General features: G+C 36.4%; 61 protein-coding genes and 4 tRNA genes. All 65 read left to right on the plus strand.

What is annotated here, in order from left to right; all coding sequences use genetic code 11:
* Nucleotides 1–53: 53 nt before the first annotated feature.
* The 65 genes from JHK64_RS06750 (at nucleotide 54) to rplQ (ending at nucleotide 54,706) form a co-directional block, all read left to right on the plus strand.
* Nucleotides 54–126 (plus strand) — tRNA-Phe (locus JHK64_RS06750).
* A gap of 17 nt (nucleotides 127–143) precedes the next feature.
* Nucleotides 144–214: transfer RNA gene (locus JHK64_RS06755), tRNA-Gly, on the plus strand.
* Nucleotides 215–249: 35 nt separating this feature from the next.
* Nucleotides 250–323: transfer RNA gene (locus JHK64_RS06760), tRNA-Ile, on the plus strand.
* 9 nt (nucleotides 324–332) lie between these two features.
* Nucleotides 333–420, plus strand: a tRNA-Ser gene (locus tag JHK64_RS06765).
* Nucleotides 421–484: 64 nt separating this feature from the next.
* Nucleotides 485–1,312, plus strand: a complete 828-nt coding sequence (mreC, locus tag JHK64_RS06770) for a rod shape-determining protein MreC (RefSeq protein ID WP_199568236.1) — start codon at nucleotides 485–487, stop codon at nucleotides 1,310–1,312.
* Nucleotide 1,313: 1 nt separating this feature from the next.
* The gene (mreD, locus tag JHK64_RS07610; RefSeq protein ID WP_199568237.1) at nucleotides 1,314–1,814 is read left to right on the plus strand and encodes a rod shape-determining protein MreD; all 501 of its coding nucleotides are present in this window, start codon (nucleotides 1,314–1,316) and stop codon (nucleotides 1,812–1,814) included.
* Between the two features lie 100 nt (nucleotides 1,815–1,914).
* Entirely contained in the window at nucleotides 1,915–3,132 is a 1,218-nt protein-coding gene (gene pcsB / locus JHK64_RS06780; RefSeq protein WP_199568238.1) for a peptidoglycan hydrolase PcsB, read from the plus strand.
* Nucleotides 3,133–3,257: 125 nt separating this feature from the next.
* On the plus strand, nucleotides 3,258–4,220 hold the full coding sequence (locus tag JHK64_RS06785) for a ribose-phosphate diphosphokinase (protein WP_199568239.1): 963 nt from the start codon (nucleotides 3,258–3,260) through the stop codon (nucleotides 4,218–4,220).
* Between the two features lie 107 nt (nucleotides 4,221–4,327).
* Nucleotides 4,328–5,503 carry a pyridoxal phosphate-dependent aminotransferase gene (locus tag JHK64_RS06790; protein WP_199568240.1) on the plus strand — a complete coding sequence of 392 codons (1,176 nt, stop codon included), beginning with the start codon at nucleotides 4,328–4,330 and terminating at the stop codon, nucleotides 5,501–5,503.
* Nucleotides 5,493–6,254, plus strand: a complete 762-nt coding sequence (gene recO / locus JHK64_RS06795; RefSeq protein WP_199568241.1) for a DNA repair protein RecO — start codon at nucleotides 5,493–5,495, stop codon at nucleotides 6,252–6,254. Before JHK64_RS06790 ends, recO begins: the two co-directional genes overlap by 11 nt.
* A gap of 80 nt (nucleotides 6,255–6,334) precedes the next feature.
* Nucleotides 6,335–7,342 carry a phosphate acyltransferase PlsX gene (plsX, locus tag JHK64_RS06800; protein ID WP_199568242.1) on the plus strand — a complete coding sequence of 336 codons (1,008 nt, stop codon included), beginning with the start codon at nucleotides 6,335–6,337 and terminating at the stop codon, nucleotides 7,340–7,342.
* Nucleotides 7,335–7,577: an acyl carrier protein gene (locus JHK64_RS06805; RefSeq protein ID WP_199568243.1), complete on the plus strand. Its 243-nt coding sequence runs from the start codon at nucleotides 7,335–7,337 to the stop codon at nucleotides 7,575–7,577. The genes plsX and JHK64_RS06805 overlap by 8 nt, the downstream gene beginning before the upstream one ends.
* A gap of 105 nt (nucleotides 7,578–7,682) precedes the next feature.
* The gene (purC, locus tag JHK64_RS06810; RefSeq protein WP_199568244.1) at nucleotides 7,683–8,390 is read left to right on the plus strand and encodes a phosphoribosylaminoimidazolesuccinocarboxamide synthase; all 708 of its coding nucleotides are present in this window, start codon (nucleotides 7,683–7,685) and stop codon (nucleotides 8,388–8,390) included.
* Nucleotides 8,391–8,399: 9 nt separating this feature from the next.
* On the plus strand, nucleotides 8,400–12,131 hold the full coding sequence (locus JHK64_RS06815) for a phosphoribosylformylglycinamidine synthase (protein WP_199568245.1): 3,732 nt from the start codon (nucleotides 8,400–8,402) through the stop codon (nucleotides 12,129–12,131).
* Between the two features lie 9 nt (nucleotides 12,132–12,140).
* Nucleotides 12,141–13,586, plus strand: a complete 1,446-nt coding sequence (purF, locus tag JHK64_RS06820) for an amidophosphoribosyltransferase (RefSeq protein ID WP_199568246.1) — start codon at nucleotides 12,141–12,143, stop codon at nucleotides 13,584–13,586.
* 13 nt (nucleotides 13,587–13,599) lie between these two features.
* Complete coding sequence (gene purM, locus JHK64_RS06825; protein ID WP_199568247.1) at nucleotides 13,600–14,619, plus strand: phosphoribosylformylglycinamidine cyclo-ligase; 1,020 nt, start codon at nucleotides 13,600–13,602, stop codon at nucleotides 14,617–14,619.
* Nucleotides 14,616–15,167 (plus strand): phosphoribosylglycinamide formyltransferase, encoded by a 552-nt coding sequence (gene purN / locus JHK64_RS06830; protein WP_199568248.1) that lies wholly within the window; start codon nucleotides 14,616–14,618, stop codon nucleotides 15,165–15,167. Before purM ends, purN begins: the two co-directional genes overlap by 4 nt.
* 1 nt (nucleotide 15,168) lies before the next feature.
* The gene (gene purH / locus JHK64_RS06835; RefSeq protein ID WP_199568249.1) at nucleotides 15,169–16,713 is read left to right on the plus strand and encodes a bifunctional phosphoribosylaminoimidazolecarboxamide formyltransferase/IMP cyclohydrolase; all 1,545 of its coding nucleotides are present in this window, start codon (nucleotides 15,169–15,171) and stop codon (nucleotides 16,711–16,713) included.
* Nucleotides 16,714–16,853: 140 nt separating this feature from the next.
* Complete coding sequence (gene purD, locus JHK64_RS06840; RefSeq protein ID WP_199568250.1) at nucleotides 16,854–18,107, plus strand: phosphoribosylamine--glycine ligase; 1,254 nt, start codon at nucleotides 16,854–16,856, stop codon at nucleotides 18,105–18,107.
* Nucleotides 18,104–18,592, plus strand: a complete 489-nt coding sequence (gene purE / locus JHK64_RS06845) for a 5-(carboxyamino)imidazole ribonucleotide mutase (RefSeq protein WP_199568251.1) — start codon at nucleotides 18,104–18,106, stop codon at nucleotides 18,590–18,592. Before purD ends, purE begins: the two co-directional genes overlap by 4 nt.
* Nucleotides 18,579–19,661: a 5-(carboxyamino)imidazole ribonucleotide synthase gene (gene purK, locus JHK64_RS06850; RefSeq protein ID WP_199568252.1), complete on the plus strand. Its 1,083-nt coding sequence runs from the start codon at nucleotides 18,579–18,581 to the stop codon at nucleotides 19,659–19,661. Before purE ends, purK begins: the two co-directional genes overlap by 14 nt.
* 111 nt (nucleotides 19,662–19,772) lie before the next feature.
* Entirely contained in the window at nucleotides 19,773–21,068 is a 1,296-nt protein-coding gene (gene purB / locus JHK64_RS06855) for an adenylosuccinate lyase (protein ID WP_199568253.1), read from the plus strand.
* Between the two features lie 84 nt (nucleotides 21,069–21,152).
* Nucleotides 21,153–22,055, plus strand: coding sequence for a helix-turn-helix domain-containing protein (locus JHK64_RS06860; RefSeq protein WP_199568254.1), 903 nt, complete (start codon nucleotides 21,153–21,155; stop codon nucleotides 22,053–22,055).
* Nucleotides 22,056–22,250: 195 nt separating this feature from the next.
* Entirely contained in the window at nucleotides 22,251–23,249 is a 999-nt protein-coding gene (gene ruvB / locus JHK64_RS06865) for a Holliday junction branch migration DNA helicase RuvB (protein WP_199568287.1), read from the plus strand.
* Between the two features lie 136 nt (nucleotides 23,250–23,385).
* On the plus strand, nucleotides 23,386–23,820 hold the full coding sequence (locus JHK64_RS06870; protein WP_199568288.1) for a low molecular weight protein-tyrosine-phosphatase: 435 nt from the start codon (nucleotides 23,386–23,388) through the stop codon (nucleotides 23,818–23,820).
* Nucleotides 23,821–23,845: 25 nt separating this feature from the next.
* Entirely contained in the window at nucleotides 23,846–24,235 is a 390-nt protein-coding gene (locus JHK64_RS06875; RefSeq protein WP_213086843.1) for an MORN repeat-containing protein, read from the plus strand.
* Nucleotides 24,232–26,007 carry an acyltransferase family protein gene (locus JHK64_RS06880; protein ID WP_199568255.1) on the plus strand — a complete coding sequence of 592 codons (1,776 nt, stop codon included), beginning with the start codon at nucleotides 24,232–24,234 and terminating at the stop codon, nucleotides 26,005–26,007. Before JHK64_RS06875 ends, JHK64_RS06880 begins: the two co-directional genes overlap by 4 nt.
* Nucleotides 26,008–26,553: 546 nt before the next feature.
* Entirely contained in the window at nucleotides 26,554–27,384 is an 831-nt protein-coding gene (locus tag JHK64_RS06885; RefSeq protein ID WP_199568256.1) for a glycerophosphodiester phosphodiesterase family protein, read from the plus strand.
* A gap of 13 nt (nucleotides 27,385–27,397) precedes the next feature.
* Complete coding sequence (locus JHK64_RS06890) at nucleotides 27,398–28,456, plus strand: extracellular solute-binding protein (RefSeq protein WP_199568257.1); 1,059 nt, start codon at nucleotides 27,398–27,400, stop codon at nucleotides 28,454–28,456.
* A 25-nt stretch (nucleotides 28,457–28,481) separates the two neighbouring features.
* Nucleotides 28,482–29,495 carry an ABC transporter ATP-binding protein gene (locus JHK64_RS06895; RefSeq protein WP_199568258.1) on the plus strand — a complete coding sequence of 338 codons (1,014 nt, stop codon included), beginning with the start codon at nucleotides 28,482–28,484 and terminating at the stop codon, nucleotides 29,493–29,495.
* Nucleotides 29,496–29,497: 2 nt separating this feature from the next.
* The gene (locus tag JHK64_RS06900) at nucleotides 29,498–31,192 is read left to right on the plus strand and encodes an ABC transporter permease (RefSeq protein ID WP_199568259.1); all 1,695 of its coding nucleotides are present in this window, start codon (nucleotides 29,498–29,500) and stop codon (nucleotides 31,190–31,192) included.
* Nucleotides 31,192–31,896 (plus strand): MgtC/SapB family protein, encoded by a 705-nt coding sequence (locus JHK64_RS06905; protein WP_199568260.1) that lies wholly within the window; start codon nucleotides 31,192–31,194, stop codon nucleotides 31,894–31,896. The genes JHK64_RS06900 and JHK64_RS06905 overlap by 1 nt, the downstream gene beginning before the upstream one ends.
* A gap of 292 nt (nucleotides 31,897–32,188) precedes the next feature.
* Nucleotides 32,189–34,231, plus strand: coding sequence for an extracellular solute-binding protein (locus tag JHK64_RS06910; protein WP_199568261.1), 2,043 nt, complete (start codon nucleotides 32,189–32,191; stop codon nucleotides 34,229–34,231).
* A gap of 487 nt (nucleotides 34,232–34,718) precedes the next feature.
* Entirely contained in the window at nucleotides 34,719–37,301 is a 2,583-nt protein-coding gene (adhE, locus tag JHK64_RS06915; protein ID WP_199568262.1) for a bifunctional acetaldehyde-CoA/alcohol dehydrogenase, read from the plus strand.
* A gap of 138 nt (nucleotides 37,302–37,439) precedes the next feature.
* On the plus strand, nucleotides 37,440–38,924 hold the full coding sequence (gene thrC / locus JHK64_RS06920) for a threonine synthase (RefSeq protein WP_199568263.1): 1,485 nt from the start codon (nucleotides 37,440–37,442) through the stop codon (nucleotides 38,922–38,924).
* 21 nt (nucleotides 38,925–38,945) lie between these two features.
* Nucleotides 38,946–40,226: an MATE family efflux transporter gene (locus JHK64_RS06925; protein WP_199568264.1), complete on the plus strand. Its 1,281-nt coding sequence runs from the start codon at nucleotides 38,946–38,948 to the stop codon at nucleotides 40,224–40,226.
* Between the two features lie 318 nt (nucleotides 40,227–40,544).
* The gene (gene rpsJ / locus JHK64_RS06930) at nucleotides 40,545–40,853 is read left to right on the plus strand and encodes a 30S ribosomal protein S10 (RefSeq protein WP_199568265.1); all 309 of its coding nucleotides are present in this window, start codon (nucleotides 40,545–40,547) and stop codon (nucleotides 40,851–40,853) included.
* Between the two features lie 76 nt (nucleotides 40,854–40,929).
* Nucleotides 40,930–41,556, plus strand: coding sequence for a 50S ribosomal protein L3 (gene rplC, locus JHK64_RS06935; protein WP_199568266.1), 627 nt, complete (start codon nucleotides 40,930–40,932; stop codon nucleotides 41,554–41,556).
* 25 nt (nucleotides 41,557–41,581) lie between these two features.
* Nucleotides 41,582–42,205 (plus strand): 50S ribosomal protein L4, encoded by a 624-nt coding sequence (rplD, locus tag JHK64_RS06940; protein WP_199568267.1) that lies wholly within the window; start codon nucleotides 41,582–41,584, stop codon nucleotides 42,203–42,205.
* Complete coding sequence (locus JHK64_RS06945; RefSeq protein WP_199568268.1) at nucleotides 42,205–42,501, plus strand: 50S ribosomal protein L23; 297 nt, start codon at nucleotides 42,205–42,207, stop codon at nucleotides 42,499–42,501. The genes rplD and JHK64_RS06945 overlap by 1 nt, the downstream gene beginning before the upstream one ends.
* Before the next feature lie 17 nt (nucleotides 42,502–42,518).
* Nucleotides 42,519–43,352, plus strand: a complete 834-nt coding sequence (gene rplB / locus JHK64_RS06950) for a 50S ribosomal protein L2 (RefSeq protein WP_199568269.1) — start codon at nucleotides 42,519–42,521, stop codon at nucleotides 43,350–43,352.
* A gap of 84 nt (nucleotides 43,353–43,436) precedes the next feature.
* The gene (gene rpsS, locus JHK64_RS06955) at nucleotides 43,437–43,718 is read left to right on the plus strand and encodes a 30S ribosomal protein S19 (RefSeq protein WP_000533766.1); all 282 of its coding nucleotides are present in this window, start codon (nucleotides 43,437–43,439) and stop codon (nucleotides 43,716–43,718) included.
* A gap of 15 nt (nucleotides 43,719–43,733) precedes the next feature.
* Nucleotides 43,734–44,078, plus strand: coding sequence for a 50S ribosomal protein L22 (gene rplV, locus JHK64_RS06960; RefSeq protein ID WP_199568270.1), 345 nt, complete (start codon nucleotides 43,734–43,736; stop codon nucleotides 44,076–44,078).
* A gap of 12 nt (nucleotides 44,079–44,090) precedes the next feature.
* Nucleotides 44,091–44,744 (plus strand): 30S ribosomal protein S3, encoded by a 654-nt coding sequence (rpsC, locus tag JHK64_RS06965; RefSeq protein ID WP_199568271.1) that lies wholly within the window; start codon nucleotides 44,091–44,093, stop codon nucleotides 44,742–44,744.
* A 3-nt stretch (nucleotides 44,745–44,747) separates the two neighbouring features.
* Nucleotides 44,748–45,161: a 50S ribosomal protein L16 gene (gene rplP, locus JHK64_RS06970; protein WP_199568272.1), complete on the plus strand. Its 414-nt coding sequence runs from the start codon at nucleotides 44,748–44,750 to the stop codon at nucleotides 45,159–45,161.
* 9 nt (nucleotides 45,162–45,170) lie between these two features.
* Nucleotides 45,171–45,377 (plus strand): 50S ribosomal protein L29, encoded by a 207-nt coding sequence (gene rpmC / locus JHK64_RS06975; RefSeq protein WP_199568273.1) that lies wholly within the window; start codon nucleotides 45,171–45,173, stop codon nucleotides 45,375–45,377.
* A gap of 27 nt (nucleotides 45,378–45,404) precedes the next feature.
* The gene (gene rpsQ, locus JHK64_RS06980) at nucleotides 45,405–45,665 is read left to right on the plus strand and encodes a 30S ribosomal protein S17 (RefSeq protein WP_018369827.1); all 261 of its coding nucleotides are present in this window, start codon (nucleotides 45,405–45,407) and stop codon (nucleotides 45,663–45,665) included.
* A 24-nt stretch (nucleotides 45,666–45,689) separates the two neighbouring features.
* Nucleotides 45,690–46,058, plus strand: coding sequence for a 50S ribosomal protein L14 (gene rplN / locus JHK64_RS06985; protein ID WP_199568274.1), 369 nt, complete (start codon nucleotides 45,690–45,692; stop codon nucleotides 46,056–46,058).
* A gap of 74 nt (nucleotides 46,059–46,132) precedes the next feature.
* A complete protein-coding gene (gene rplX / locus JHK64_RS06990) occupies nucleotides 46,133–46,438 on the plus strand; it encodes a 50S ribosomal protein L24 (RefSeq protein WP_199568275.1) in 306 nt (101 codons plus the stop codon).
* A gap of 23 nt (nucleotides 46,439–46,461) precedes the next feature.
* Nucleotides 46,462–47,004: a 50S ribosomal protein L5 gene (rplE, locus tag JHK64_RS06995; protein WP_018369830.1), complete on the plus strand. Its 543-nt coding sequence runs from the start codon at nucleotides 46,462–46,464 to the stop codon at nucleotides 47,002–47,004.
* A 17-nt stretch (nucleotides 47,005–47,021) separates the two neighbouring features.
* A complete protein-coding gene (locus tag JHK64_RS07000; protein WP_001085699.1) occupies nucleotides 47,022–47,207 on the plus strand; it encodes a type Z 30S ribosomal protein S14 in 186 nt (61 codons plus the stop codon).
* Nucleotides 47,208–47,274: 67 nt separating this feature from the next.
* On the plus strand, nucleotides 47,275–47,673 hold the full coding sequence (gene rpsH, locus JHK64_RS07005) for a 30S ribosomal protein S8 (RefSeq protein WP_199568276.1): 399 nt from the start codon (nucleotides 47,275–47,277) through the stop codon (nucleotides 47,671–47,673).
* Between the two features lie 69 nt (nucleotides 47,674–47,742).
* Entirely contained in the window at nucleotides 47,743–48,279 is a 537-nt protein-coding gene (rplF, locus tag JHK64_RS07010; protein WP_199568277.1) for a 50S ribosomal protein L6, read from the plus strand.
* 95 nt (nucleotides 48,280–48,374) lie between these two features.
* Nucleotides 48,375–48,731, plus strand: a complete 357-nt coding sequence (rplR, locus tag JHK64_RS07015; protein WP_026216744.1) for a 50S ribosomal protein L18 — start codon at nucleotides 48,375–48,377, stop codon at nucleotides 48,729–48,731.
* An 18-nt stretch (nucleotides 48,732–48,749) separates the two neighbouring features.
* Nucleotides 48,750–49,244 (plus strand): 30S ribosomal protein S5, encoded by a 495-nt coding sequence (gene rpsE / locus JHK64_RS07020; protein WP_199568278.1) that lies wholly within the window; start codon nucleotides 48,750–48,752, stop codon nucleotides 49,242–49,244.
* Between the two features lie 13 nt (nucleotides 49,245–49,257).
* Nucleotides 49,258–49,440, plus strand: coding sequence for a 50S ribosomal protein L30 (rpmD, locus tag JHK64_RS07025; RefSeq protein ID WP_199568279.1), 183 nt, complete (start codon nucleotides 49,258–49,260; stop codon nucleotides 49,438–49,440).
* Between the two features lie 124 nt (nucleotides 49,441–49,564).
* Nucleotides 49,565–50,005 carry a 50S ribosomal protein L15 gene (rplO, locus tag JHK64_RS07030; protein WP_199568280.1) on the plus strand — a complete coding sequence of 147 codons (441 nt, stop codon included), beginning with the start codon at nucleotides 49,565–49,567 and terminating at the stop codon, nucleotides 50,003–50,005.
* 16 nt (nucleotides 50,006–50,021) lie between these two features.
* Nucleotides 50,022–51,329: a preprotein translocase subunit SecY gene (secY, locus tag JHK64_RS07035; protein ID WP_199568281.1), complete on the plus strand. Its 1,308-nt coding sequence runs from the start codon at nucleotides 50,022–50,024 to the stop codon at nucleotides 51,327–51,329.
* A 76-nt stretch (nucleotides 51,330–51,405) separates the two neighbouring features.
* The gene (locus tag JHK64_RS07040) at nucleotides 51,406–52,044 is read left to right on the plus strand and encodes an adenylate kinase (RefSeq protein WP_199568282.1); all 639 of its coding nucleotides are present in this window, start codon (nucleotides 51,406–51,408) and stop codon (nucleotides 52,042–52,044) included.
* A 120-nt stretch (nucleotides 52,045–52,164) separates the two neighbouring features.
* Nucleotides 52,165–52,383: a translation initiation factor IF-1 gene (gene infA, locus JHK64_RS07535; RefSeq protein ID WP_001040189.1), complete on the plus strand. Its 219-nt coding sequence runs from the start codon at nucleotides 52,165–52,167 to the stop codon at nucleotides 52,381–52,383.
* Nucleotides 52,384–52,407: 24 nt separating this feature from the next.
* Nucleotides 52,408–52,524: a 50S ribosomal protein L36 gene (gene rpmJ, locus JHK64_RS07050; RefSeq protein ID WP_000868345.1), complete on the plus strand. Its 117-nt coding sequence runs from the start codon at nucleotides 52,408–52,410 to the stop codon at nucleotides 52,522–52,524.
* A gap of 18 nt (nucleotides 52,525–52,542) precedes the next feature.
* Nucleotides 52,543–52,908, plus strand: coding sequence for a 30S ribosomal protein S13 (rpsM, locus tag JHK64_RS07055; protein ID WP_199568283.1), 366 nt, complete (start codon nucleotides 52,543–52,545; stop codon nucleotides 52,906–52,908).
* A gap of 24 nt (nucleotides 52,909–52,932) precedes the next feature.
* Nucleotides 52,933–53,316: a 30S ribosomal protein S11 gene (gene rpsK / locus JHK64_RS07060; protein ID WP_199568284.1), complete on the plus strand. Its 384-nt coding sequence runs from the start codon at nucleotides 52,933–52,935 to the stop codon at nucleotides 53,314–53,316.
* Between the two features lie 50 nt (nucleotides 53,317–53,366).
* Nucleotides 53,367–54,305, plus strand: coding sequence for a DNA-directed RNA polymerase subunit alpha (locus JHK64_RS07065; RefSeq protein WP_199568285.1), 939 nt, complete (start codon nucleotides 53,367–53,369; stop codon nucleotides 54,303–54,305).
* 14 nt (nucleotides 54,306–54,319) lie between these two features.
* The gene (gene rplQ / locus JHK64_RS07070) at nucleotides 54,320–54,706 is read left to right on the plus strand and encodes a 50S ribosomal protein L17 (protein ID WP_199568286.1); all 387 of its coding nucleotides are present in this window, start codon (nucleotides 54,320–54,322) and stop codon (nucleotides 54,704–54,706) included.
* Nucleotides 54,707–55,166 lie beyond the last annotated feature (460 nt).

Raw genomic sequence — 55,166 nt, forward strand, 5'->3', positions numbered from 1 at the left:
GCTCATAACCCGAAGGTCGTAGGTTCAAATCCTGCTCCCGCAATAGAGAAAACGGCTCGGTAGCTCAGTTGGTAGAGCAATGGATTGAAGCTCCATGTGTCGGCGGTTCGATTCCGTCTCGCGCCATATCATTATATCACTAAGCGGGTGTAGTTTAGTGGTAAAACTACAGCCTTCCAAGCTGTTGTCGCGAGTTCGATTCTCGTCACCCGCTTTACTTTAGGGTAAACCAAGCAGTAACTTTTGCTTGGGCGCGTAGCTCAGGTGGTTAGAGCGCACGCCTGATAAGCGTGAGGTCGGTGGTTCGAGTCCACTCGTGCCCATTTATATTTGGAGAATTACTCAAGAGGCTGAAGAGGACGGTTTGCTAAATCGTTAGGTCGGGTAACTGGCGCGGGGGTTCGAATCCCCCATTCTCCGTAGTTAAACGAGATTATCATGAATATGATATCTCGTTTTATTTTATTATAGAAGGTATAAGATTATGAAAAAATTTAGATTGTCAAAATTAATTATTATTTTCATTGCTTTTTTTTTATTGTCTGGTTCTCTTATTTTTTTAATTTCTAAAAATAAATCTCTTCGTAAAAACATATCTTTTTTTGTTGACGATGGCGTTACTATTGTTAAGGAAATGGTTGATGTTCCAATTTATTTTGTTAATAAGACTTTTTCTAATATAAGTGAATTGTTCAACACTTATAGAGAAAATGATAACCTTCGTGAACAAATTTTAGAATTTGAAACAAAGGATAGAGAATATCAAATGTTACTTGAAGAAAACAGAGAGCTACGTTCTGAGCTTGAAATTAAAGAATCCTTTTCCGGTCTTAATGTTTTAACTGGTAGGGTCATTTTACGTTCTCCTGTAGCTTGGCTTGATAATGTTACCATTGATATTGGTGAGCGTGATGGTGTTTTAGATCATATGTTTTTGGTTTCAGAAGGTGGTCTGGCAGGTAAGGTAGAAAAAGTAAATACAAGTACAACGGATATTACGTTGATTACTAATCTTTCAAGTACAGATGGTATTCCCGTTAAAATTAAAACAAATAAAGATGATGTTTATGGTATTTTAACTGATTATAATGAAAAGGATAATCTTTTAGTTATTTCACAATTAAATACCAGAGGAGTTATTTCAAGTGGTGATGAGGTTTTTACTAGTGGTTTAGATGGTCAATCTCCTTCTGATATTTCTGTTGGAAAAGTAAAAATTATTGATGACAAGGAGGCCCTGAATATCAAAATTTATGTTGTTCCAACGGTTGATTTTTCTCATCTTTCCTATGTTAGTCTAATTGGAGAATAGTATGAAGAGAGTTAAGCAGTATTTGCCTTTTATATTTTTATTTGTCAGTCTTTTTCTAGATCGACATTTAACTTATCTGATATCTCGTTTATTTCACTACCAATTTGTTATTTCTAGTCAATTTTTTTTAATGGTATTATTGTTTTTTATCTTGTATTATCAAAAGTGGCTAGTTTACTTGATTTTTATTGGTTTATCATTTGTATATGATAGCTTGTATTTCCATAGTATTGGAATTTCAACCTTTCTTTTTCCTCTTTTGATATTTGTAGGATATAAGTGGTTACATTTAATGACTTACAGTAAAATCGCCAGAGTAGCTAGCTTTTTTATCCTTATCTTTATTTTTAATGTTGGTAGTTATTTTCTAGCAGTTTTTTATCAGATGACCTCTTATTCTTTTGATACTTTTGTGACCTATCATTTATTTCCAACACTTATTGTTAACCTCTTTTTTTACTTGTTATCAGAGTTTTTTGTAAAAAAGTTACATTTAATATAATATATTTCAAAAACGCTTTAAAATGTAACAATCACGTAATATAAACTGGACTTTTTTTTGGTATTATAGTAATGTCTTATCGAAAAGGAGTATTTACTAAATGAAAAAACGAATTTTATCCGCAGTATTAATTAGTGGGTTATTATTAAACGCTGTATCAAGCCTACAAGTTGTTTCTGCAACAGATTACGATAGTAAAATTGCTAATCAGGAGAATATCATTGATCATTTAACAACAGCTCAAGCTCAAGCTCAAGCAAAAGTGTCAGCTGTTCAAAAACAAGTAGATGCCCTTCAAGCTCAACAAGAAAAATTAGCAGAAGAAAATAAAAAGCTTGAAGCTGAATCTGAACAGTTAGCTAAAGATATTGAAGTGCTTTCTGGTAAAATTGTTGCAAGAAGCAAATCATTAGAAAATCAAGCTAGAAGTGCACAAAAAAATAACACTGCAACATCTTATATCAGTACATTAGTTGATTCTGATTCATTGTCAGATGCTATTAGTCGTATTGTTGCTATGCGTGAAGTTGTTTCTGCAAATGAAAGAATGTTAGAACAACAAAAAACTGATAAAGCAGCTATCGAAGAAAAACAAATTAAAAACCAAGAAGCTATCAATACTGTGGCAGAAAACCAAGCAACCTTAGCTGAAAATGCTAATGCTTTAAACACACAAAAAGCAGAATTAGAAGTTGCCCAATTAAATTTAGCTGTAGAATTAGCAACAGCTCAAGATGAAAAAAATAACTTACTTGCTGCTAAATCAGCTGCAGAAGAAAAAGCTGCGCAAGCAGCAGCTCAAGAAGCAGCAGCAAGAGCAGCAGCTCAAGAAGCTTTAAGACAACAAGAAGCTTCTGTTCAAACAGCGCAACAAGTAGTATCAACTATTGCTCCAGTGCAACCAGCGGCTCAAGCACCTGCTCCAGCAAACAATACAGCAACAACAAGATCTGTACCGACTCAAACAGCAAGTCCATCTGTTAACTACTCTGGAAACACTTATCCGGTTGGTCAGTGTACTTGGGGAGTAAAATCATTAGCGCCTTGGGTTGGTAATTACTGGGGTAATGCCAATCAATGGGGTGCAAGTGCAAGAGCGGCAGGATTTTCAATTGGTTCAGAACCAATCGTTGGTTCAGTTGCAGTATTCCCATATGATGGTGGAGGCTATGGACACGTTGCTTATGTAACAGGTGTTCAAAGCTCAACAAACATTCAAGTTATGGAAGCCAACTATGCAGGTAACCAATCAATTGGTAACTATCGTGGCTGGTTTAATCCAACGGCTCAATCAGTTTATTACATTTATCCATATTAATATTTGAATATAAAACAGAAAACATTGTTTTTCTGTTTTTTTAATTGTTGTATCCGTTACATAAGCATTGAAAAAAAAGGTGAAAAGGGTTAAAATGATAGAGGAGAAAATTTTGGGAGGAAATCATGTCTTATTCTAATTTAAAGTTATTTGCATTATCATCCAATCAACAATTGGCAAGTGATATTGCTAAAACAATGGGTATTTCTTTAGGAAAATCAACTGTTAGACAGTTTTCAGATGGTGAAATTCAAGTTAATATTGAAGAATCTATTAGAGGTCATCATGTGTTTGTTATCCAATCAACGAGTTCACCAGTTAATAATCATTTGATGGAACTGTTGATTATGGTAGATGCTCTAAAGCGTGCTAGTGCGGAAACGGTAAATGTTGTCATGCCATACTACGGTTATGCTAGACAAGATAGAAAAGCACGTTCACGTGAACCCATTACATCTAAATTGGTTGCTAATATGCTAGAGGTGGCTGGTGTAGATCGTCTTCTCACTGTAGACTTACATGCTGCACAAATTCAAGGGTTCTTTGATATTCCTGTAGATCATTTGATGGGTGCTCCACTCATTGCTGATTATTTCCAACGTCGTGGGATGGTGGGAGATGATTATGTTGTTGTCAGTCCTGACCATGGTGGTGTGACTAGAGCACGTAAATTGGCACAGTTTTTAAAAACGCCAATTGCCATTATTGATAAACGTAGAAGTGTTGATAAGATGAATACCAGTGAAGTGATGAACATCATTGGTGATGTTAAAAATAAGACATGTATTTTAATAGATGATATGATTGACACAGCAGGTACGATTTGTCACGCGGCAGATGCTCTTGCTGAAGCTGGTGCAACAGATGTCTATGCGAGTGGTACTCACCCAATTCTTTCTGGGGCGGCTCTTGATAACATTCAAAAATCAGCTATTAAGAAAATGATCGTTCTTGATACCATTTATCTACCCGAGGAACGACTCATTGATAAGATTGAACAAATTTCAATTGCACAATTGATTGCTGAGGCTATTTTACGTATTCATGAAAAACGTCCTTTGTCTCCATTATTTGAAGTTGGAAAGTAAAACGACTTTATTATTAGTGATTTTAAGCAATGAACACCTCACTTTAGAGGTGTTTTTTACTGATAATTTAGTGTATAATAGGAATACAACACAAGCTGGAGGGCATTATGGATTTAAGCAAAAGATTTAATAAAAATTTAGACAGAATTGAAATATCATTAATTCGTCAGTTTGATCAAACGATTTCATCAATTCCAGGTATTTTAAGATTAACCCTTGGTGAGCCTGATTTTACAACGCCTGATCATGTTAAAGAGGCTGCTAAAAGAGCTATTGATAATGATAAAAGTTACTATACTGGCATGTCTGGTTTGTTAGAATTAAGACAAGCTGCTAGTGATTTTGTGAAAGAAAAATATCATTTAAATTATCATCCTGAAAATGAAGTGTTAGTCACTGTTGGTGCAACTGAAGCCCTTTCAGCAAGTCTAACAGCAATTTTAGAGCCAGGTGACACTGTTTTACTACCAGCTCCAGCTTATCCTGGTTATGAGCCTCTTGTCAAATTGGTTGGTGCAGATATCGTTGAAATTGACACAACTGCCAATCAATTTATTTTGACGCCTGAGATGCTTGAAAAAGCTATTTTAGAACAAGGAGAAAAACTAAAAGCTGTTCTTTTAAATTATCCTACTAATCCGACAGGTGTGACTTATTCTCGTGAACAAATCAAAGGTCTTGCAGCTGTTCTTAGAAAATATAATGTGTTTGTCATTAGTGATGAAGTCTATTCTGAATTAACCTATACAAAAGAGTCCCATGTTTCTATTGCTGAATATTTACCAGAACAAACGATTCTAATCAACGGGTTATCGAAATCACATGCCATGACAGGTTGGCGTATTGGTTTTATCTTTGCGAAAAAAGAATTAGCTAGTCAACTCATTAAAAGTCATCAATATTTGGTGACTGCTGCGACAACAAATGCTCAGTATGCAGCAATTGAAGCCTTAACCGTTGGAAAAAATGATGCAGAACCAATGAAAAAAGCTTATATTGAGCGTCGTGATTATATTATTGAAAAACTTGATGAGCTTGGTTTTGAAGTGATTAAACCAGATGGTGCCTTTTATATTTTTGCAAAAATCCCAGGAGAAGCAGCTTCTGATTCCTTTGGTTTTTTGAAAGAATTTGCTAAAAAGAAAGCTGTTGCTTTAATTCCAGGTGTTGCCTTTGGTAAATACGGTGAAGGCTATATCAGGATTTCTTATGCTGCCAGTATGGAGACTCTTAAAGAAGCCTTGAGACGATTGAAGGAATTTATGAAGGAATATGGAGACTAAGGAAACAAAAGGACTTGTTCTTTATAATAAGGATTTCCGAGAAGATGATAAATTGGTTAAAATTTTTACGGAATCTGATGGTAAAAGAATGTTCTTTGTCAAACGTGCTAGAAAATCAAAAGTAACTCCTGTCATTCAACCATTAACAATGGCTAACTTTATTTTGAAAATCAATGAGACTGGTCTCAGCTACATTGAAGATTACAAAGAAGTTGAAGTGTTTAAACAGATTAATACTGACATATTCAAACTAGCTTATGCGAGTTATATTGTTGCTTTAGCTGATAGCGCTATTTCAGATGCCATACCAGATCCTGCTTTGTTTGCTTTTTTAAGCAAGACCTTAACACTCATCAACAAGGGGTTAGATTATGACATTTTAACCAATATTTTTGAAATACAATTGCTAGATCACTTTGGTGTGTCACTAAACTTTAATGAGTGTCTTTTTTGCCATCGCAAAAACTTACCTTTTGATTTTTCTCATCGTCTTTCTGGACTCCTTTGCCCAGATCATTATGACAAAGATCCATACAGGAGTCATTTGAACCCTAATATTCCCTATCTCATTAATCAGTTTCAGACCATTCAATTTGATGAGTTAAAAACTATTTCAGTTAACGAATCATTAAAGAAAGAGCTAAGACTTTTTATAGATGCTCTTTATGATGATTATGTTGGTCTAAAATTAAAAAGTAAAACCTTTATTGATGATTTAGGGAAATGGGGTAATATTATGAAACAGGATTAGAATGCCGTTTTCATAAGATGATAAAAAAAACGAATAATGCTATAATAGACAAGTCAAGATTTGTAAAAAGGAGTTTCAAAATGAAAAAAATAGCCATTGATGCTATGGGCGGAGATAATGCTCCCAAAGCGATTATTGAAGGTGTTAATCAAGCATTAGATGATTTTTCAGATATTGAAATTCAACTCTATGGAGATAGAGAAAAAATCACTCCTTATTTAACACATACTAAGAGAGTTACGATTAGTCATACCATTGAAAAAATTGATTCTGAAGATGAGCCTGTAAAAGCAATTAGAAAGAAAAAACAAGCTTCAATGGTTCTAGCGACACAAGCCGTCAAAGAAGGTCGAGCTGACGCGGTTTTATCAGCTGGCAATACAGGTGCCTTATTAGCATCAGGATTATTTGTAGTTGGTCGCATTAAAAACATTGATCGTCCAGGACTAATGTCAACCATTCCAACCATGGATGGTAAAGGCTTTGACATGCTGGATTTGGGTGCTAATGCTGAAAATACTGCAAAACATTTACATCAGTTTGCTGTCCTTGGTTCCTTTTATGCTAAGAATGTTCGAGGTATCACTTCACCTCGTGTTGGGTTATTAAATAATGGGACAGAAGATACCAAGGGAGATACCTTAAGAAAAGAAACGTTTGAACGTCTTTCTAATGATGCTTCACTTAACTTTATTGGTAATGTCGAAGCACGTGATCTTCTAGCAGGTGTCTGTGATGTGGTTGTTGCTGATGGTTTTACAGGAAACGCTGTGTTGAAATCAATTGAAGGAACAGCCATCTCAATCATGGGACAGTTGAAAAAAACAATCCAAGATGGTGGTTTTTCAACAAAATTGGGAGCCCTACTCTTAAAAGGAAGTCTTTCTCAACTTAAAGAAAGCCTTGACTATTCATCAGCAGGCGGTGCTGTTTTGTTTGGACTTAAAGCCCCAGTTATTAAATGCCATGGCTCAAGTGATGCTAAAGCGATTTATAATGCGATTAAACAAGTTAGTCTTATGTTAGAAAGTGGTCTTATGGACCAGTTAACTAATGAATTTTCAAAGGAGAGTGAATCAAATGACTAAAGAAGATATTTTAGCAAAAATGCAAAAAATGATTGTTGAACAACTCGGAGAAGATGATATTGAAGTGACTATGGACACTAATTTTAAAGATGATTTAGGAGCTGATTCTATCACTTTAACCGAATTTGTCATCAATGTAGAAGATGAATTTGACCTTGAAATCCTTGATGAAGAAGTTGAGGATGTCAGAACCATGGGACAAATGGTTGACTATTTATATGAAAAAACAAAATAGGTATTCGAATTTTTCGAATATCTTTTTTATTGTTCATTTTTTATTGTTAAATCTCTTTATTTATGCTAATATTAAGCTATAAAAACTTAAAAGGCGAACAATATCATGAAAAAACAATTAATTTATTCAGGAAAAGCGAAAGACATCTATGCAACAAGTCATCCAGATGAGATTATTGCTAGCTATAAGGACCAGGCGACTGCTCTAAATGGCCTACGAAAAGAAATTGTAGAAGGCAAGGGAAGACTTAACAATCAGATTTCTTCGCTTATTTTTGAGCGTTTAAATCAAAAAGGCATCAAGACACATTTCATTAAGCAATTATCAGAAACGGATCAGCTTAATAAAAAGGTGAGCATTATTCCACTTGAAGTTGTCCTTCGTAACTACTCAGCAGGGTCATTTGCTAAGCGTTTCGGACTTGAAGAAGGCATCAAATTTGAGACTCCCATTATTGAATTTTATTATAAAAATGATGAGCTAGATGATCCTTTTATCAATGACGAACATGTCTTGTTTTTGAAGATTGCAACCGCTGAAGAAATCGCGTTTTTAAAAGAAGAAACAAGAAAAATCAATCGCGTTCTAACAGATATTTTTGCAGAGGTCGGTCTGACTCTCATTGATTATAAATTGGAATTTGGTCGTGATGGTAATGGCGACATCATTCTTTCTGATGAAATCTCACCTGATACCAGTCGTTTATGGGATAAAGAAGGAAACCATATGGATAAAGATGTTTTCCGTCGTAATATTGGTTCAATTATAGATGTTTACACCGTTGTTTTGGAACAACTGTCTAAAAATAAGTAAGGGGCAAACATGAATAAACGTATTTTTGTTGAAAAAAAAGCTAATTTTAGAGTGAAAGAAAAATCTTTGCTTGCAGAATTGAGACATCATTTGCAGGTTAAGACCTTAAAAGATTTGCGTCTTTTGCAAGTTTATGATGTTTTTCATTTGTCTTCTGATCTATCTGAAAAGGCAGATAAGCATATTTTTTCAGAACAAGTGACGGATGATTTGATGACAGAAAAAGATGTTTCTGATTTTCTCAATCACTATCAATTTTTTGCCATTGAAGCTCTACCTGGTCAGTTTGATCAACGAGCAGCTAGTGCTCAAGAAGCCCTGTTTCTTTTAGGGGCAACCAATAATGTCACTGTCAAAACAGCACAACTTTACTTGTTGAATGCTGATATTGCTTTAGATGAGTTAGAAAAAATTAAGACTTATCTGTTGAACCCTGTTGATTCACGCTTTAAAGACATTACAAAGCCTGTGATGGTTGAAACGTTTGAAAAAGCAAATACTCATATCCCTAAACTTGACTTCTTCAATGACTACTCAAAAGCTCAGTTTATAGACTTTAAAAAAGAACAACATTTAGCCATGGAAGTGGCTGATTTACTCTTTATTCAAGATTATTTTAAAACGATAGAGAGAGTTCCTACAGAAACGGAATTAAAAGTTTTAGACACTTACTGGTCTGATCATTGTCGTCACACTACTTTTGAAACAGAATTAAAAACGATTAATTTCACCCACTCTCAATTTGAAGAGCAACTTCAAGCAACTTATGACAAGTACTTGGCAATGAGAAAGGAACTGGGTCGTGAAGCTAAACCTCAGACATTAATGGATATGGCGACTATTTTTGGTCGTTATGAGCGTGCCAATGGTCGTTTGGATGATATGGAAGTCTCTGATGAAATTAATGCTTGTTCGGTTGAAATTTCTGTTGATGTTGATGGTAAAGATGAAACATGGCTGTTAATGTTTAAAAATGAAACCCATAATCATCCTACTGAAATTGAACCATTTGGTGGCGCAGCAACCTGTATTGGTGGTGCCATTCGTGATCCTTTGTCAGGGCGTAGTTTTGTTTACCAAGCGATGAGAATTTCAGGAGCTGGTGATATCACACAAAATGTTGCTGACACGCGTCAAGGAAAATTACCACAGCAAGTGATTTCAAAAAAAGCAGCACATGGCTACTCTTCTTATGGGAACCAAATCGGCTTAGCAACCACTTATGTGAGAGAATACTTCCATCCAGGATTTGTCGCTAAACGTATGGAACTTGGAGCGGTTGTTGGAGCAACACCTAAGAAAAATGTTCGACGTGAAAAACCAGAACCTGGTGATGTGATTATTTTGTTGGGTGGTAAAACAGGTCGAGATGGTATTGGTGGTGCTACTGGTTCTTCTAAGGTACAAACGGTTGAAACGGTTGAAACAGCGGGTGCTGAGGTTCAAAAAGGTAACGCCATCGAGGAAAGAAAAATCCAACGTCTTTTTAGAAATCCAGACGTTAGTCAGCTGATAAAAAAATCAAATGACTTTGGCGCAGGCGGGGTCTGTGTTGCTATTGGTGAATTAGCTGATGGTGTTTTGATTGATCTCAATAAAGTACCTTTAAAATATCAAGGATTAAATGGAACTGAAATTGCCATCTCAGAAAGCCAAGAACGTATGGCAGTTGTTGTGTCTAAAGAAGATGCAGATGCCTTTATTGCTGCTTCTGAAAAAGAAGATATTCTAGCCGTTGTTGTCGCTGAGGTGACAAAAGAAGCTCATCTTGTGATGACTTGGAATGGTGAAAAAATTGTTGATATTGAACGTGCCTTTTTAGACACCAATGGTGTCCGCGTGGTTGTTGATGTCGATGTGACAGATAGTAAGAAAACTCTTCCTTACCAAAAAACAACCCATTTACAAACCATTGAACAAGAGCTCATCACTGTTCTTTCTAATCTTAATCACACAAGTCAAAAAGGCCTTCAAACTCTCTTTGATAGTTCGGTTGGTCGCTCGACAATTAACCACCCGTTAGGTGGTCGTTATCAGGTGACACCAACAGAAAGTTCTGTTCAAAAATTACCTGTGCAAAAAGGGAAAACCACCACTGTTTCTGTGATGGCACAAGGTTATAACCCTTATATTGCGGAATGGTCACCTTATCATGGTGCCGCTTATGCTATTATTGAAGCAACCAGTCGTTTAGTGGCAACAGGTTCACAGTGGCAAAAAGCACGTTTTTCTTATCAAGAATACTTTGAGCGTTTGGATAAACAAGCAGAACGTTTTGGAAAACCTGTGTCAGCTCTTTTAGGTGCTATTGAAGCGCAAATCCAATTAGGCCTACCATCTATTGGTGGGAAGGATTCAATGAGTGGCACTTTTGAAGAACTAACAGTACCTCCAACGCTTGTGGCTTTTGGTGTTACCACTTCAAAAGTCGATAAGGTCTTATCGCCTGAGTTTAAAGCTGCTGATGAGAATATCTATTACATTGAAGGACAAGCTATTTCAGAAACGATTGATTTTAAACAAATCCTTGCTAATTTTGAACAATTTAGCCATCTTCAAGAACAACATCAGATAACAGCTAGTGCAGCCATTAAATATGGAGGTCTAGGAGAAACACTCGCTTTAATGAGTTTTGGTAATCGCTTCGGTGCTCAGTTATCACTAGATGAAAAAATCATTTCAACGCTTCTTCAAGGGCAATTAGGTGGTTTTGTCTTTACTAGTAAAGAAGACATCCCTGGTGTGGTTAAACTGGGGACAACAACAAACGATTTTTCTCTTGTTGTTAATGATGTCACCATTGCTGGTCAAAAGCTTCTCGGTGCGTTTGAAGGAACTCTTGAGGACGTTTACCCAACGCTTTTTGAACAAAAAGAAGGTCTATCAGATGTGCCTGTCGTTTCCACTCAACCAACAAAAAATATCTCAGAAAAAACGGATAAGCCACTCGTTTATATTCCTGTTTTTCCTGGTACAAACTCAGAGTACGATTCTGCTAAAGCCTTTGAACAGGTTGGAGCGAAAGTGGCTCTAGTACCGTTTAGAACGTTGACTCAGGAGTTGATTGCACAATCAATTGCTGAGATGGCTGACATGATTGGAAAAGCCAATATTATTTTCTTTGCAGGCGGTTTTTCAGCGGCAGATGAGCCAGATGGTTCTGCTAAATTTATTGTTAATATTTTATTGAATCAAACGATTAAAACAGCAATAGATGCCTTCATAGCTCGTGGTGGATTAATCATTGGAATTTGTAATGGTTTCCAAGCTCTTGTTAAATCAGGATTACTCCCTTATGGTAATTTTGAAGAGAGTCACACTGAAAGTCCAACCCTGTTTTATAACGATGCTAACCAACACGTTGCTAAGATGGTTGAAACAAGAATCGCAAACACCAACTCACCTTGGTTGGCTGGTGTGGCCGTGGGTGATATTCATGTGATCCCAGTATCTCACGGAGAAGGAAAATTTGTCGTTTCTGAACAAGAATTTTTAGAACTTCAAAAACATGGACAAATCTTTAGCCAATATGTTGATTTTGACGGTAAACCAAGTATGGATTCTCGTTTCAATCCAAATGGCTCTAGTCATGCGATTGAAGGGATTACAAGCCGTAATGGACAAATTATTGGGAAAATGGGCCACTCAGAACGTTATGAAGAAGGAAACTTTAAAAATATTCCAGGTCGTAAAGACCAACAACTTTTTGCTAGTGCCGTCAATTATTTTAAAAACAACTAAGGGGAAAAAATGACTTATGAAGTAAAATCACTCAATGAAGAGTGTGGTATTTTTGGGATATGGGGACATGAGCAAGCGGCAGAAGTCACTTATTATGGTCTTCATAGTCTTCAACACAGAGGACAAGAAGGGGCTGGTATTGTGTCAAACGATGAGCGTAAACTCCTTCGTCATCGCAATACAGGTCTGATTTCAGAAGTCTTTAAAAGGCCAAGTAATCTTGCTAAATTAACGGGAAAAGCAGCTATCGGACATGTACGATATGCAACAGCTGGAACAGCTTCAATTAATAATATTCAACCGTTCTTATTTGATTTTTCAGATGGCCAAATCGCTTTAGCGCATAATGGTAATCTGACTAATGCCAAGTCTCTGCGTGCTGAATTGGAGAAAAAAGGTGCTATTTTTGCTAGTTCTTCAGATACAGAAATTCTCATGCACCTCATTCGTCGTAGTCCAAAAGAAACTTTTATCGAGCAATTTAAGGATGCGCTTAATCAAGTTAAAGGTGGCTTTGCTTATCTTATGATGACAGAAGATAAGATTTATGCTGCTTTAGATCCAAATGGTTTTAGACCCCTTTCTATTGGTCAATTTGCTAATGGTTCTTGGGTGATTTCCAGTGAAACTTGTGCTTTTGAAGTCATTGGTGCCAAATGGGTGAGAGATGTGAAACCTGGTGAAATCGTGATTATTGATGATTCTGGTTTATCTTTTGATCAGTTTACAACTGATACGCAAATGGCTATTTGCTCTATGGAATACATTTATTTTGCGCGTCCAGACAGTGTTATCCACGGGATAAATGTGCACACGGCTCGAAAAAATCTAGGAAAACGCCTTGCTCAAGAAGCTAAAATTGATGCCGATATCGTTGTTGGGGTTCCTAATTCCTCACTATCAGCAGCTTCTGGCTATGCTGAAGAATCAGGTCTTCCTTATGAAATGGGCTTGATTAAAAATCAATACATTCAAAGAACCTTTATCCAACCGACTCAAGAATTGAGAGAACAAGGGGTAAGGATGAAATTATCGGCTGTTTCAAGTGTGGTTAAAGGCAAACGCGTGGTCATGGTTGATGATTCGATTGTTCGTGGAACGACCAGCAGACGAATTGTTAACTTGTTAAGAGAGGCGGGTGCCTCAGAAGTTCATGTAGCCATTGCCAGTCCAGAATTAAAACATCCTTGTTTTTACGGGATTGACATTCAAACCAAGCGTGAACTCATCTCTGCCAATCATTCTGTCGAGGAAGTGTGTGAGATTATTGGTGCTGACAGCTTATCATTTTTATCCATTGATGGCTTGATTGAATCAATCGGCTTAGAATCAGATGCCCCTAACGGTGGCTTGTGTGTGGCTTATTTTGATGGAAACTATCCGACAGAACTTTACGATTATGAGGAAGAATACCTTAGAAATCTCCATCAAAAAGTTGACTTTAGAACAAATTAAAAAGGGAGTAAACATGTCAGAAAATGCTTATGCAAAATCAGGTGTTGATGTTGAAGCTGGTTATGAAGTGGTTGAACGCATCAAAAAACATGTCGCTAAGACAAAACGTCTAGGAGCAATGGGAGCCTTGGGTGGTTTTGGTGGTCTATTTGATTTATCCCAATTAAATGTCAAAGAACCCGTGCTTGTGAGTGGGACAGATGGTGTTGGAACAAAACTCATGCTTGCGATAAAATATGATAAACATGACACCATTGGTCAAGATTGTGTTGCCATGTGTGTTAACGATATTATTGCGGCTGGTGCAGAACCACTTTACTTTTTAGATTATATCGCCACAGGAAAAAACAAGCCTGAAAAATTAGAACAAGTCATTGCCGGTGTTGCTGATGGTTGTGTCTTAGCAGGTGCGGCTTTAATTGGTGGCGAAACGGCTGAAATGCCAGGAATGTATGATGATGATGATTACGATTTGGCAGGCTTTGCTGTTGGTATTGCTGAGAAATCAGAACTAATCGATGGTAGTAAGGTTTCTGAGGGCGATGTCTTGTTGGGTCTGGCTTCAAGTGGGATTCATTCCAATGGCTATTCTTTGGTTCGCCGTGTCTTCAAAGATTATAATGGTGATGAACAACTAGAAGAGCTAGAAGGAAAAGCTTTAAAAGATGTCTTATTAGAGCCAACTCGCATTTATGTTAAAAGCGTTCTTCCTTTAGTTAAAAAGGGATTGGTTAACGGCATTGCTCATATTACTGGTGGTGGCTTTGTTGAAAATGTGCCAAGAATGTTTTCAGATGATTTGGCGGCAGTGATTGAAGAAGATAAGATTCCTGTTTTACCAATTTTTAAAGCGATTGAAAAATATGGACAAATTAAACACGCAGAAATGTTTGAAATTTTCAACATGGGAATTGGTTTAGTGCTTGCCGTTAAGCCAGAACATGTTGATGAGATTAAAGCACTCATCGATGAACCTGTTTATGAGATTGGCCATATTGTTAAAAAAGAAAATCAAAGTGTGGTTATCAAATGAAAAATATAGCCGTTTTTGCGTCAGGTAATGGTTCCAATTTTCAAGCCATTGCTGAAAAATTTCCTGTGACCTTTGTTTTTTCAGATCATCGGGATGCCTTTGTCTTAGACAGGGCAAACCAATTGAACGTCAAAGCTTTTGCTTTTGAGTTAAAAGAATTTGCATCTAAGGAAGCCTATGAACAAGCCATTGTTGACTTACTAGATACTCATCAGATTAATTTAGTGGTGTTGGCTGGCTACATGAAAATCATCGGGAAAACCCTCCTTTCAAAATATGAAGGGAAAATCATCAATATCCATCCGTCTTACTTGCCAGAATTTCCAGGAGCTCATAGCATCAAGGACGCATGGGATGCTGGTGTTACAGCTTCGGGAGTTACCATTCATTGGGTAGATTCAGGCATTGACACAGGAGAAATTATCACACAAGAGCGCGTGGAACGTCTTGAGAATGATACGATTGACAGTTTTGAAGAACGTATTCACGCTTGTGAACATCGACTTTATCCACAGGTCGTGGACAGTTTATTAAAAAAGGAGAACTAAAATGACAAAACGTGCACTCATCAGTGTTTCAGATAAAACAGGTATCGTTGCTTTTGCTAAGAGCTTAAAAGATTTGGGCTGGGAAATCATCTCAACAGGTGGTACCAAAAACATGTTAGACCAAAAAGGTGTTTCAACCATTGCAATCGATGAGGTGACTGGTTTTCCTGAAATGATGGATGGTCGTGTTAAAACCCTTCATCCTAAAATTCATGGTGGTCTTCTTGCAAGACGTGATTTGGACAGCCACTTACAAGCGGCTAAAGACAATGCTATCTTGCTGATTGATTTGGTGGTTGTCAACCTATATCCTTTTAAAGAAACGATTTTAAAACCAGATGTGACCTATGCGGATGCTGTGGAAAACATCGACATTGGTGGTCCTAGCATGCTTCGTTCAGCAGCTAAAAACCATGCGAGTGTGACCGTTGTTGTAGATCCTTCTGATTATGAGCTTGTTTTAGAAGAATTCTCTAAAGCTGGTGAGACTAGTCTTGATGTTCGTAAACGTTTGGCAGCTAAAGTCTTTAGACACACAGCAGCCTACGATGCTCTAATTGCTGACTACTTCACTAAAGAAGTCGGTGAAAAAACACCTGAAAAGTTAACCTTAACATATGACTTGAACCAAACCATGCGTTATGGTGAAAACCCACAACAAGAAGCAGATTTTTATCAAAATGCTCTTCCAACTGCCTATTCCATTGCTTCGAGTAAACAATTAAATGGAAAAGCCCTCTCATTTAACAATATTAGAGATGCTGATGCTGCTATTCGTATCATCCGTGACTTCACTGATAAGCCAACTGTAGTAGGCTTGAAACACATGAACCCATGTGGGATTGGTCAAGCTGAAACGATTGAAGAAGCGTGGGATTATGCCTATGAAGCAGACTCTGTTTCCATTTTTGGTGGTATTGTTGTTTTAAATAGAGAAGTAGATGAAAAAACAGCTACTAAAATGAGCAAGATTTTCCTTGAAATCATCATTGCACCAAGTTACAGCCCAGAAGCACTTGCCATCTTATCTGCTAAGAAAAATCTACGTGTGCTAGAATTGCCATTTGATGCCCAAGCTGACAGTGAAATCGAAAAAGAATACACTGGTATTGTTGGTGGCATGTTATCACAAAACCAAGACGTGGTTAAAGAAGATCCAACGTCATGGAAAGTGGTAACCAAACGTCAACCAAGTGAGCAAGAAAAAGTAGCTCTGGAATTTGCTTGGAAAGCGATTAAGTACGTTAAATCTAATGGTATCTTAATTTCAAACGATAAGATGACACTAGGTGTTGGCCCAGGTCAAACCAACCGTGTAGGAGCAGTTAAAATCGCTATCGAACAAGCAAAAGACCGTCTTGAAGGTGCTGTTTTAGCGAGTGATGCCTTCTTCCCATTTGCTGACAATGTCGAAGAAATTGCAAAAGCAGGCATTAAAGCTATCATCCAACCAGGCGGCTCTATCCGTGATGAAGAAGTGATTGCAGCAGCTGACAAGTATGGCATGACTATGCTGTTTACTGATGTGAGACATTTTAGACATTAATGTTAAATTAAAAGAAGACAAATTGAGAAGTTAAGTTTGTCTTCTTTTTATTTTTTTGCTTAAAAACACATTATCTCATATAAAAAACCGAACATTTTTGATATAATGGTCTTATAAAATCCGTTTATTGAGGTGAAGATGTGAAATTACTGGTTATTGGTTCAGGTGGTAGAGAACACGCTATCGCTAAACAATTGTTACACTCAGAAAAAGTTGAGACTGTCTATGTGGCACCGGGAAATGATGGCATGGCACGTGATGGTTTGGAATTGGTTGATTTAGCGATTTCCGAACATGAAGCACTTATTGCCTTTGCTAAGGAAAAGGGCATTGCTTGGACCTTTATTGGACCTGACGATGCTTTGGCTGCTGGTATTGTAGATGATTTTGAAAAAGCAGGTTTAAAGGCGTTTGGGCCATCACAAAAAGCTTCTGAGCTAGAGTGGTCAAAGGACTTTGCCAAAACCATTATGGCTAAATACCAAATTCCAACGGCAGACTATCAGACTTTCACTGATTTTGAAGACGCAAAAGCCTATATTCAATCAAAAGGTGCGCCAATCGTCGTTAAAGCTGATGGTTTAGCGCTTGGAAAAGGTGTTGTTGTAGCTGAAACCGTAGATGATGCCATTGAGGCGGCTAGAGAAATGTTACTGGATAATAAATTTGGTGACTCAGGTGCTCGCATCGTTGTCGAAGAATTTTTAGAGGGTGAAGAGTTCTCCTTGTTTGCTTTTGCAAACGGTGAAACTTTCTATCTCTTACCAAGTGCGCAAGACCATAAGCGTGCCTATGACGGTGACAAAGGACCAAATACTGGTGGAATGGGTGCTTATTCGCCAGTTCCTCATTTGCCTCAAGAAGTGATCGACCAAGCTGTTGCTAAGATTATTAAGCCAACGCTTCAAGCAATGGTCAAAGAAGGGCGTTCTTATCTCGGTGTTTTATATGCTGGCTTGATTTTAACAGCAGATGGTCCTAAGGTAATCGAATTTAACGCCCGCTTTGGTGACCCAGAAACACAAGTTATCTTACCACGATTGACTTCTGATTTCGCACAAGCTATTGATGATATTTTAAATGATAAACCAGCTACACTGACATGGCTTCAAGAAGGCGTGACACTTGGTGTGGTTGTTGCAAGTAATGGTTATCCTCTTGGGTATGACAAGGGTGTCAAAGTACCGATAACCAAAAATCATGATATCATCACCTACTTTGCAGGAGTGACCAATAAAGATAATCACTTGATATCAAGTGGTGGACGTGTTTACATGCTTGTCACCACGCAAAACACCGTCAAAGATGCACAAGATGTGATTTATCATGCGCTAGAAAATGAAAACACAGAAGGGTTCTTCTACAGAAAAGATATTGGGAGTAAAGCACTATGACAACAGAGATTGCAATTATTATGGGGAGTAAATCCGATTGGTCAACGATGGTGAAAACAGCAGAAATGCTTGATAGGTTTGGAGTCTCTTATGAGAAAAAAGTTGTTTCTGCTCATAGAACACCAGATTTGATGTTTGATTTTGCCGAAAAAGCCCGTGAGCGTGGCATTAAGGTGATTATTGCTGGTGCAGGTGGTGCAGCTCATCTTCCGGGAATGGTAGCAGCCAAAACAACCTTACCAGTTATTGGTGTGCCGGTTAAATCACGCGCCTTAAGTGGTGTCGATTCACTTTATTCCATTGTGCAAATGCCAGGTGGCGTACCGGTAGCAACAATGGCAATTGGCGAAGCAGGAGCTACCAATGCTGCCTTAACAGCACTCAGAATCTTAGCAACAACCAATGAAGTACTCGCTGAAAAATTAAGCGACTATGCTAAACAACAAGGTGCATTAGCGGAGGCCTCTACAGATGAACTTATCTAAAACAATTGGGATTATCGGTGGTGGCCAACTAGGACAAATGATGGCTATTTCAGCCATTTATATGGGACACAAGGTGATCACACTTGATCCGGTTGCTGATTGTCCAGCCTCACGCGTCAGTGAAGTGATTGTGGCACCTTATGATGATGTGAATGCCCTACAAGAATTGGCTGAGCGTTGTGACGTCTTGACCTATGAATTTGAAAATGTGGATGCCGATGGTCTTGATGCCGTTGTAAAAAAAGGCCAACTCCCTCAAGGAACCGACCTTCTTCGCATCTCACAAAATCGCATTTTTGAAAAAGATTTTCTCACTCAAAAAGTTGGTGTTGCTGTGGCTCCTTATCATGTCATTAACAGTAGTAGTAATTTAGATGTTATTGATTTTGCTAAGAAATATGTCCTAAAAACAGCAACAGGCGGCTATGATGGTCATGGACAAGTGGTCATCAGATCACAAGAAGATATACCAGAAGCAAGAAAACTAGCTGATTCCTCAGCCTGTGTTTTAGAAGAGTTTGTTAGCTTTGAAAAGGAAATTTCTGTGATTGTTTCTGGAAATGGTAAAGAAGTGACCGTTTTTCCTGTTCAAGAAAATAATCATCGCAACAATATTTTGTCAAAAACAATTGTGCCAGCTCACATCCCAGAAACCTTGGCAGACAAGGCACAGGACATGGCAATAAAGATTGCTAAACAATTGGAGTTGTCAGGGACTCTTTGTGTTGAGATGTTTGTGGCGGGTGATACTATTTTGGTCAATGAAATAGCACCGCGTCCACATAATTCTGGGCACTATTCGATTGAAGCTTGTAATTTTTCCCAGTTTGACACGCATATTTTAGGTGTCTTAGGACAACCTCTGCCAAACATTCACTTGCATCAACCGGCAGTCATGCTAAATGTCCTCGGACAACACCTAGAAAAAGCTAAAAATTATGTCTTAGAACATCCTAACGCCCATCTCCATCTTTATGGGAAACAAGAAGCCAAACACAATCGTAAAATGGGGCATGTCACTCTCTTAGAAAAAGACGATGAAGAGTTCGGCAAAGGGATTGATTATTAAAGAGAAGAAATATAAATAGCAAAGCTAATAGTAATGATAAGAAGCATTAGTATTTCAAATGCTTTAATTGCAAGCAATCAAAAACAAGAAAGAAAACAATAGGAGAAAACAATGATTGAACGTTATTCCCGTCCTGAAATGGCAGCCATTTGGAGTGAAGAAAATAAATACCGTGCTTGGCTAGAAGTTGAAATCTTAGCCGATGAAGCTTGGGCTGAATTGGGTGAAATTCCTAAAGAAGATGTGACAAAAATTCGTGAAAAAGCCGACTTTGATATCAACCGCATTCTTGAAATTGAGCAAGAAACAAGACATGATGTTGTGGCTTTCACGCGCGCTGTTTCTGAGACTCTTGGTGAAGAGCGCAAATGGGTTCACTACGGTTTAACCTCAACGGATGTCGTTGATACAGCTTATGGTTATCTCTACAAGCAAGCTAACGATATTATTCGTCGCGACTTAGAAACTTTTACTAATATCGTCGCTGATAAGGCGCGTGAGCATAAGATGACCATCATGATGGGACGTACACATGGTGTTCATGCAGAGCCAACAACCTTCGGTTTAAAATTAGCCACTTGGTATAGCGAGATGAAACGTCATCAAGAGCGTTTTGAACGTGCGGCAAAAGGTGTTGAAGCCGGTAAAATCTCAGGAGCGGTCGGCAACTTCGCCAATATTCCACCACTTGTAGAAGAATATGTCTGTGGCAAACTAGGCATTCGTCCACAAGAAATTTCAACACAGGTCTTACCACGTGACTTGCATGCAGAGTATTTTGCGACCTTAGCGGGGATTGCAACATCCATTGAACGTATGGCAACAGAAATCCGTGGATTGCAAAAATCTGAGCAACGTGAAGTGGAAGAGTTCTTTGCAAAAGGACAAAAAGGAAGCTCAGCCATGCCCCACAAACGTAATCCTATCGGATCTGAAAACATGACAGGACTAGCGCGCGTGATTCGTGGTCACATGTTAACAGCCTATGAAAATGTGCCACTCTGGCATGAACGTGATATTTCTCACTCGTCAGCAGAGCGTATTATCACACCCGACACCACCATTTTAATCAACTATATGCTAAACCGTTTTGGCAATATCGTTAAAAACTTGACCGTTTTCCCTGAAAATATGCTTCGCAACATGCAGTCTACCTTTGGCTTGATTTACAGCCAACGTGTCATGTTGACCTTGATTGAAAAAGGGATGACAAGAGAAGAGGCTTATGACTTGGTGCAACCAAAAACCGCTTATTCTTGGGATAATCAAGTGGCCTTTAAACCGCTTTTAGAAGCTGATAGCGAAGTCACCTCTCGTTTAACACAAGATGAGATTGATGAGTTATTTAATCCCGTTTATTACACTAAACGTGTGGATGATATTTTTAAACGCATTGGTTTAGAATAATCCTTTAAAGAGAGCAACACAACAGTTGCTTTTTTCGTTTAAATCAGTCAGGAAAGATACTATAAATAAATTTTTGGAGGTGCTATGTATAGGTTTGGGGAAAATGTTAAAAGACAGCGATTAAAGATGGGTAAGACCCAAGAAGACCTTTGTGCTGAAGCGGATAAATTATCTGTTCGGCAGTTATCAAGGATTGAGTCGGGGGAGTCCACTCCTACTCTTTATACGATTCAGTATATTGCCTCACAGTTACAGGTCTCTATTGATGACTTGGCTGAGACTAACTTTTTTGTTTTACCAGAACGTTATCAGACCTTAAAGTATCTATTATTACGCACCCAAACCTATTCTGAAACTAAACGTCTTTTAAATCGTGAAGCTTATTTAGATGAGATTTATATAGACTATTATGAGCAATTGCCAGAAGAAGAACAACTAGTGATTGATTGTCTCCAGTCAAAACTAGATGTTCATATGAGCGAGAACATTAACTTTGGCATTACCATTTTAAACGACTATTTTGAGCAATTACTATTAAAGAAACAGTACACGATTAATGATTTGATTTTAATTGAACTCTATTTTATCTGCATCTCGACAGATCGCTTTTCAAAACGCCTTTATCATGAGGAATCTTACCATCTGTTAATGGCTAATATTTTTTCACAAATCAATCATTTACCAGTTGAAAACTTATATGTCTTAAACAATGTCTTACTTAATAATTTTGGTGTTGCTTTAAAATTAGGACACCAAAACCATATCGAAGCTATTTTAGAGACAAGTTATGAGATTATGATGACCATTCAAGATTTCCAAAAAATGCCTATCTTAAAAATGTTGCAATGGAAATATTATTTAGACTATTATAACGATCATTCAAAAGCAGAAAAAGCTTATCAAGAAGCTCTCTCATTTTCTGATTTGATTAATGATAAACATCTCAAAGAAAAAATTAAAAAAGAATGGGCTAAAGATAATACCTGACATGTATGTCGTGTATTATTTTTTTATCTTCCGCTATACTAAAGTTACTTTTAAAAAAGTAAGGAGGATAGCACATGAAAAATGATAACAGTCTTGTTTTTTCTGAATATGATTGGTGGGGAATATAGGTATCAATCTTATTCAATTGATAAGCTCTTGGCAGACAATCTTGGGCTTTTTTGCTATAATATGGCTATGAATAGAATCTTAGATAATGAATTAATGGGTGATGAAGAAGTGGTTGAGCGCACCCTAAGACCGCAATATTTAAAAGAATATATTGGTCAAGATAAGGTTAAAAATCAACTGAGTATTTTTATTGATGCTGCCAAAGGACGCGATGAAGCACTAGATCATGTGTTACTGTTTGGGCCTCCAGGTCTAGGAAAAACAACCATGGCTTTTGTTATTGCTAATGAGCTGGGTGTTCATTTAAAGCAAACCAGTGGACCTGCTATCGAAAAATCGGGTGATTTGGTCGCTATTTTAAATGAGTTGGAACCTGGTGATGTTCTCTTTATCGATGAAATTCACCGGATGCCTATGGCGATTGAAGAGGTGCTTTATAGTGCTATGGAAGATTTTTACATCGATATCATGATTGGTAATGGTGAGGCTAGTCGCAGTGTTCATCTTGATTTACCACCTTTTACCTTGATTGGAGCCACCACTCGTGCTGGCATGCTCAGTAACCCCTTAAGAGCACGTTTTGGCATTACAGGTCACATGGAATACTATGAAACTGAGGATTTGACAGAAATTGTTGAACGAACGGCTACTATTTTTGATATGACCATCGTCCACGAAGCGGCGATTGAGCTTGCCAAACGTAGTCGCGGCACACCACGTATTGCTAATCGTCTTTTAAAGCGCGTGCGCGATTATGCCCAAATCAAAGGAGACGGGACCATCACTCAGCAAATGACAGATGAGGCTTTGGCCATGCTTGATGTCGACCGCGAGGGGCTTGATTATGTCGACCAAAAAATCCTTAAAACCATGATTGAGATGTATCAAGGAGGTCCTGTTGGACTAGGAACCTTGTCGGTTAATATTGCTGAAGAACGAGAAACGGTTGAAGATATGTATGAGCCTTACCTCATTCAAAAAGGTTTTTTAATGCGTACCAGATCAGGGCGCGTGGCAACTCAAAAAGCTTATGAGCATCTAGGTTATCCTTATCTCGAAAAATAGCTTTCAATAAGAACTCTCTATTTATGATAACGAGAGTTCTTTTAATCATTTTAAAAATAAGAAATGTCAAAAAAGAATCATTTGTTTTAACTAAGAGTATTCATTTTTTTGTTATAATATTGTTAAGGAGATGAAAATCATGAAAATTTGTTTTGTCTGTTATGGAAATATTTGTCGCAGTCCTATGGCTGAGTTTATTATGAAAGATTTGGTCAAGGACGATGATCGTTTTTATATTGAAAGTCGAGCAACTTCTCGTTGGGAAAAAGGGAAACCAATTCATACGGGGACACAAAAAATGTTAGAGCAACATGATATTGATTTCAATTACATGAAAGGCTCACAACCTATTCGTGTCGAAGATCTTCAAGAGTTTGATTATATTATTGGAATGGATGAGAGTAATGTCTCTGATTTGAAAAAATTAGCCAAAGGGAAACTAAAGAAAAAGATTTTTATGTTTGCCAAAAAAGGTATTCCTGATCCCTGGTATACGGGAGATTTTGAAGAAACTTATCGTCTTATCTCACAAGGATGTTTAGAATGGTTGGATTATTTTAATAATCTTTAAAAATCACACAGAAAGTCAGAAAAAAATGGATACAATAAAGAAATTGACATTTTCAAGGGGAAAAATAGAACTAATCACTGTTTTTATCATTCTTATCCTAGGAATGAGTGTCTTTTTGATTCCCTTAAAAACCAAGACAGCCCTTACTTATGATAAAGGGAAGATCCATTATACTGGCTATGTTGTTAACTATCGAATGAATGGCAAAGGAAAATTAACTTTTGAAAATGGTGATGTGTATGAAGGCAATTTTGTCAATGGTGTTTTTAATGGTAAAGGAGTCTTCACCTCAAACATAGGTTGGTCTTATGAGGGAGACTTTAAAGACGGCCAGGCAGATGGACAAGGCAAATTAATTGCAAAGGATAAAAAAGTCTACGAAGGGACTTTTAAACAAGGAATTTATCAAAAATGAGAATAAAATGGTTTTCTGTCATTCGTATCACCGGTCTACTCTTGGTGCTACTCTATCACTTTTTTAGAAATGCTTTTCCTGGTGGCTTTATTGGGGTTGATATCTTTTTCACCTTTTCAGGTTACTTAATTACAGCGCTTTTGATTGATGAGTTTAGTCAAAAACAATCGATTGACTTGTTGCGCTTTTTTAGACGACGTTTTTATCGGATTTTTCCACCACTTGTGTTACTGATTTTAATTGTTTTACCATTAACGTTGTTGGTCAAGCAAGATTTTGTCGCAGATATTGGACGTCAAGTTGCAGCTACTCTTGGTTTTACAACTAATATCTATGAACTCTTGATTGGTGGCAATTATGAAAGTCAGTTTATTCCACATCTATTTTTACACACGTGGAGTTTAGCGATTGAGGTACATTTTTACATTATCTGGGGCTTTTTGACTTGGTTATTGTCTAAAAGAATTAAAAAAAGTACAGATTTCAGACGTCTTATCTTTTTATTATCGACTGTTTTGTTTGTTGCAAGTTTTCTGAGCATGTTTGTTAGATCATTCTTTGTTGATCAGTTTTCAACGGTGTATTTCTCAACTCTATCTCATAGTTATGGTTTCTTTTTAGGAGCTATGTTTGCTACGATGACAGGTATTCAAGAAACAACGAAACAATTTAAAATCAATGTACGTTCTTGGCAATTGAGAGCAGTTTTAATTGTTTTTGGTTTGAGTCTTTCATTGATTCTATTATTGTCACGTCTTCTTGACTTTAATCACATTTTCACTTATTTATTTGGCTTTATTTTAACAGGCCTATTTACAGCAGTGATGATTTATGCCAGTCGTGTCTTACATGAAAAAACACCTGATATCAAGGAGCCAAAGGCGATTACTTTTTTGTCTGATATTAGCTACAGCATTTACCTTTTTCATTGGCCACTTTATATTATTTTCACTCAATTAATGAATAACTGGGCTGCTGTTATTTTGACAACACTATTGTCTGTTGCTTTTGCTTCATTATCATTTTATGTGATTGAACCTATCGTTTCGGGAAGAACACCAATTATTTTAGGTCTTCCTATTACCTTTAAAGACTATTCAAGATGGTTCATTGGAAGCTTTGGTACACTTGTTGTTATCAGTTTGTTTGTGATTGTTAGATCGCCTAAAGTTGGTGCTTTTGAAACGGATCTTTTGGTTAATTCACTAAAACAAGCTGATACCAATATGGATAGAACGCACATGTTAGCAGCAGGCGATGCGTCTGCTATTAGTGACATCATGATTATTGGAGACTCTGTTAGCTTACGTGCTAGTGATATGATTAGCCAGCAACTACCTGAAGCACAGTTAGATGCTGCCATTAGCCGTAATTTTCCGCTAGCTTTTGAGATTTATAAAAATCATATTGATAATAAGACCCTGTCAAAAACAGTTGTTTTGGCAGTTGGTGTGAATTCACCCTATAACTATCAAGCTGAAATCATGCAGTTTGTGGATAATTTACCAGAGGGTCATCGCTTAGTTTTAGTGACACCATACAATGTCAAAGATGGTAGCATAGAGAATGTGCGAAATTATGAACTAGAATTAGCCAAACAATACGATTATATTGAAGTAGCGGATTGGTACCAAGCTTCAGTAGATAATCCAAATATCTGGGCTGGAACAGATGGCGTTCATTTTTCTATCTCTGACTCATCTGGTTCTGACCTTTATGCCCAAACAATAAAAGAAGCCATTGAAACAGTTGCTAGAAAACAAGCAAAATAAATAAATGAATTATAAATAGCGAGCACTTCCTTAGTCTTTTAAGATAAGGAAGTGTTTTTGGTTGTTAAAGAAAACCCAAATTGTCAAATTAAGCTAGACAGAAAAAAATTCTTTACCATTGTTAGAAATCTATAGTTCTTATGAATGTTATTATCAATTTGCTCAAGCATATATTATGGAGACAGAATTTTTGGTTTTTTTAGTAGGTATGAATTAAATAGCTAATATTATTTTATATTTTTGTAATGCCATTTTTATAGACTTCGGTGTAGTTATTATTGCTAAATAATATCATATCAGCCTAATCAATAACTCCCTCAAATATGGATTTTAAATAACATAGCTATTTTAATTAAGACAGAGTTAATTTTGTCTGGAATATCGCTGTTTTCAACTATAGACTATATGGGTTAAGGGAACTAACCTGTATCTATCCTTTTAAAAAAATAGCTCTTATTTCTCTCTAACAATTTAAATACATAAAAAACTTGACACGTTCCAAAAAAGCGGTTACAATATTACTGTAATAAATTTTTGGAGGATACTATGAATCAATTACAAGAGTATCGAGAGAAAAATGGGATAATAATTGCTGCTCATAGAGGGACTAATGGAGGAAATATTCTTCAAAATACTTCAAAAGCTTATTATAATGCCATTCGACACAAGGCTGATATGTTCGAAGTTGATGTTGTTCGTTCTCAAGATGGTGGTTTTTTTGCATTTCATGATGGTCAGGAACCTTTAGTCTTTAATGATAATTTTGATATTAGAACATTAAATGCTAAAGAAATTGCTTCTAAGACATGTTTTAATTCTGTACATGAACCAATTAATCAGAAAATAGAAACCATTGAGCAGATTTTAGATAGATTTGAAGGACAAGCTTTTATTAATATTGATAGAAGTTGGTTCTATTGGGATACGTTCCTCGATAGACTTAAAGGATATAAATCATTGGAACAAATTTTACTAAAATCCCCAGTCGAACGACATCTCTTAGAAAAATTAAGAGATTCTGGTCTAGATGTTATGTATATGCCTATAGTAAAAACAATGGAAGAATTAGCTTTAGTTTTAAATTTTGAGGGTTTAAATATTGTTGCTATCGAATTGATTTTTGAAACTTTGGACACTGAGCTAGTATCTCCAAAAACAATTCAGTCATTGAAAAATAAAGGGCTTCTAATTTGGGGAAATGCTCTTACTTTAAGTGATACTATTGTTTTATCAGCTGGTTTAGATGATGATTCTGCTATAGAAAATGATGGACAATCTTGGGGGAGACTAGTCAACTTAGGATTTGACATTATTCAAACAGATTGGCCTTATCTACTATATAACTTTTTAACTGCAAATAATTTAAAAAATAATTAAGGAGGACATATAAATGTTCAAACAAATCAAAAAACTTTCCTTAGTAGCTTCAATGTTACTACTCGCAGCTTGTTCAAATTCAAGCAATGATGCTAAAACTGATGGTAATTCAGGAGAAATAGATAGATCACAAACGATTGTAATATATACCAATTCTGCCTCAAATGGTCGATCAGAGTATTTACAAGAAAAGGCAGAAGAAGCAGGTTATAAACTACAGATTGTTGATATTGCAGGTAGTGAAATTGCCGATAGACTTATCGCTGAAAAAAATAATGCGGTTGCTGATCTTGTTTTTGGTCCAAACACATTAGAATTTGAACGTATTAAGAAGGAAGAGCTACTTGTCAAATATTCACCTAAATGGACTGATAAGGTTGATAGTTCTTTAGGTGATAAAGATGGTTACTATCATTCACTAGTTGTTCAGCCATTAGTTTTAATTGGAAATAAAACAGTTGAAATGCCATCAGATTGGGTTGATCTTACAAAGAGTTCATATAAAGATAAATATGGTATTTTGAATTTAGGTTCAGGGACTTCAAAAATTATTTTTTCTAGCATTGTGAGTCGCTACCCAGATAAAGATGGTGAATTAGGCATCTCCGAAGAAGGATGGAAGGTAGCGAAAGATTATCTACAAAATGCACATATTTATGCTGATGGTGAGGATTTTATTTCAGCAATAATTGATGATGAAAATGATTTAAATTACAGTATGATTTGGGGATCTGGAGTTCTTCAAAATGAATCAGAAAGAAATTATAAATTTCAAGTTATGAGTCCAGAAGTGGGAGTTCCATATGTTACAGAACAAATTGGGATTTTGAATACAAGTGAAAAACAAGCTCTATTGAAAGAATTTGTTGACTGGTTTGGTTCAGCAGAAGTTCAAAAAGCATGGAGCGATGAATTTGGTTCTATACCAGCAAATCAAGATGCTCTAGCGGAAGTTAAACCAGATATAAAAGAATTCGTTGATAGTGTTAAACCTCAAAAGCTTGACTGGGAATTTATTGGAAATAATGTTGATAGTTGGATTGAGAAAGCTCAACTAGAATTTATTCAATAACATTTCAAATTTTCTAGGAGATAATATGATTAATTTTAACAATATTCAAATTAAGTACGGCGATTTTATTGCCATCGATAACTTAAATTTAAACATTAATGAAGGAGAATTTTTCACATTTCTTGGGCCTAGTGGATGCGGGAAATCTACGACATTAAGAACATTAGTCGGATTTATTGAACCGTCGGCCGGTAATATTTATGTTGAAGATAAAGATATCACAAAGATAGAGCCTGAGGGAAGGGGGATTGGAATTGTATTTCAAAGCTATGCACTTTTCCCAACAATGTCAGTATTTGAAAATATAGCATTTGGATTAAAAGTTAAAAAAGTCTCTCCTGAAATCATTAAAGCAAAGGTTAGTGAAATTTCAAAGAAGATTAATATTTCCGAAGAACAATTACATAGAAATATTTCTGAACTTTCCGGTGGACAGCAACAACGTGTCGCCCTGGCACGTGCACTAGTTTTAGAACCAAAAATTTTGTGTTTAGATGAGCCTTTATCAAATTTGGATGCTAAATTACGAGTTTCTTTGAGAAAAGAGCTTAAGCGTTTGCAAAAAGAACTTGGTATTACAACATTGTATGTCACACATGATCAAGAAGAAGCACTCACTCTGTCAGATCGCATTGCAGTGTTTAATAATGGTTTTATAGAGCAAGTTGGGACACCATATGAAATTTATAACCAATCTAAAACAGAGTTTGTGTGTGAATTTATTGGCTCTATAAATAAAATCAATGCTAAAACTTTACAAGAATTACAAGGTCAAGAGAAGATTTTCAAAGACACAGAAGGTTATATCCGTTTAGAGAGAATTAAACTAACAAATACTGATCAAAATGATTTAGAATTAATTGGTACAATTACTGATTTAGAATTTAATGGTATTCTAATCAAATACACTGTTAAACTTTTAAACGATGAAATAATACATATCATTGAAAAAAATGATGGACGTTCTCGTCATGTTGTTGGTGATAAAGTGAATTTATATTTCAATCCAAAGGATATCATGCAATTCAAAGGAGATTAGCTATGAAAAAAGAATTTAAATGGCGAGATTGGATTATTAGAATTGGTGTTTTCTGGCTAATTATTGCTTTTGTAATCTATCCTAATATAGGTTTACTTACTGATGTCTTTTTAAAAAATGGTACATTTACATTAGATGCTGTTAATAAAATTTTAAGATCAGAAAGAGCTTTAAGTAGTATATCTAATAGTTTTATTCTAGCTGTTTCAATGGTCTTAACAGTTAATATTGTAGGGACATTAGTGGTTCTTTTTACAGAGTACTGGGAAATAAAAGGATCAAAAATATTAAAACTTGGCTATATGACATCATTAGTTTATGGCGGAATCGTTTTGGCAACAGGATATAAATTTGTGTACGGTAGTAATGGTGTCGTTACTCAACTTTTAACAAATATATTTCCTAATTTGTCATCAAATTGGTTTCAAGGATACGGTGCTGTTTTGTTTATTATGACATTTGCTTGTACCTCTAATCATATTATGTTTTTGACCAGTGCTGTGAGAAGTGTTGATTATCATACTATTGAGGCTTCAAGAAATATGGGAGCTAATCCAATCACTGTATTTTTCCGAGTTGTCTTTCCTACGTTTAAACCAACACTTTTTGCATTAACTATTTTGACTTTTTTAACAGGATTATCAGCGGTTTCTGCACCACTGATTGTTGGGGGGAAAAATTTTCAGACAATTAATCCCTTGATAATTACATTTGCTAAAACGACATCTTCTAGAGATTTGGCCGCGTTATTAGCATTGATTTTAGGGTTGGCAACCATTTTACTACTAACATTGTTAAATAGGATTGAAAGTGGAGGCAATTATGTTTCTGTTTCAAAAACAAAAGCTGGACTTAAAAAACAAAAAATTAATTCTCCATTTTGGAATATTTTGGCTCATGTAATAGCTTATGTTTTGTTTAGCATTTATATGCTTCCTATTCTATTAATTATTGTCTATTCATTTACTGATGCTTTGACAATCAAAACAGGTAATTTAAAATTGAGCAGTTTCACCATTGAAAATTATGCTCAACTATTTTCGAATAGTCAAGCTTTCAAACCCTATTTAGTCAGTTTGGTCTATTCATTGTTAGCAGCTATAATTGTAACTATCATTGCTATTGTTATCTCAAGAATTGTTCATAAGAATAAGTTTAAAATAGATCAATTTTTTGAATATGGCGCTTTGATCCCTTGGATTCTTCCAAGTACATTAATTGCATTAGGATTAATGTTTACGTATAATGAACCTAGATTAATGATATTTAATATTGTACTAGTAGGCACATTGGTCATTATGTTAATTGCTTATATTATTCAAAAATTACCATTCTCTTATCGAATGATTCGTGCTGCATTTTTTAGTATTAATAATGATATGGAAGAAGCTGCTAGAAGTATGGGTGCATCAACTTTACGCACAATGACAAAGGTGGTTATTCCTTTAATAATGCCAGTAGTTTTGTCAGTAGTTGTATTGAATTTCAACTCATTACTTTCTGATTATGACTTATCAGTTTTCCTATATCATCCATTATTTCAACCTTTAGGTATTGTTATTAAACAATCTACCGACGAGACCGCGACTATAAATGCACAAGCAATGATGTTAGTATACTCAGTGGTATTAATGGTTATGTCAAGTGCTGCACTTTATATTGCTAACCGTTTTCAAACACAGAAAGGAAAACGATAATGTTAACTTCAGGAGGATTGAACATAGATGAAATTTTCCTAAGATGTATTATGTCAATTGTATTAGGAGGTATTGTAGGATACGAACGTGGAGTAAAAAATCAAGCGGCAGGGTTAAGAACTTATATTTTAGTTTGTCTTGGAGCTAGTATTGTAATGATGACTAATCAATTTATAGTTCATGAATACGGTACAGGAGATCCTAGCAGAATGGGGGCACAGGTGATTAGTGGACTTGGTTTCCTAGGAGCTGGAACTATTTTAATAACAAATAGAAACAAAATAAAGGGACTGACTACTGCCGCCGGATTATGGTCGTCAGCATGTATTGGATTAGCTATAGGAATAGGTTTTTATAAAGGGGCTATTGTTGCAGCAATTCTTCTAATAGCTATTATGACTATATTTACTCCTGTAAAAAAATATTTAAATTCAAAAACAAAAATTGCTGAGTATTATATAGTGTTCAGTTCTATGGAAGCTTACAATCGATTGTTAATTTATTTGAGCACATCTGGAATAAAAATAATAGATATGCAAAATGGTATTGGTAATTTAGATGAAGAAAGAAAACTAACAAGTATTAACTCTACAAAAATATCTTGTTATATGGAGTTGCAATTAAACGAAAAATTTGATCATCTAAAATTAATGGAAAACCTGTCAGAGATTGTAGGTGTTATTTATGTGGAAGAAATCAGATAAAGAGTTACAATCTCTTTATCTTTTTTTAGTGAATTAAATTTTGATTGATGCTCAGATTGTTTATGAAATATTAAGGAACCATCTGAAATATATTTCTCTTTACCTTGTTTATATGGTATTATTGAGATATTAAAAAATAAAAATCACAAAATCTATATATTATATAGTAGTTAACTATCGATTAGAAAAATGTTCATTGATTTTTATATTTAAGAGAATGTTAAATTTTTTTGAAAAATAATAATAAATTAAAAGATAAATAGAGGGTTTTAATCTAGTTTTTAGGAGTTGAATGATATTGGTTACGATAAATGATATTGCTAAAGAGGCAGGAGTTTCACATGGCACAGCCTCGAATGTTCTAAATAAAAGAGGGAATGTTAGAGCAGATAAAATTAAACTTGTTGAAGAAGCGGCTCAAAAATTAGGTTACCGCATCAATACTCAAGCTCAATTTTTAAGGAGAGGGTTATCTAATAAGTGTTATATTTTAGTGTTATCTACAATGAGAAATCAGTATACTGATTTTTTGGATGAGATTATGGTAGGTAGTTCAAGTTTTGATATTGAGATAGTGAACATAAGGAGTAAGTCAAATATATCTCACATTTTTAATGATTGTTTAGGACAACTACCGCATGCCATTTTTTGTCTAGGTTTCTCTATAAAAAAATTTAAGGTAAGTAGGCTTCACTCAGTTAAAGTATACGAAATTGACACTTATCCTGAGAAAAATGAATTGAGTTTTCAAATTTCATCTGTTTTAGAGAATTTTAGAGAATTTCTTTATAAGAATACTATAAATACGGTCATTTTTTTATCATTTGGTTTTGAGGGTGATTATAGTCTTTCAAGTTATATTAGTGAAAGTATTATCCAAAACTATTCATCTAAACACTATTATCTTAATGATTATGACTATGTATTGAAACTTTATCCTAGTCTAAAATTATTAACAAATCTTGATGTTATTTTTTTGACAGATAAATTTTTGCTTAATCGTTTAAAAGATATGTTTAAATGGTTCGGAAAAAAAGATTTACCGATATTTTATCTCGTTGGTTCTTCAGATTTTATTCAACAAGATAATGTTTATACTTTAAAAGTAGATTATCGCAAGTTAGCACAAAATTGTATTTTAAAGATAGAAAATAAGACTTTACATCATTTATTACCCTATGAGTCAATGTCTAGGAAGTTTAGTTTTTTAAAAGAAAACACTAACGCAATTAAAATTCTTACTCTAAAATCTCCAATTAGCCAAGCTTTATCAATATTATCAGATAGGTATAAATTTTTGACTGGGAGAGATATAGTTATCGTCGAGAGAGAATATGAAGAAATATTGGATTTATTATCTAATCCCGAATTATTAGTTGATATTGATATCGTCAGAGTTGACATGGCTTGGTTGCCAACTTACGCTGAATTAATTTTTAAAAATATTTCTAATGAGAGTAGAACAGAGACGATTAATGATAAAATTGACAAATCAGTTTCTAAAGAATATACACACGTTAATGGATGTCAATATACATTCCCACTAGATATCAGTAGTCAGATTTTGGTATATAGAAAAGATATTTTTGAGAATACATTGATACAGCGACAATATTTTGAAAAAAACAAAAAGTCATTAGAAATACCTCAAAGTTATAGTGAATTTGATAAAATTTCTGAGTTTTTTACTAAAAATAGCAATAATGAGTCACCAACTCTTTTTGGGCATAGTAGAGGATTAAAATCACCAATTGTTGCTGCTTGTGATTTTATTCCTCGCTATAGAGAAAGTCTTTTGAAAAATAATATGACTTTAAGCATTATAGAAACTGTTTTTTTAGATTATCAAAATAGTATTAACTACACAAAAAAAAGTAGTTCTGATTGGTGGGAAGACTTTGTAAATAGTCTAAAAACAGGGGAAACAGTTATGGAAATTCTGTTTTCTAATTATGCTAGTCCACTATTCAATGATGATTCCATTGATACAGAATTTACATTTGGTTATGCTCCAATACCAGGAAATCAACCTGTTATAGGAGGTGGAGCGATTGGAATTTTGAAGTCATCCAAAATGGTTAATGAAGCACTTGAATATATTGATTGGTTATTCAGCGAAGAAATTTCTGTTGCCTTAGCCCTTCTAGGAGGTTTTTTACCATCAAAATATGTTGTCAATAATACTAATTTAAATAAAAATTTTCCTTGGTTAGAACAATTTGACAAGACCTTCAGTGTTGGAAGCAGAATAAAATGGTTTGATTTTGAAACTGATTTACAATTTGAAAGGTTGTTAGGTGAAGAACTTATTAAGAAAATGAAAAACGCTCAATAAAATTTTAGTTTTGAATTGATATTTTAGTTCTGCATTTAGCAGAATTCCTTTTACCCAAAATATCTAAACTGGATTACCTTTCATTTCCTCATTTATGGTAAGATGATTATAGGTCATTTATGTTAGTTCCTTTCAGACAAATGTGACTGTTTATCTGAGTCTAACATAGATGGCTTTTTTTCTGTTTAGCTTAATTTGACAAATGAGGAAATAAAACCATTGCTAGAAAACAAGCAAAATAAAATAGCTAACAAACACTTTGCTAATCTTAAAAATTAGGAAGTGTTTTTTGTTGATCCAAGTGAAGTTAAGATAACGAAAAAACTGATACATTAAGGGGATTTCATCTTTTTTTCAGAGAAACAGAAAAAACTTTCAAAAAAAATTGAAAAAAATATTGTGAAACTATTTACAAACTTTTTAAAATGAGCTATAATAAAACCATAAAAATTGTGAAACATTTAACAATGTTGGAGGAAAATAACTTATGGCAACTAAAACTGTTGATGCAAAAACAATGATTGATCAATTGGCTCAAAAAGCAACTAAAGCTTTACACGCTATGGAAAATTTCACACAAGAACAAGTTGATCATATTGTTCACCATGCAAGTATGGCGGCATTAGAAAAACATATGCCCTTAGCAAAAATGGCTGTTGAAGAAACAGGTCGTGGTATCTACGAAGATAAAGCTATTAAAAATATGTATGCTTCAGAGTATATCTGGAATGCGATTAAGTATGATAAAACAGTTGGTGTTATCGCAGAAGATAAAGAAGCGGGTTTGATTTCTATTGCTGAACCTGTTGGTGTGATTTGTGGGGTTACTCCGACAACAAATCCAACCTCAACAACTATTTTCAAGGCCTTAATTGCTTTAAAAACAAGAAATCCAATCATCTTTGCTTTCCACCCATCAGCTCAAAAATGTTCTGCTGAAGCAGCTCGTATTGTTCGTGATGCTGCTATTGAAGCTGGTGCACCAGAAGACTGTGTGCAATGGATTGAACAACCAAGTATTGAAGCAACAGGTGCTTTGATGAACCATCCTTTAATTGCAACCATTCTTGCAACAGGAGGTCCAGGTATGGTTAAGGCGGCTTATTCAAGTGGTAAACCAGCACTTGGTGTTGGACCTGGTAATGTGCCAAGTTATATCGCGGCAGATGCTAAAATTAAACGTGCTGTTAATGATTTGATTGTTTCAAAAACTTTTGATAATGGGATGATTTGTGCCTCTGAACAAGCTGCTATTGTTGATGCTTCTGTTTATGATGAGGTCAAAGCAGAGTTTGAAGCACATAACTGTTTTATTGTTTCTAAAAAAGCTGATATTAAAAAATTAGAAAAAGCTGTTCTTAATGAAGCAAAAACAGCTGTTAATCCGAAAATTGTTGGTTATTCAGCAGAATTCATCGCTGAATTAGCAGGCATCAAAGTACCAAAAGGCACTAAAATTATCTTGGCAGAAATTCCAGATGCGACTATGGAACACCCATTAGCTCTTGAAAAACTGTCTCCAGTACTTGCCCTCATCAAAGCAAGTGATGTAGAGGATGCTTTAGAAAAATGTGATAAAATGTTAAACCTTGGTGGTTTAGGACATACTGCAGTGATTCACACAGAAGATGAAGATCTTCAAATCCGTTTTGGTCTTCGTATGAAGGCATGCCGTATTCTTGTTAACTCACCATCAGCAGAAGGTGGTATCGGAAATATCTACAATGAAATGATTCCATCATTAACCCTTGGTTGTGGCTCACACGGACGCAACTCAGTATCACACAATGTGGGGGCAATTGATTTGATTAACGTTAAGACACTAGCAAAGCGCCGTAATAATATGCAATGGTTTAAATTACCACCCAAAATCTACTTTGAAAAAAATTCCATCATGTACCTTCGTAAAATTCAAGCAGAGAAAGTCATGATTGTCTGCGATCCAGGGATGGTTAAATTTGGCTATGCTGATTTAGTGAAAAAACAATTACAATTAAACAAAAACAATCCATCTGTGAAAGTTTTCTCAGAAGTAGAGCCAAACCCATCAACTAATACCGTCTACAAAGGGCTTGAAATGTTTAACGAGTTCCAACCAGACACTATTATCGCTCTAGGTGGTGGTTCTGCGATGGATGCTGCAAAAGCAATGTGGATGTTCTTTGAAAACCCCGATGTTAGCTTCTTTGGTGCTAAACAAAAATTCTTAGATATTCGTAAACGTACCTATAAAATTCCTTATGCTGAAAAAACAACCTTTATCTGTATCCCAACAACATCAGGAACAGGATCAGAAGTCACACCATTTGCCGTTATTACTGATAGCGATGATCATACCAAGTACCCACTGGCTGACTATGCATTGACACCAGATGTGGCTATTATTGACCCAGCTCTTGTTATGAGTGTTCCTGCTAGTGTGACAGCCGATACAGGAATGGATGTTTTAACCCATGCGATTGAATCTTATGTTTCAGTAATGGCAAGTGATTATACACGTGGTTTATCTCTTCAAGCCATCAAACTAGTCTTTGACTACCTTGAAAAATCAGTTAACACACCAGATGAAGAATCACGTGAAAAAATGCATAACGCTTCAACTATGGCAGGAATGGCTTTTGCTAATGCTTTCCTAGGAATTTGCCACTCTATCGCTCACAAAGTTGGGGGTGAATGGGGCGTTCCTCATGGTCGTACGAATGCGATCTTACTACCACATATCATTAGATACAACGCGAAAGATCCGCAAAAACATGCTATGTTCCCTAAATATGACTACTTCCGTGCAGAAAAAGATTATGCTGACATTGCTCGCTTCATGGGATTTGAAGGTGAAACAGATGCAGAATTAGCAGAAACACTCGCTCGCAAGGTTTACGAGCTTGGTCAATCAATCGGCATTAAAATGAACTTTAAGTCACAAGGTGTGACTAAAGCACAATTAAAAGCAGATGCTGATCGTTTAGCTGAAAAAGCTTATGAAGACCAATGTACAACTGCAAATCCAAAAGAACCACTCATTTCAGAATTAAAAGAAATTATTGAAATCGCCTTTGATTATGAAGGGTAATCCTTGACACCAATTCTCCTTGAGAATTGGTGTTTTTTCATTAATGATTAGAAGGGTTTATCAAAAAATTTGTTTAGGCAAATCAGTTAAAAATATGATATGATAAGAAAAAGACTTTATGAAACAAGGGAGAGCGTAATGACTCTAATTTACCAATCAACGAGAGATGCTAAAAACACAGCAACAGCTAGCCAAGCTATTTTAAAAGGATTAGCAACAGATGGTGGTCTCTACACCCCTACTGTTTTTCCAGAAATAAGTTTAGATTTCAACCAATTAAAAGACTTAAGCTACCAAGACATTGCTAAAAAAATCTTGTCAGCTTTTTTAGATGATTTTACACCGGAAGAAATCGCCTATTGTGTGTCAAATGCTTATGATGATAAGTTTGATACAGAGTTGATTGCACCAATAGTTAAGTTGAACGGTCAATACCATTTAGAGCTATTTCACGGATCAACCATAGCTTTTAAAGACATGGCCTTATCGATTTTGCCTTACTTGATGACAACTGCCGCTAAAAAACAAGGTGTGGACAATAAAATCGTTATTTTAACAGCCACCTCAGGAGATACAGGAAAAGCAGCCATGGCAGGCTTTGCTGATGTGCCTGGAACAGAAATTTTTGTCTTTTATCCTAAAAATGGCGTTAGTCGTATCCAAGAGTTACAAATGGTTACCCAAGAAGGTGAAAATACGCATGTTCTGGCTATTGATGGGAACTTTGATGATGCCCAAACTAGTGTAAAAAACATGTTTAACGATGAAGAGTTGCGAGATCTATTACTAGAAAAAGGCATACAATTTTCATCAGCCAACTCCATGAATATTGGACGTTTGGTCCCTCAAATTGTTTATTATGTTTATGCTTACGCACAACTTCTCAAACAAGGTGAGATTGACAATGGTGAATTGATTAACTTTTCAGTACCAACTGGCAATTTTGGTAATATTCTCGCTGCTTTTTACGCCTCTAAAATTGGTGTGCCGATTGGAAAACTTATCTGTGCCTCCAACGAAAACAATGTCTTAACAGATTTCTTTAACACAGCAACCTATGATAAAAATAGACCCTTCAAAGTGACAACAAGTCCTTCAATGGACATTCTTGTGTCATCTAATCTAGAGCGTTTAGTCTTTCACTTAGTGGGCAACGATGCTACAAAAACGCGTGAGCTAATGGCGCAATTAGCAAATGAAGGTAGTTATCAATTACCTGTTAAAGAGGCCTCTATTTTAAATCTTTTTGCCGCTGGCTTTGCTAACCAAGAACAAACGAGTCAGGACATTGCGCGTGTTTATCTTGAAAATCATTATGTTGAGGATCCTCATACAGCCGTTGCATCAAGCGTTTATAAGGATTATCAAGAAAAAACAAAAGATACGACAAAAACAGTTGTCGTATCAACAGCAAGTCCCTATAAATTTCCAACTGTTGTCGTCAAAGCTCTTGAGAGAACAAGTATCACAGACGATTTTGAGGCGGTAAAGAAACTCAAAAAACTCTCTCAAATAGTCATTCCTAAAGCTGTAGACGGCATTGAAAAAGCACCAATTCGTCATCAGACAACCATTGCAACAAAAGATATGAAAGAAACAGTAGAAAGGTATCTAGGACTCTAGTTTTAGAGTTTGTCATTATCTATGCAGCATACTAAAAAAATACTATCTATCGCTGTTCCAGCAATGATGGAAAACATATTACAAATGACGATGGGTTTTGTGGATAGTTATTTAATTGCTCAAATTGGCTTAATTGCAGTTTCAGGCGTTTCAGTGGCTAATAACATTATTAGTATTTACCAAGCAATCTTTATCGCTCTAGGTTCTAGTGTTGCTAGTCTTGTTGCGAGAAGTTTAGGTGAAAAAAATCACTCTGAAACGCAATTGTTGATGCGAGATACTATCGTGTTGACAGGACTTCTAAGTCTTGTTTTGGCTTTTTTCTCCATTTTTTGGGGGAGCTGGGTTCTCTCATCTTTGGGGACGGCTTTAGCTGTTAGTCAAGCGGGAGCTACTTATCTAGCTATTGTTGGTGGTGGCAGTCTTTTTATGGGACTGATGATTATTTTTTCAAGTGTTCTAAGAGCTGACAATCGCCCTAAAGTATCTCTTTATGTTACCTTATTTGTTAATTTTTTAAATGTCATCTTTTCTGTTATTGCTATTTTCGTTTTTCACCTAGGCATTGTTGGTGTTGCTGGTGCAACAGTGTTGGCACGATTCATTGGCAGTTTAGTATTGTGGTATCAATTAGGAACATTAAAACAAGATTTTCAGTTTAAATGGCATAAGAATCGAACCTTGTTATCTCTTGCCTTACCGGCTACAGCTGAGCGTTTGATGATGAGATTAGGTGATGTGGTTATCATTGCTATTATCGTTCAACTGGGCACAAAAGCAGTAGCAGGCAATGCCATAGGAGAAACCCTAACACAATTTAACTATATGCCAGGTGTTGCTGTGGCAACGGCGACTATTATTTTAGTGGCTGATTATTTAGGTCAAGGCAACCCCAAAACAATTGATAGGATTGTGAAAGAATCTTATTTATTATCAACCCTTGTGATGCTTTGTCTTAGTGTTCTAGTCTTTCTCTTTGGGCGACAGTTATCCCTATTGTTTACTAGTGATCAAGTAGCGATTTCAGCCAGTCTCATTGTTATTTTTTATTCCTTGATTGGTAGTCCAGCAACCTCTGCAACTCTTATCATGACAGCTGTTTGGCAGGGTTTGGGGCACTCAAGAATTCCTTTTTATGCAACAAGCATTGGCATGTGGGTCATTCGTATCGGTTTTGCCTATCTCTTAAGTATTGTTTTAAAAATGGGCTTATCTGGTGTTTGGTTAGCAACTGTTTTAGACAATTTTTTTAGAGGCTTGTTTTTATGGATTGTTTATAGAAAATATGTTAAACAAAAATAATCTTGCTAGTCTTTCTACTATATAATATCACTTCCTTAATGGGTAAGTGATTCACTTTTTAAAAAACAAAAAAGAAAATCTTAACGGTTTGATAATTGTTAGGGTTTTATTTTTTTAAATCAAAAAAATAATCAAATTTTATTGCCAAATCCCTTGCAATCACTTTGTTATTTTGTTATTATATTTTAGTGCTGTAAAAAAGACAGCCTTAGCTTTGATGCAAGAGGTTGCGACACGCTTGGTTGCATTGCCACGCAATCACCTGTCGGTTTTCTTGTGGAGCTAGCCTATTATCTTAAATAGACGAGAGGAGAAAAGATGGCAAATAAAAAAATCCGTATCCGTTTGAAAGCGTACGAACACCGTACACTTGACACAGCGGCAGAAAAAATCGTAGAAACTGCGACACGCACAGGTGCAACAGTTGCTGGTCCTGTACCATTACCAACTGAACGTAGTCTCTATACTGTTATTCGTGCGACTCACAAATATAAAGATTCGCGTGAACAATTTGAAATGCGTACTCACAAACGTCTTGTCGACATTGTGAACCCAACGCAGAAAACAGTTGATGCGCTTATGAAGTTAGATCTTCCAAGTGGTGTTAACGTCGAAATCAAACTATAATTTGATTTCAAAAAGAGCATGAAAAGCGCTCGTAAAAAACTTTTCACTATAAAAAAAGAAAAGGAAATATTTTCTCATGACAAAAGGAATCTTAGGGAAAAAAGTGGGAATGACTCAAATCTTCACTGAATCTGGTGAATTTATCCCTGTTACTGTCATTGAAGCAACACCAAACGTTGTTCTTCAAGTGAAAACTGTTGAAACTGATGGCTATGAAGCTATCCAAGTTGGTTTTGATGACAAACGTGATGTATTGAGTAACAAACCTGCCAAAGGTCACGTAGCGAAAGCTAATACGGCTCCTAAGCGCTTCATTCGTGAATTCAAAAACATTGAAGGCTTAGAAGTTGGTTCAGAAATCACTGTAGAAACATTCGCAGCCGGAGATGTTGTAGATGTTACTGGTACTACTAAAGGTAAAGGTTTCCAAGGGGTTATCAAACGCCACGGACAATCTAGAGGACCAATGGCTCACGGTTCTCGTTACCATCGTCGTCCGGGTTCTATGGGACCTGTTGCTCCAAACCGTGTGTTCAAAAACAAACGTTTGGCAGGACGCATGGGTGGCAAACGCGTGACAATTCAAAACCTTGAAATTGTTCAAGTTATTCCAGAAAAGAACGCTATCCTTATTAAAGGTAATGTACCAGGTGCTAAGAAATCTCTTATCACTATCAAATCAGCAGTTAAAGCTGCTAAATAATTAAAGAAAGGGGAAAACAGTTAAAATGGCAAAAGTAAAACTATTTGACCAAACTGGTAAAGAAGTTAGCGAAGTTGTCTTAAATGATGCTGTGTTTGGTATTGAGCCAAATGAATCAGTTGTTTTTGATGTTGTTATTAGCCAACGTGCTAGTCTACGCCAAGGAACGCATGCAGTTAAAAATCGCTCTGCTGTCTCTGGTGGTGGTCGTAAACCATGGCGTCAAAAAGGAACTGGACGTGCTCGTCAAGGTTCTATCCGTTCACCACAATGGCGTGGTGGTGGTGTCGTCTTTGGACCAACACCTCGTTCTTATGGCTACAAACTTCCACAAAAAGTTCGTCGTCTTGCTTTGAAATCAGTTTACTCAGCAAAAGTAGCTGAAGAAAAATTTGTAGCTGTAGATGCTCTTTCATTTGCAGCACCAAAAACAGCTGATTTTGCAAAAGTTCTTTCGGCGTTAAATGTCGATTCAAAAGTACTTGTTATTACTGAAGAGGAAAACAAATTTGCAGCTCTTTCAGCTCGCAATATTCCAAACGTAAAAGTTGCAACTGCAACAACTGCAAGTGTTCTTGATATCGTGAATAGCGATAAACTTCTTGTAACTAAAGAAGCAATCTCTGCAATTGAGGAGGTTCTTGCATAATGAATTTGTACGATGTAATTAAAAAACCAGTTATCACTGAAAAATCTATGCTTGCTCTTGAACAAGGCAAGTACACCTTTGAAGTCGACACTCGTGCTCACAAACTCCTTATCAAACAAGCTGTTGAAGCTGTGTTTGAAGGTGTTAAAGTAGCGAGTATTAGCACTGTTAACGTTAAGCCTAAAGCAAAACGTGTAGGTCGCTATACAGGCTTCACAAGCAAAACTAAAAAAGCAATCGTAACACTTACAGCTGATTCAAAAGCTATTGAGTTGTTTGCGGCAGAAGCAGAATAATCTAAGGAGGAATTAACGTGGGTATTAAAGTTTATAAACCAACGACAAATGGCCGTCGTAACATGACTTCTTTGGATTTTGCTGAAATTACAACAAACACTCCTGAGAAATCATTGCTTGTATCATTAAAGAAAAAAGCTGGCCGTAACAACAAAGGTCGTATTACAGTTCGTCATCACGGTGGAGGACACAAGCGCCATTACCGTTTGGTTGACTTCAAACGTAATAAAGATGGTGTTGAAGCAATCGTTAAAACAATCGAATACGATCCAAACCGTTCAGCAAATATTGCTCTTGTGCACTATGTAGATGGTGTTAAAGCATATATCATTGCTCCAAAAGGACTTGAAGTAGGTCAACGTATTGTATCTGGACCTGACGCTGATATTAAAGTGGGTAACGCTCTTCCATTAGCTAACATTCCAGTTGGTACAGTTGTTCATAACATAGAATTAAAACCAGGTAAAGGTGGTGCCTTAGTTCGTGCTGCTGGAGCTTCTGCTCAAGTACTGGGAACTGAAGGAAAATACACCTTAGTTCGTTTACAATCAGGTGAAGTTCGCATGATTCTATCAACTTGCCGTGCAACAATCGGTGTTGTAGGAAATGAGCAACAAGGACTTGTTAACCTTGGTAAAGCAGGTCGTAGCAGATGGAAAGGTATCCGTCCTACAGTTCGTGGTTCTGTTATGAACCCTAACGATCACCCACACGGTGGTGGTGAAGGTAAAGCGCCAGTTGGTCGTAAATCACCATCTACACCATGGGGCAAACCAGCACTTGGTCTTAAAACTCGTAATAAGAAAGCTAAGTCAGACAAACTTATTATTCGTCGTCGTAACGAAAAATAATAAGATTGCTTAATCCGCCAGCTCGGTAGTGCTAACTAATAGCACAAGCCGTTGTGGTACACTATTTAAAGGAGAAAAATAAAAATGGGACGTAGTCTTAAAAAAGGACCTTTCGTCGATGAGCATTTAATGAAAAAAGTTGAAGCTCAAGCCAATGACGAAAAGAAAAAAGTTATTAAAACTTGGTCACGTCGTTCAACGATTTTCCCAAGTTTCATCGGATATACAATTGCTGTCTATGATGGACGCAAACATGTACCAGTATACATTCAAGAAGACATGGTAGGTCATAAACTTGGTGAATTTGCACCAACTCGTACTTACAAAGGTCACGCAGCAGACGACAAGAAAACACGTCGTAAATAATAGGAGGAGGACACAATGGCAGAAATTACTTCAGCTAAAGCAATGGCTCGTACAGTCCGTGTTTCACCTCGTAAAACACGACTTGTTCTTGATCTCATTCGTGGGAAAAGTGTTGCTGATGCAATCGCAATTTTAAAATTCACTCCAAACAAAGCGGCTACAGTGATTGAAAAAGTTTTAAACTCAGCAATCGCCAATGCAGAAAACAACTTTGGTTTGGAAAAAGCTAACTTGGTTGTCTCTGAAACATTTGCAAATGAAGGACCAACAATGAAACGTTTCCGTCCACGTGCAAAAGGATCAGCGTCACCAATCAACAAACGCACTACTCATATCACAGTAGTTGTGGCAGAAAAATAAGGAGGTAAAATCGTGGGTCAAAAAGTACATCCAATTGGTATGCGTGTCGGAATCATCCGTGACTGGGATGCGAAATGGTATGCTGAAAAAGAATACGCGGATTACCTTCATGAAGATCTTGCAATCCGTAAATTCATCCAAAAACAATTAGCTGATGCATCAGTTTCTACAATTGAAATTGAACGCGCAGTTAACAAAGTCATTGTTTCACTTCACACTGCTAAACCAGGTATGGTTATTGGTAAAGGTGGATCAAATGTTGATGTTTTGCGTGCAAAACTTAACAAATTGACTGGTAAACAAGTACATATCAATATTATTGAAATTAAATCACCTGATTTAGATGCACATCTTGTGGGTGAGGGGATTGCACGTCAACTTGAGCAACGTGTTGCTTTCCGTCGTGCACAAAAACAAGCTATTCAACGTACTATGCGTGCAGGTGCTAAAGGAATCAAAACACAAGTATCTGGTCGTTTAAATGGTGCAGATATCGCTCGTAGTGAAGGATATTCAGAAGGTACAGTTCCACTTCATACGCTTCGTGCAGATATTGATTATGCTTGGGAAGAAGCTGATACAACTTATGGTAAGTTAGGTGTTAAAGTCTGGATTTACCGTGGAGAAGTTCTTCCAACTCGTAAAAACACTAAAGGAGGTAAATAACAAATGTTAGTACCTAAACGTGTTAAACACCGTCGTGAGTTCCGTGGGAAAATGCGTGGTGAAGCAAAAGGTGGTAAAACTGTAGCATTTGGAGAATATGGTCTTCAAGCAACAACTAGCCACTGGGTAACAAACCGTCAAATAGAAGCTGCTCGTATCGCTATGACGCGTTACATGAAACGTGGCGGTAAAGTTTGGATTAAAATTTTCCCTCATAAATCATACACCGCTAAAGCTATCGGTGTTCGTATGGGATCTGGTAAAGGTGCACCTGAAGGTTGGGTAGCTCCAGTAAAACGTGGTAAAGTGATGTTTGAGCTTGGTGGGGTTTCTGAAGAAATCGCTCGTGAAGCACTTCGTCTTGCAAGCCACAAACTACCAGTTAAATGCAAATTCGTAAAACGTGAAGCAGAATAAGGAGAAGACATGAAACTTCAAGAAATTAAAGATTTTGTAAAAGAACTTCGTGGCTTATCTCAAGAAGAACTTGCTAAAAAAGAAAGCGAACTCAAAAAAGAATTATTTGACCTTCGTTTTCAAGCTGCAGCAGGTCAACTTGATCAAACTGCCCGTTTACACGAAGTGAAAAAGCAAATTGCACGTGTTAAAACTGTGCAATCTGAAATGAAATAATAGATTGGGAAAGGAGAAATTCTAATTATGGAACGTAATCAACGTAAAACCCTAGTTGGACGTGTCGTGTCTGACAAGATGGATAAAACAATCACAGTTGTAGTTGAAACAAAACGTAACCACCCAGTCTATGGTAAGCGTATCAACTATTCTAAAAAGTACAAAGCACATGACGAAAACAACATCGCTAAGACTGGCGACAAAGTTCGTATCATGGAAACTCGTCGACTATCAGCTACAAAACGTTTTCGTCTTGTAGAAGTAGTTGAAGAAGCTATAATTATTTAATAAGCCTGAAAGGAGAAAATTAGAATGATTCAACAAGAATCTCGTTTGAAAGTTGCTGATAACAGTGGCGCACGTGAAATCTTGACCATTAAAGTTCTTGGTGGTTCAGGACGTAAGTTCGCAAGCATTGGTGACGTTATCGTTGCATCTGTAAAACAAGCTACTCCTGGTGGCGCTGTTAAAAAAGGTGATGTTGTCAAAGCAGTTATTGTACGCACTAAATCAGGAGCTCGTCGTCCAGATGGTTCATACATTAAATTTGATGACAATGCTGCAGTTATTATCCGCGATGATAAAACACCTCGTGGAACTCGTATCTTCGGCCCTGTTGCACGTGAATTACGTGAAGGTGGCTACATGAAGATCGTATCACTTGCACCAGAAGTACTTTAATTAAAAAACAAACTAGTCCCCTAGTTTACTAGGGTGCCCATTAGGGCGTAAGAAATTTTAAGGAGAACAACTCAATGTTTGTAAAAAAAGGAGACAAAGTTCGCGTTATCGCTGGTAAAGACAAAGGTGTTGAAGCCGTTGTTTTGACTGCGTTACCAAAAGTTAACAAAGTTATTGTAGAAGGCGTAGCAATGATGAAAAAACATCAACGTCCAAATAATGACAACCCACAAGGGGCAATCATCGAAAAAGAAGCACCAATTCATGTTTCTAACGTACAAGTGTTAGATAAAAATGGTGTTGCTGGACGTGTTGGCTACAAAGTTATTGACGGCAAAAAAGTCCGTTACAACAAAAAATCAGGCGAAGTGCTTGATTAATCACGAAGGAAAGGAGAAGTATAATGGCAAATCGCTTAAAAGAAAAATATCTTAAAGAAGTTATCCCAGCATTAACTGAAAAATTTAACTATTCATCAGTTATGGCTGTACCAAAAGTTGAGAAAATTGTTCTTAACATGGGTGTTGGTGATGCAGTTTCAAACGCTAAAAACTTAGAAAAAGCTGCAGCTGAATTAGCACTTATTTCTGGACAAAAACCACTCATCACTAAAGCTAAAAAATCAATCGCCGGCTTCCGTCTTCGTGAGGGTGTTGCTATCGGTGCTAAAGTAACTCTTCGTGGTGAACGTATGTATGAGTTTCTAGATAAATTAGTATCAGTATCATTACCTCGTGTCCGTGACTTCCACGGCGTTCCAACGAAATCATTTGATGGACGTGGGAACTACACACTTGGTGTTAAAGAACAATTGATTTTCCCAGAAATTAATTTTGATGATGTTGATAAAGTTCGTGGTCTTGACATTGTTATTGTTACAACAGCAAATACCGATGAAGAATCACGTGAATTGCTTAAAGGCTTAGGAATGCCTTTTGCAAAATAACATAGGAGGTAAATATAATGGCTAAAAAATCAATGATTGCTAAGAACAAACGCCCTGCTAAGTTCTCAACGCAAGCTTACACTCGTTGCGAAAGATGTGGCCGTCCACATTCGGTATACCGCAAATTTAAACTTTGCCGCGTTTGCTTCCGTGAATTAGCATACAAAGGACAAATTCCAGGTGTTACTAAAGCATCTTGGTAATTTGAACTTAATTGAACATTAACTAGCAAGTGAGTATTCAAACTACTAGTAAGAGGAGAAAAATAAAATGGTTATGACTGACCCTATTGCAGACTTTTTAACACGCATTCGTAATGCTAATCAAGCAAAACACAGTGTTCTTGAAGTACCTGCATCAAATATTAAAAAAGGGATTGCTGAAATCCTTAAACGTGAAGGTTTTGTAAAAAACGTTGAATATATTGAAGATGATAAACAAGGTGTGATTCGTTTGTTCCTTAAATATGGACAAAATGGTGAGCGTGTTATCACTAATTTAAAACGTATTTCAAAACCAGGTCTTCGTGTTTACACAAAACGTGAAGATATTCCAAAAGTTCTTAATGGACTTGGAATTGCAATCATTTCAACTTCTGAAGGTCTTTTGACTGATAAAGAAGCACGCCAAAAAAATGTTGGTGGAGAAGTGCTTGCATACGTTTGGTAAGAATTATTCTTATCACCCCGTGAAAACTAGTCATCTTATGACTTGACAATCTAACAGGAGAAAATAAATATGTCACGTATTGGTAATAAAGTTATCACATTACCTGTTGGTGTTGAAATCACTAATAAAGATAATGTTGTAACTGTCAAAGGCCCAAAAGGCGAACTTACTCGTGAGTTCAATAAAAACATTGAAATTAAGATTGATGGTAGTGAAGTTTCACTTCATCGTCCAAACGACTCAAAAGAAATGAAAACCATCCATGGAACAACTCGTGCCAACCTAAATAATATGGTTGTTGGTGTTTCAGAAGGATTTAAAAAAGCTCTTGAAATGCGTGGTGTTGGTTACCGTGCTCAACTTCAAGGGAATAAGTTAGTTCTTTCAGTTGGTAAATCTCACCAAGATGAAGTCGTTGCTCCAGAAGGTATCACATTTGAAGTTCCTTCAGCAACATCAATTCTTGTTAGTGGGATTAACAAAGAAGTTGTTGGACAAACTGCGGCTTATATCCGTAGCCTTCGTACACCAGAACCTTATAAAGGTAAAGGGATCCGTTACGTTGGAGAATTTGTTCGACTTAAAGAAGGTAAAACAGGTAAATAATAAGGTGTGGTATCTTTGTAAACAATGGTTTACAATGTGCCTACCACCTAATTACAGTAACTGTTTTCAATATTAAAAAATAAGAGGTGAAAATTGTGATTTCGAAACCAGATAAAAATAAAATCCGCCAAAAACGCCGTCGTCGCGTACGCGGTAAAGTTTCTGGAACTGCGGATCGCCCACGTTTGAACGTATTTCGTTCTAATACAGGCATCTACGCTCAATTGATTGATGACGTAGCGGGTGTCACGCTCGCAAGCGCTTCAACTCTTGATAAAGACGTTTCAAAAGGAACTAAAACTGAACAAGCCGTTGTTGTTGGTAAACTGATTGCTGAACGCGCAGGAGCTAAAGGTATTTCTGAAGTGGTGTTTGACCGCGGTGGATATCTCTATCACGGCCGTGTTAAAGCTTTAGCTGATGCAGCTCGTGAAAACGGATTGAAATTCTAATAGGGAGGACACTTAATAATGGCATTTAAAGATAATGCAGTAGAACTTGAAGAACGCGTTGTTGCAATTAACCGTGTTACAAAAGTTGTAAAAGGTGGACGTCGTCTTCGCTTTGCTGCTCTAGTAGTTGTTGGTGATCGTAACGGTCACGTAGGTTTTGGTACAGGGAAAGCCCAAGAAGTGCCTGAAGCTATTCGTAAAGCAGTGGAAGCTGCTAAGAAAAACATGATTGAAGTTCCAATGGTTGGTACAACAATTCCTCATGAGGTTCGCTCAAACTACAGCGGTGCTCGTGTATTGTTGAAACCTGCTATCGAGGGTTCTGGTGTGGCTGCAGGTGGTGCAGTTCGTGCCGTTGTCGAATTAGCGGGTGTTGCTGATGTGACTTCTAAATCATTAGGTTCAAACACTCCAATCAACATTGTTCGTGCAACTGTTGAAGGATTGAAACAATTAAAACGCGCTGAAGAGGTTGCCGCGCTTCGTGGTGTTCCTGTTTCAGAGTTAGGATAAGAAGGGAGATATCATGGCTCAAATTAAAATTACTTTGACTAAGTCTCCAATCGGACGCCTTCCAGCACAACGTAAAACAGTTGTTGCACTTGGACTTGGTAAACTAAATAGTTCTGTTGTTAAAGATGATACACCAGCTATTCGTGGCATGGTCAACACAGTATCTCATTTAGTCACTGTAGAAGACGTAAACTAAAAATAATAACCAAGACACTTTGATTTTTTCATGGTGTCTTGAACTAAATTAACGTATAGGCGAGTTTTTGTAGAGAGAACCTTATCTTTACAAAGGCGTTAGCATTTTACAAAAAGGAGAAAAAATGAAAATTCATGAATTAAAACCTGCTGAAGGTTCTCGTAAAGTACGCAATCGTGTTGGTCGTGGATCATCATCTGGTAATGGTAAAACATCTGGTCGTGGTCAAAAAGGACAAAAAGCCCGTAGCGGTGGTAAAGTTCGTTTAGGTTTTGAAGGTGGACAAACACCATTGTTCCGTCGCATGCCAAAACGTGGATTTACTAACATTAACGCAAAAGAGTATGCTTTAGTAAATCTTGATCAATTAAATATTTTTGAAGATGGTACAGAAGTAACACCAGTTGTTCTTGTTGAATCAGGGCTTGTAAAAGCTGAAAAATCAGGAATCAAAATTCTTGGTAATGGCGAATTAACTAAAAAATTGACAGTTAAAGCATCTAAGTTTTCTAAGAGTGCTGAAGCTGCAATTGTTGCTAAAGGTGGTTCTGTTGAAGTCATCTAATGAGAGGTAGCTCATTATGTTTTTTAAATTACTGAAAGATGCTTTAAAGATAAAAAATGTTAGGAAAAAAATTCTTTTTACTATCTTTATTATCTTTGTGTTCCGAGTTGGTACTCATATTACAGTCCCTGGAATTAACGCAAAAAGCCTTGAGCAGTTGAGTGATTTACCTTTCTTAAATATGCTTAATCTTGTGAGTGGTAATGCCATGAGAAACTTCTCTGTTTTTGCTCTTGGAGTAAGTCCTTATATTACCGCTTCGATTGTTGTACAGTTGCTTCAAATGGATATCTTACCTAAGTTTGTTGAATGGGGCAAACAAGGAGAAGTTGGTAGAAGAAAATTAAATCAGGCTACTCGATATATTTCCTTGTTTCTTGCTTTCTTCCAATCTATTGGGATTACAGCAGGGTTTAGTGCCCTATCAACCGTTGCTTTAGTAGAAACACCTAATGCACAAACATATATTCTCATTGGATGCATATTAACGACAGGAAGCTTGATTGTCACTTGGTTGGGAGAACAAATCTCTGATAAAGGATTTGGTAATGGCGTTTCGATGATAATCTTTTCAGGGATTATTTCTGCTATACCAGGTTCTATCTCAACTATCTATGAGGATTACTTTGTCAATATTCGCTCAAGTGAATTGACAAATTCTATAATATTTATTAGCATTTTTACTTTAGCTGTTCTTGCAATTGTTTTCTTTACAACGTTTGTACAACAGGCTGAGTATAAGATTCCAATACAATACACTAAGAGAGCTCAAGGAGCACCAACAAGTTCATACCTGCCTTTAAAAGTTAATCCAGCAGGTGTGATACCTGTCATTTTTGCGAGTTCTATCACAACTATTCCGGGAACCTTGGTTCAATTCCTCCAAACAGGAAATCAAGATATTCCTTGGTTAAACACCCTAAGTCAAGCGTTAAACTTCCAAAATCCAGCTGGAATGGTTGTTTACGCCATCTTGATTGTTTTATTCTCATTCTTTTATACTTTTGTTCAGGTAAATCCTGAAAAAACTGCAGAGAATTTACAAAAAGGGGCGTCATATATACCAAGTGTTAGACCTGGGCGTGAGACTCAAGACTACATGACTTCTTTACTCAAAAAATTGGCCACAGTAGGATCGCTTTTCTTAGCGTTTGTTGCTTTAACGCCAATTGCTGCTCAACAGCTTTTTGGTCTTTCATCAACCGTTGCTTTAGGAGGAACAAGCTTGTTAATCCTTATTTCAACAGGTATTGAAGGTATGAAACAGCTTGAGGGCTATCTTTTGAAGAAGAAATATGTTGGTTTCATTAACATAACTGAATAGAATATAGGTTGACTTTGTCAACCTTCTATTTTATTTTATGAGTCACTAGTGAATGACAAAATAGATGGAGAAAAAAATGAATCTTTTAATTATGGGACTTCCGGGTGCAGGAAAAGGAACACAGGCGGCTAAAATTGTTGAAAAATTTGGCATTATCCACATTTCTACAGGAGACATGTTTAGATCTGCCATCACTAATCAAACTAAGATGGGAATTTTAGCTAAGTCGTATATGGATAAGGGAGAATTAGTTCCTGATGAAGTGACTAATGGTATTGTCAAAGAGCGATTAGCACAAGCCGACGTTTCTGAAAAAGGTTTTCTGCTAGACGGTTATCCAAGAACAATTGAACAAGCTGATGCCCTAGATGCTATTTTGAGTGAGTTGGACATGTCGCTAGATGGTGTTGTTAATATTGAAGTTGATCCATCACTTCTCTTAGAACGCTTAAGCGGTCGTATCATTCATCGTGAAACGGGGGAGACTTTCCATAAAGTATTTAACCCACCAGCAGCTGGATATGATGAAAAAGATTATTATCAACGTGAGGATGATAAACCAGAAACGGTTAAACGTCGCTTAGATATTAACATCGCACAAGGAACACCGATTATTGCTCACTATCGTAAAAAAGGTATCGTCCATGATATCAAAGGAAATGATGAAATCGATGCAGTGTTTTCAAACATTTCAAAGGTTATTTCGTCTTTGTAACAAATGATTAAACTTACTTGCATAAGACTATAAGACGTGATATAATAGGCTAGTCTGACTTATAACTGTTACCTCTATTTTGTAGAGGGAATCAAATCGAAATTTAGGGGGTGCTTTTGCGTGGCAAAAGAAGATGTGATTGAAATTGAAGGTAAAGTTGTTGAAACAATGCCTAATGCAATGTTCACTGTTGAATTGGAAAATGGGCATCAAATTCTAGCAACTGTATCAGGAAAGATCCGAAAGAATTATATTCGTATTTTAGTAGGTGATAGAGTTACTGTAGAGATGAGTCCATATGATTTAACAAGAGGACGTATCACATACCGCTTTAAATAATCGAAATAATTGGAGGGATTAAAAATGAAGGTAAGACCATCGGTTAAACCAATTTGCGAATACTGTAAAGTAATTCGCCGTAATGGCCGTGTTATGGTAATTTGTCCTACAAATCCAAAACACAAACAACGTCAAGGATAAAAATAGAAAGGAGAAAAAATGGCTCGTATAGCTGGAGTTGATATACCAAATGATAAACGTGTTGTCATTTCATTAACATACATTTATGGCATTGGTTTGCAAACCTCTAAAAAAGTTTTAGAAGCTGCAGGTGTTTCAGAAGATGTTCGCGTTAAAGATTTAACATCAGATCAAGAAGATGCTATCCGTCGTGAAGTGGATAAAATCAAAATTGAAGGCGATCTTCGTCGTGAAGTGAACTTGAACATCAAACGTTTGATGGAAATTGGATCATATCGTGGTATCCGTCATCGTCGTGGACTACCTGTCCGTGGACAAAACACAAAAAATAATGCCCGCACTCGTAAAGGTAAAGCAGTAGCGATTGCTGGTAAGAAAAAATAAGAAATAAAATAGGAGGTAAAGAAATTGGCTAAACCAACACGTAAGCGTCGTGTGAAAAAGAATATCGAATCTGGTATTGCTCATATTCATGCAACGTTTAACAATACTATTGTTATGATTACTGATGTGCATGGTAATGCTCTTGCATGGTCATCAGCTGGTGCACTTGGCTTTAAAGGTTCTCGTAAATCAACACCATTTGCTGCACAAATGGCTGCAGAAGCAGCGGCAAAGTCAGCACAAGAACATGGCGTAAAAACAGTTGAAGTAACTGTTAAAGGCCCTGGTTCAGGTCGTGAATCTGCTATTCGTGCTCTTGCAGCTGCAGGACTAGAAGTAACAGCTATTCGTGACGTGACACCTGTACCACATAATGGTGCTCGCCCTCCAAAACGTCGTCGTGTATAATCGTAAAAAACAACTAGTACACAACTTTTCGTTTAAGAGGGAGTAACGACATGATTGAGTTTGAAAAACCAAAAATAACAAAAATTGATGAAAATAAAGATTACGGAAGATTTGTCATCGAACCACTAGAACGTGGCTATGGCACAACTCTCGGTAATTCACTTCGTCGAGTTCTTTTATCTTCACTTCCAGGTGCAGCAGTAACATCTATTAAAATTGATGGAGTACTCCATGAATTTGATACTATTCCTGGTGTGCGTGAAGATGTGATGCAAATTATTCTTAATATTAAAGGACTTGCTGTAAAATCTCACGTTGAAGACGAAAAGACAATTGAACTTGATGTTCAAGGACCTATGGAAGTTACCGCAGGAGATATTTTAACAGATAGTGATATTGAAATTGTTAATCCAGATCACTATTTATTTACTATTCTTGAGGGAGCTAGCTTTAGAGCAACATTGACTGTTGCAACAAAAAGAGGTTATGTTCCTGCTGAAGAGAATAAAAAAGAAAATGCACCTGTAGGAACATTGGCAGTAGATTCAATCTATACGCCTGTTAAAAAAGTTAACTATCAAGTTGAACCTGCCCGTGTCGGTAGTAATGATGGCTTTGATAAATTAACGATTGAAATTATGACTAATGGTACAATCATACCCGAGGATGCTTTAGGCTTATCTGCTCGTGTTTTAATTGAGCACTTAAATCTTTTCACTGATTTGACAGAAATTGCAAAAACAACTGAAGTCATGAAAGAAACTGAGAAAGCTTCCAATGAAAAAGTATTCGATCGTACTATTGAAGAACTTGATTTATCTGTTCGATCATATAACTGTTTAAAACGTGCAGGTATTAATACTGTTTACGATTTAACAGAAAAGACAGAACCAGAAATGATGAAAGTTAGAAATCTTGGTCGTAAGAGTTTAGAAGAGGTGAAATTAAAACTTTCTGAACTTGGTCTAGGATTAAAAAACGATAAATAAAACAGGAGGAAAAAATGGCTTACCGTAAACTAGGACGCACTAGCTCACAACGTAAAGCAATGCTTCGTGATTTGACGACAGATCTTCTCATCAATGAATCTATTGTGACAACAGAAGCACGTGCAAAAGAAATTCGTAAAACCGTTGAAAAAATGATTACTCTTGGTAAACGTGGTGATTTACACGCTCGTCGCCAGGCAGCAGCATTTGTTCGCAACGAAATTGCATCAGAAAACTTTGATGAAACTACTGAAAAGTACACATCTACATCTGCATTGCAAAAACTATTCACTGAAATTGCACCACGTTATGCAGAACGTAATGGAGGATACACTCGTATTCTTAAAACAGAACCACGCCGTGGGGATGCTGCACCAATGGCAATTATTGAATTAGTATAATTTTTATCAATTTTGTTGAGTGTTATGATGATGGAATACTATTATTCTTAGTCTAGCTCTGGTCTACCGCCGATTATTTTCGGCGGTAACACTCATCATATTGCTATCTAACGCTTACGCTTGTTTACGACATTTTTTTATCTGTGGTATAAAAAAATGTCGTAAGCAGGCGTTTTTATTAAAAATCGTTTTATTGTTAAAAAACATATATTTATAGTATAATGATACTGTTACCCTTAATGATTTACTATTTTAAAATCATTAATAATACTTTGTTTATCTTATAGATTAAGTAATTGTAGAAATAATATGAAATTATTTTTTCTTTTTCTTAAAAAAGGTATTGACAAAGCTTAGTTGAGGTGCTAGAATATAATAGTTGTCTCGAAAGAGCATGACCTTTGAAAACTGAACAAGACAAGAAACCAAACGTGCAGGGTTATGAAAGTAACCTGTCAAA

Origin of the sequence: Streptococcus zalophi (assembly GCF_016481285.1) — a bacterium.
GTDB lineage: Bacteria > Bacillota > Bacilli > Lactobacillales > Streptococcaceae > Streptococcus > Streptococcus zalophi.

Excerpts from the sequence above, each read along its gene's own strand:
- rplV (WP_199568270.1), top strand. The coding sequence starts at position 43,734 with ATGGCAGAAATTACTTCAGCTAAAGCAATGGCTCGTACAGTCCGTGTT.
- rpmD (WP_199568279.1), top strand. The coding sequence starts at position 49,258 with ATGGCTCAAATTAAAATTACTTTGACTAAGTCTCCAATCGGACGCCTT.
- rplP (WP_199568272.1), top strand. The coding sequence starts at position 44,748 with ATGTTAGTACCTAAACGTGTTAAACACCGTCGTGAGTTCCGTGGGAAA.
- rpsS (WP_000533766.1), top strand. The coding sequence starts at position 43,437 with ATGGGACGTAGTCTTAAAAAAGGACCTTTCGTCGATGAGCATTTAATG.
- purB (WP_199568253.1), top strand. The coding sequence starts at position 19,773 with ATGATTGAACGTTATTCCCGTCCTGAAATGGCAGCCATTTGGAGTGAA.
- rpmC (WP_199568273.1), top strand. The coding sequence starts at position 45,171 with ATGAAACTTCAAGAAATTAAAGATTTTGTAAAAGAACTTCGTGGCTTA.
- rplX (WP_199568275.1), top strand. The coding sequence starts at position 46,133 with ATGTTTGTAAAAAAAGGAGACAAAGTTCGCGTTATCGCTGGTAAAGAC.
- rplO (WP_199568280.1), top strand. The coding sequence starts at position 49,565 with ATGAAAATTCATGAATTAAAACCTGCTGAAGGTTCTCGTAAAGTACGC.
- JHK64_RS06905 (WP_199568260.1), top strand. The coding sequence starts at position 31,192 with ATGTTAACTTCAGGAGGATTGAACATAGATGAAATTTTCCTAAGATGT.
- JHK64_RS06880 (WP_199568255.1), top strand. The coding sequence starts at position 24,232 with ATGAGAATAAAATGGTTTTCTGTCATTCGTATCACCGGTCTACTCTTG.
- purM (WP_199568247.1), top strand. The coding sequence starts at position 13,600 with ATGTCAGAAAATGCTTATGCAAAATCAGGTGTTGATGTTGAAGCTGGT.
- mreD (WP_199568237.1), top strand. The coding sequence starts at position 1,314 with ATGAAGAGAGTTAAGCAGTATTTGCCTTTTATATTTTTATTTGTCAGT.
- rplE (WP_018369830.1), top strand. The coding sequence starts at position 46,462 with ATGGCAAATCGCTTAAAAGAAAAATATCTTAAAGAAGTTATCCCAGCA.
- rpmJ (WP_000868345.1), top strand. The coding sequence starts at position 52,408 with ATGAAGGTAAGACCATCGGTTAAACCAATTTGCGAATACTGTAAAGTA.
- JHK64_RS06895 (WP_199568258.1), top strand. The coding sequence starts at position 28,482 with ATGATTAATTTTAACAATATTCAAATTAAGTACGGCGATTTTATTGCC.
- thrC (WP_199568263.1), top strand. The coding sequence starts at position 37,440 with ATGACTCTAATTTACCAATCAACGAGAGATGCTAAAAACACAGCAACA.
- JHK64_RS06945 (WP_199568268.1), top strand. The coding sequence starts at position 42,205 with ATGAATTTGTACGATGTAATTAAAAAACCAGTTATCACTGAAAAATCT.
- JHK64_RS06875 (WP_213086843.1), top strand. The coding sequence starts at position 23,846 with ATGGATACAATAAAGAAATTGACATTTTCAAGGGGAAAAATAGAACTA.
- JHK64_RS06790 (WP_199568240.1), top strand. The coding sequence starts at position 4,328 with ATGGATTTAAGCAAAAGATTTAATAAAAATTTAGACAGAATTGAAATA.
- purH (WP_199568249.1), top strand. The coding sequence starts at position 15,169 with ATGACAAAACGTGCACTCATCAGTGTTTCAGATAAAACAGGTATCGTT.
- rplF (WP_199568277.1), top strand. The coding sequence starts at position 47,743 with ATGTCACGTATTGGTAATAAAGTTATCACATTACCTGTTGGTGTTGAA.
- rplQ (WP_199568286.1), top strand. The coding sequence starts at position 54,320 with ATGGCTTACCGTAAACTAGGACGCACTAGCTCACAACGTAAAGCAATG.
- JHK64_RS07000 (WP_001085699.1), top strand. The coding sequence starts at position 47,022 with ATGGCTAAAAAATCAATGATTGCTAAGAACAAACGCCCTGCTAAGTTC.
- JHK64_RS06860 (WP_199568254.1), top strand. The coding sequence starts at position 21,153 with ATGTATAGGTTTGGGGAAAATGTTAAAAGACAGCGATTAAAGATGGGT.
- rpsQ (WP_018369827.1), top strand. The coding sequence starts at position 45,405 with ATGGAACGTAATCAACGTAAAACCCTAGTTGGACGTGTCGTGTCTGAC.
- JHK64_RS06890 (WP_199568257.1), top strand. The coding sequence starts at position 27,398 with ATGTTCAAACAAATCAAAAAACTTTCCTTAGTAGCTTCAATGTTACTA.
- mreC (WP_199568236.1), top strand. The coding sequence starts at position 485 with ATGAAAAAATTTAGATTGTCAAAATTAATTATTATTTTCATTGCTTTT.
- purF (WP_199568246.1), top strand. The coding sequence starts at position 12,141 with ATGACTTATGAAGTAAAATCACTCAATGAAGAGTGTGGTATTTTTGGG.
- rplD (WP_199568267.1), top strand. The coding sequence starts at position 41,582 with ATGGCAAAAGTAAAACTATTTGACCAAACTGGTAAAGAAGTTAGCGAA.
- JHK64_RS06805 (WP_199568243.1), top strand. The coding sequence starts at position 7,335 with ATGACTAAAGAAGATATTTTAGCAAAAATGCAAAAAATGATTGTTGAA.
- adhE (WP_199568262.1), top strand. The coding sequence starts at position 34,719 with ATGGCAACTAAAACTGTTGATGCAAAAACAATGATTGATCAATTGGCT.
- rpsE (WP_199568278.1), top strand. The coding sequence starts at position 48,750 with ATGGCATTTAAAGATAATGCAGTAGAACTTGAAGAACGCGTTGTTGCA.
- rpsJ (WP_199568265.1), top strand. The coding sequence starts at position 40,545 with ATGGCAAATAAAAAAATCCGTATCCGTTTGAAAGCGTACGAACACCGT.
- JHK64_RS07065 (WP_199568285.1), top strand. The coding sequence starts at position 53,367 with ATGATTGAGTTTGAAAAACCAAAAATAACAAAAATTGATGAAAATAAA.
- rpsH (WP_199568276.1), top strand. The coding sequence starts at position 47,275 with ATGGTTATGACTGACCCTATTGCAGACTTTTTAACACGCATTCGTAAT.
- JHK64_RS06925 (WP_199568264.1), top strand. The coding sequence starts at position 38,946 with ATGCAGCATACTAAAAAAATACTATCTATCGCTGTTCCAGCAATGATG.
- purK (WP_199568252.1), top strand. The coding sequence starts at position 18,579 with ATGAACTTATCTAAAACAATTGGGATTATCGGTGGTGGCCAACTAGGA.
- plsX (WP_199568242.1), top strand. The coding sequence starts at position 6,335 with ATGAAAAAAATAGCCATTGATGCTATGGGCGGAGATAATGCTCCCAAA.
- recO (WP_199568241.1), top strand. The coding sequence starts at position 5,493 with ATGGAGACTAAGGAAACAAAAGGACTTGTTCTTTATAATAAGGATTTC.
- JHK64_RS06785 (WP_199568239.1), top strand. The coding sequence starts at position 3,258 with ATGTCTTATTCTAATTTAAAGTTATTTGCATTATCATCCAATCAACAA.
- pcsB (WP_199568238.1), top strand. The coding sequence starts at position 1,915 with ATGAAAAAACGAATTTTATCCGCAGTATTAATTAGTGGGTTATTATTA.
- JHK64_RS06815 (WP_199568245.1), top strand. The coding sequence starts at position 8,400 with ATGAATAAACGTATTTTTGTTGAAAAAAAAGCTAATTTTAGAGTGAAA.
- JHK64_RS07040 (WP_199568282.1), top strand. The coding sequence starts at position 51,406 with ATGAATCTTTTAATTATGGGACTTCCGGGTGCAGGAAAAGGAACACAG.
- rpsM (WP_199568283.1), top strand. The coding sequence starts at position 52,543 with ATGGCTCGTATAGCTGGAGTTGATATACCAAATGATAAACGTGTTGTC.
- purC (WP_199568244.1), top strand. The coding sequence starts at position 7,683 with ATGAAAAAACAATTAATTTATTCAGGAAAAGCGAAAGACATCTATGCA.
- rplN (WP_199568274.1), top strand. The coding sequence starts at position 45,690 with ATGATTCAACAAGAATCTCGTTTGAAAGTTGCTGATAACAGTGGCGCA.
- rplC (WP_199568266.1), top strand. The coding sequence starts at position 40,930 with ATGACAAAAGGAATCTTAGGGAAAAAAGTGGGAATGACTCAAATCTTC.
- purE (WP_199568251.1), top strand. The coding sequence starts at position 18,104 with ATGACAACAGAGATTGCAATTATTATGGGGAGTAAATCCGATTGGTCA.
- ruvB (WP_199568287.1), top strand. The coding sequence starts at position 22,251 with ATGAATAGAATCTTAGATAATGAATTAATGGGTGATGAAGAAGTGGTT.
- JHK64_RS06900 (WP_199568259.1), top strand. The coding sequence starts at position 29,498 with ATGAAAAAAGAATTTAAATGGCGAGATTGGATTATTAGAATTGGTGTT.
- JHK64_RS06910 (WP_199568261.1), top strand. The coding sequence starts at position 32,189 with ATGATATTGGTTACGATAAATGATATTGCTAAAGAGGCAGGAGTTTCA.
- purN (WP_199568248.1), top strand. The coding sequence starts at position 14,616 with ATGAAAAATATAGCCGTTTTTGCGTCAGGTAATGGTTCCAATTTTCAA.
- JHK64_RS06885 (WP_199568256.1), top strand. The coding sequence starts at position 26,554 with ATGAATCAATTACAAGAGTATCGAGAGAAAAATGGGATAATAATTGCT.
- secY (WP_199568281.1), top strand. The coding sequence starts at position 50,022 with ATGTTTTTTAAATTACTGAAAGATGCTTTAAAGATAAAAAATGTTAGG.